Here is a 41499-nt window from a genome sequence, read left to right on the forward strand (position 1 = left end):
TAGTGACGGGTATCCGGAAGCTTGGTTTTCCAAAAACTTTGAGCAAACAGGCCCTTATTTCAAACGAGAGGTTTATCATTATCCGAATCAGCAGCGCGGTGCTATTTTGTGGTATCACGATCACGCCATGGCGCTTACCAGGCTGAATGTCTATGCTGGACTCGTCGGCGCTTATCTCATTCACGATCCAAAGGAAAAACGCTTAAAGCTGCCTTCCGGCGAATACGACATACCGCTTCTTATCACAGACCGCACGATCAACGAGGACGGTTCTTTGTTTTATCCAAACGGACCGGAAAACCCTTCCCCGACACTTCCCAATCCTTCAATCGTTCCGGCTTTTTGCGGAAAAACCATACTGGTGAATGGGAAGGTTTGGCCATACTTGGAGGTCGAACCGAGGAAATACCGCTTCCGCGTCATCAACGCCTCCAATACGAGAACCTATAATCTGTCACTCGATAATGGCGGAGAATTTATTCAGATCGGTTCAGACGGCGGGCTTCTTCCGCGCTCTGCTAAACTGAACTCTTTCAGTCTTGCACCTGCTGAACGTTATGATATCATCATTGATTTCACAGCCTATGAAGGACAATCGATCATTTTGGCAAACAGCGCAGGCTGCGGCGGTGACGTCAATCCCGAAACAGATGCGAATATCATGCAATTCAGAGTCACAAAACCATTGGCACAAAAAGATGAAAGCAGAAAGCCGAAGTACCTCGCCTCATACCCTTCGGTGCAGAATGAAAGAATCCAAAACATCAGAACACTGAAACTGGCAGGCACTCAGGACGAATACGGCAGACCCGTTCTTCTTCTCAATAACAAACGGTGGCACGACCCTGTCACAGAAGCACCAAAAGCCGGCACAACTGAAATATGGTCCATTATCAATCCGACACGCGGAACACATCCGATTCACCTGCATCTGGTCTCCTTCCGTGTATTAGACCGCCGGCCATTTGATATCGCACGTTATCAAGAAAGTGGGGAATTGTCCTATACAGGTCCGGCTGTTCCGCCGCCTCCAAGTGAAAAGGGCTGGAAAGACACCATTCAAGCTCACGCCGGTGAAGTCCTGAGAATCGCGGCGACATTCGGGCCATATAGTGGACGATACGTATGGCACTGCCATATTCTTGAGCATGAAGACTATGACATGATGAGACCGATGGATATAACAGATCCCCGTAAATAACCCGACAAACTTGCCTCTCGCAGGCAAGTTTTTTCTTTAAGAAACTTTTGGCCCCATTTTTCGTATAACATAAAAACAGCAATAAGGAGCGTTTTTATGCTGACAAACAGTCTTAGCGAAAAGACAAGACAAAACAATACATTTCCATTTATGCCGAATTAAAATCAAAATTAAAATGCAAAGTTGCACAAGATCAGATATTAATACTCATTTCGTCTGCATATATTGTGAATAAAAGAGAGTTTGATTCTGAGCGCTTTTATGATTTGAGCAGCTATATCAAATCAAACATCGGCAGCTTGTCGACACTCAATTCCCACCACCGATTTACAGTTTCTCCATTCTGGACATTCATTTCCATCATGAGGCAAAACAAACGTTTCTGACTTTCATCGACGTATACAATGAAATGGTGAAGCTTGGATATAAGCGGGATATATTCACGTACCTTTCCGCCCTGATCCTGCTCACCGGCAAGTCCGAAACGACAAACCAAAGAGAACAGATGAACAGCGGGCTTTCTGTTTATCGACAGATGAAGAAAAATCATTATTTCCTCACTTCACCCCAGAATGTTCCGCTTGCCGTATTGCTTGGCGAAAACGAAAAAAGTTTGCAGACGCTGATCAAGGCGGAAACATGCTATCTGCTGCTGGCGGCCAACGGGTTTAAAAAAGGGCAGTATTTACATCAGGTCAGCCATATTCTGGCCTTGCAAAGTGAAAAAGACCCTGAAACGCTTGTTTCCCATTGCAAACATATATTTCAATCCATCACTGAATCTTTCAAAAAGCCAAAGGATTATCATTACCTAGACCTCGCCCTTCTCACATTTCTGGAAGAGCCAGATATCAAAACCGTTTTGGCTATCGCTCGCGAATTAAACCAAGAAAAAGCATTTAAACGGCAAAAGGAGATTAATTTTAAAATTGCTGTCTGCTTATATCTCAGTGAGTATATGGATAACAATCTGCTGATGGAATCAGGCCTATACACGCAATCAAAGCGGCAATTCAGGCTCAGCAGATAGCCGCGACAGCAGCCATTCATTCTCAAGACGGAAACTAGAGGAGGAGAAACATGCCATACATCACATTAGAAGATCAGACACGTCTATACTATGAAACGCACGGGACCGGTACACCGATCCTGTTTATACACGGGGTGCTGATGAGCGGGCAGTTTTTTCACAAACAATGTTCAGCACTATCTGCCAATTATCAGTTTATTCGTCTCGACCTTAGAGGACACGGCGAATCCGACAAAGTGCTTCACGGCCACACCATTTCCCAATACGCCCGCGACGTAAGGGAGTTTCTAAAAGCAATGGAGCTCGATCGTGCCGTTCTCGCCGGCTGGTCAATGGGCGCTTTTGTCGTATGGGATTATCTCAATCAATTTGGGAATGATAACATACAAGCCGCTGTGATCATCGACCAATCCGCTTCCGACTATCAGTGGGAGGGCTGGAAACACGGCCCGTTTGATTTTGACAGTTTAAAAACGGCGATGCACGCCATTCAGACTGATCCGCTGCCATTCTACGAAAGCTTCATCCAGAATATGTTCGCGGAACCGCCTGCTGAGACAGAAAAAGAATGGATGCTGGCAGAAATCCTCAAACAGCCGGCTGCCATTTCAAGCACGATTTTATTTAACCAAACGGCTGCTGATTACCGCGAAACCCTTCAAAACATCACTGTACCGACATTGCTTTGCTTCGGGGAAGACCGCAAATTTTTCTCTACAGCAGCTGGAGAACACTTGCGCGGCAAAATTTCCAACTCCACGCTCGTCACCTTTTCTAAAAGCAGCCATTGCCCGTTTTTAGAAGAGCCTGATGCTTTTAACAGTACGCTCCTCTCCTTTTTAAATGGTCTGATTGGAAAGTCATAAAGAAAAAGGAATTAGGAGATTGGGGAAAAGTATGAGACAATAAGAAGTGTGCAGTAAAATACATGAGGGAAGAAGTGACTTTATGTCTTACTATAATAAACGTAATCAAGAACCACTGCCTAAAGAAGATGTGAGTACTTGGGAATGCACAAAAGAAGACTGCAACGGCTGGAGCAGAAAAAACTTTGCCAGCAGTGACACGCCATCATGCCCTTTGTGCGGCAGCAAAATGATTGACGGCATCCGTTCATTAGTGAATCTCCAAAACAACGGTCAAACGAAAACAAGCTAGCTCTTCCCTATAAACAAATGCAGTCTCCTGCAAGCAAACATTCCCCGAACGGAGACGCAAATTCTATATCCAGACTAAAAGCCTCCATTTCAAAAGTGGCCTAAAACAAAGAAAGAAGCCCAAAACTGTCTACGTTTAGGGCTTTTTCGCCTGCCGTTATGGTATAATATGGATATCGATGAGGTGATAACATGATCGCAAACCAGCAGCGAAACGACCTAAAAAAAAGAGCTCAGTTCAAAAAGCTGAACCTTGCCATCAACTCATATGTTGAACTTCTGTTTTTGTCGATACCGCTGATCCATTTCTTTAAATGGCTCGGTTCATTAGCCCTGCATCTCGTCCATTAAAAAACCACTCAGCCCATGCCGAGTGGTTTTTTCAGCTAATAACAGAAAAGCTGTTGATGATGCCGTTCGGATTTTCCCACACTTTTTTGAACGTCTTATTTTCAAGGTTGTAAGAATAAATCGTCCGAACCTTTGCTTCACGCCCTGTTTCATCCTTCAGTTTTTTAGCTCCCTTGGCTTCGGCGAGAAAATAAATTTTCTTTCCATCCTTAGAAAACTGCGGCTGAGCGTCAATTAACAGCTTAAAGTTTTTTTGATTCGAAATGATATTTTCATATTTTTTCGTATCCGCATCCAGCATCTGAATAGAAGCGGTTTGCTCCGTGCCTTTTTGTGTATATGATGTAAACAACATACGTTTATCATCATCAGAAACAGCAATATCGCTGATAAACTGGTCAAGGCTCTTAAGCTCATCAAATTTGTTTTGACGGCCTGACGCAAAATGAATCGTTGTCGGTTCAGGATCGATCCCCTTTTCGTTCGCTTCATCTGTTTTCTTGTAATCTTCTTCTACAGAATAATGAAGCAATGCAAATGAATCTGTTTTTTGGTTATAAAAGAAGCTGCTGACGCTGTCATCCTGATCATTCACGGCAGGATAAAGGTTTTTGTATTTCTTCGTTTTCAGATCAAAGGATGCGATCCGAAAATTGCTTTCGTCCGCTTTTCCTAAACGGAAATAGATGGTTGAACGGTCCTTCGATAAAAACAAGCTGTCCGCACTCTCAGCGCCTTTATACAGCATCATCTTTTTATTAGACTTTAGATCCAGCTTAAAGAGCCTCATTTCATTTTGATCATTATTGCCCGTATAATAGAGCACCCGCTGCTTTTGATCCAAGGCAAATGCCGGATAGCCGGTCAGCTCCTCCTCATGGATCACCTTGTCATTTTCATAATACTTCGTCAGCAGATCGGTATTCGTGATCGAAACGAGCAGCTGATCACCGCTTTCCGTATTGACTGAAACATCAGCAGCGCTCTCATGGCTTTTATCCTTTACAACATAAAACACAAAGCCCGCTGCCGCTATCACGACTGTTAACAATAATATGATTCTTTTTTTCATCTCTTATCTCCACCAATAGAAAAAGCAAGAATGTGACTTCTTGCTTTACAGATTATATATGTAGATTAATAGCTGTAATGTCCCGCTACTTTTCCTTTGCTTAATGGGTATCCAAGCGCTTTAAACGCTTTAGGGCTTACATCCAGTACTGCATGAGGCATTCTGCCAACATCATTTTTGTAAACCGTAATCACCTTTTTAGGCTTCGCTTTTGCATAAGCTCTGATTTTTGTCCCGTTTTTAGGAACATCAAATCCGATTTTGGTCGCACAGTCCCAGTGTCCAAGTTTTTTTCCTGAAGAGCCTTTTTTCCCGACTCCATTATACCAAGTAATATTTCCATTCACATGTTTCGCACTGGCATCTGCTGAAAAACTGAAAGCTCCCAAAGTACTTCCTACTAAGATAAAAGCGGCTAAAATGACTTTCTTCAACATTTCGTCCCCCTGTTTGTTAACATCTAGAAAAATTATACACGATCAACCAGAGAATTTTTATTTCAATATCCTTACAGTAATGTTACAAAGTCAGAATAGTTACCAGTGCTAAAATAAACCATGGAAGATTATCCTATTATAATTGGGATATTAGCGTTATAATTGTTGATAGAGTAGTTATCGCATTCAATATGAACGAACCATGACCGTATTGTTCAAACCAAATTCATAGTTAGGTAAACGATTTATACTCTCATATAAAGAAAAAAGAGTGTGCGAGACTCTTTTTTCTTCAAAGTTTCTTTTTTTAAAAACGTAAATTACATTATATAAAATTTTCATTTCTTTTTTGGTTTTAAAAATGGCGATTTTGTGAACAGTTCATATTGATCAGTGCGGAATTACTCATATAAAAAGATATAGGAGTGGTAATCCATGAAGGCAGCAAGATGGCATAACCAAAAGGATATCCGTATTGAAAATATTGAAGAGCCAAAAACAGAGCCGGGAAAAGTAAAGATCAAAGTCAAATGGTGCGGTATCTGCGGCAGTGATTTACACGAGTATCTTGGCGGCCCGATCTTTATTCCGGTTGACAAACCGCATCCATTAACGAATGAAACAGCACCTGTCACAATGGGCCATGAATTCTCCGGTGAAGTTGTTGAAGTCGGCGAAGGCGTTGAAAATTATAAAACAGGAGACCGAGTCGTAGTCGAACCGATTTTTGCAACACACGGTCACCAGGGCGCCTACAACCTTGATGAACAAATGGGATTCCTCGGCTTAGCCGGCGGAGGCGGCGGTTTCTCTGAATACGTCTCTGTAGATGAAGAGCTGTTGTTCAAACTTCCTGAGGAATTATCATATGAACAAGGCGCTCTTGTTGAGCCTTCCGCGGTCGCTTTATACGCTGTCCGCTCAAGCAAAATCAAAGCCGGTGACAAAGCGGCTGTATTCGGCTGCGGACCGATCGGGCTTCTTGTGATTGAAGCGCTGAAGGCTGCTGGCGCGACTGACATTTACGCTGTCGAGCTTTCACCTGAACGCCAGCAAAAAGCTGAGGAGCTTGGAGCCATCATCGTTGATCCGTCCAAAACAGATGATGTAGTCGCTGAAATTGCAGAACGTACTGGAGGCGGTGTCGACGTAGCATTCGAAGTCACTGGCGTTCCAGTGGTACTGCGGCAAGCGATCCAATCCACTACAATTGCCGGTGAAACAGTCATTGTAAGCATTTGGGAAAAAGGCGCTGAAATCCACCCGAACGATATCGTCATCAAAGAACGTACAGTCAAAGGAATTATCGGATACCGTGACATCTTCCCGGCTGTATTGTCATTAATGAAAGAAGGCTATTTTGCAGCTGACAAACTTGTAACGAAAAAAATCGTATTAGACGATTTGATCGAGGAAGGCTTCGGGGCTCTTATTAAAGAGAAAAACCAAGTCAAAATCCTTGTCAGACCTAACTAATGGAACAAAAAAGAATCCGCACACAGATGCGGATTCTTTTTATATTCCTTATCCAACCACTTCAGAGCTGGAATCTTTCTTCGCCTCGCCGCGAACATAAGCGCGGAAATGATCCTCCAGCTGCTCAAGCGAAAGCCCTTTCGTTTCCGGTAAAAATGTCTTCACAAAAAATACAGAGCAAATTCCTAGTACAACGAAGATAAAGAACGTTGTGGACAGCCCAATCGCGGCCAGCAATATCGGAAAAGTGAAACTGACTGCAAAATTCACCATCCACAGACAGAATACCGTGACGCCCATTCCCAAACCGCGAAGGCGGAGCGGGAAAATCTCAGAAAGCATCAGCCACGTCACTGGCGAGATCGCACCCTGCTGAAATGCAAGGAATGTCACTGTTAACGACAGAACCACATATGGAAGAGCCGGTGATCCTTCGAGTACAAGTGAGAATATCCCGATCAGCAACAATGCCGTTGTCGTACCGATCAAACCTGTCATCAGCATCGGCCGGCGGCCAACTTTCCCTAGCAGCCAGATACCGACGAATGTTGCCAATACCGAAATCACGCCATTCGCGATATTTCCGATTAATGCGGCTTTCGTTTGAAAACCGGCATCTCTTAAAATTTCAGTACCATAATACATAATTGAGTTTACACCTGTAATTTGCTGTACAATCGCAATCCCGATTCCAATGAACACAATCCGGCGCACCCACGGTACCGCAAGATCTTTAAACGTCGCTTTTTCAAGCTTATCTTCTTTTTTGAAAGCGAATTCAATTTCTTCCAGCTCAGACGCAGCCTGCTTTTTATCCCTAATTTTTTTCAAAACCCGCAATGCATCTTCTTTTCTCCCTTTAGAGACGAGCCAGCGAGGACTCTCAGGCATTCTAAGCATACCGAAAAACAAGAATACCGCAGGGAGCGACGCAATGACGAGCATAAATCTCCACACATTGGAGCTGTCTCCCATTGTTGTTCCGAGGATCGCATTAAAAATAAAGGCCAAAAGCTGTCCTGATACAATCATCAGTTCATTCTGCGTCACCATCCGCCCCCTGCTTTCCATAGGAGACATCTCCGCTAAATAGGCAGGAACCGTAACTGATGCGCCCCCGACCGCAATTCCGAGCACAAAACGGGAGATAATCATGATCGTTACATTTGGAGCAAACGTACACCCGAGCGTTGAAATGAAAAATATAACAGCGAGGAACAAAATATTTTTGCGGCGGCCGTTAAAATCAGACATCCTGCCGCCAAACACGGCACCCAGTGCGGCTCCAAAAAGAAGTGAACTGGTGACAAGCCCCTCTGTGAAGGCATTGAGGTTAAGCTGGTCCGGCTCTCCCATATACGGCAAAGCTCCATTAAGCACTCCCGTATCATAACCGAAGAGGAGACCGCCGAAAGTCGAGACTATAATAACTGTACGTAAAAATGACATTTGATTACCTTGTTTATTCATACTGTTTCCCCCAGTCTTTTTCAAAATCGATTACTGCGTATTTCAAAAACTTATTCTAGGGTTGCTGCTTTTCTTACATCTGGTGAGCAGGCTTCAGAAAAAATTCTTCATGTTTATCCAATGGCCTCATACCCTTCCCTTCTGCTTAGCCTCTCAGTTCTTTTGGAAGCGATTTCATTTTCATCTAAAAGAACAGTGAGCATTTCTTTGCACATATACTCGACAACTTGTTACTTTATAGTCACTTGATAGTTCTATTTTAGTAATATAATAGTGACATCTTTGTTACTTCTGATATTATCATAATTATAAAAACACTCACAGTCAATATAAATTTCTGAAAATTTTTTTATCTAATCAAAGAAAAATCATCAATTCAAGGGGAAAATGAACTTTTTTCTTTGTGAAAATAAGTAAATCTAGTCAAAATCTCTGTGAGTTTCTGTTTATCTGCTATCAACGACAAGATGGGTAACTGTTGGGTAACTCCTCCTGTTTTTCTTCTATACAATGACTTTCTTATCAAACATTTGAACAATTGTTTCAGACTAAAGGTAAGAGGAAATAAAAAAGAAAAGATGGCTGGCTAAGGGAGGCAACAAAATTGAATGAGGTTTATGTCATTGCAGGCCTTTTATTGTTAACAGCAGGCATGATCGATTTTTTATGGACCACATTATGGTTAGAGAGCGGCGCAGGCCCGATCACAAGATGTTTGTCAGCATGGCTGTGGAAAGGCTTCCGCAAAATCAGCGGAGACCACGCAAAGGTTCTCAGCACGGCAGGTCCCCTGCTGTTATGCCTGACGTTAGTGATATGGATCATTTTATTTTGGGGCGGGTGGTTTTTGATTTTTTCAAGCAACCCCCATTCACTCGTGGAAACTCAATCGAATGACCCGGCATCCTGGTCAGATCGAATTTATTTTGCCGGCTATGTCATGTTTACATTAGGGAATGGCGACCTCGCACCGAACGGACACCTATGGAAGCTGGTCACGGTCATAGAAACCGCTCATGGCCTGCTTACCATCACATTTTCTGTCACCTATTTGATTTCCGTATTGAGTGCGGTTAATCAAAAGCGTTCATTTGCCCAAAGTGTATTAAGTATGGGGCGCGACGGAACAGAAATTGTCAAGAATGCATGGAATGGCAAAGACTTTCACGACATTGATTTTCTTCTTGTCACGATTTCATCAGACTTGGGAAAGCTGACTGCTCAGCATTACGCCTTCCCTATCCTTCATTTTTACCACAGCACGCAGCGTCAGGAATCATCGATTATAGCCGTCACTGTATTGGATGAAGCATTAACCATTTTGAAATACGGCATTCCTGAACAATATCAGCCGAATCAGCTTCACATCAAAGAAACGCGCTCAAGTATCAAAAACTACTTGAATACCGTTCATACCGCCTATATCCATTCGGCTGAACAAGTACCGGCGGAACCAGATATCACAAAGCTTCAACAATCAGGCATACCAACTTTATCCAAGCAAACATTTCAAACGGCCATCAATTCTTTACAGGAACGTCGTCAATTGCTGCTGGGCATTGTCCAAGCGGGTGCCCGAAAATGGCCTGTTCAGGATTCTACTGAATAAAAAAGTCCGGAGTGTCTCATCACTCCGGACTTGTCACTGTATCATTCTCACACAAGCTTCTGGCCGCAATTCGGGCAGAAATTAGCTTCACCGGTTTTTGTTCCGCAGTTCGGACAAAAATTAGGTTTGCCTCCGTTGCCTGATGGCTGTGAGCCAGATGACTGCGCCTGATGATTCTGATTCATTTGATTCATCATTTGATCGGCCATATTCATTCCCATCATCATTCCAGCCATATCAGAAGCCGCTCCGCCTCCGCTCATCTTTCCGGATGCCATTCCATCCGCCATTGATATTTGCTGGTATCTGTTTACATCCCCAACCATACCGTAGGAAGCGTTCTTCGTAATCATATCCTGAACTTCTTGAGGATAATTAAAGCTCATGATTTGAAAACCAGTCATTGTCATTCCGTCGCCGATTAATTGCATATCTAACGTATTGACAAAAAGCACCTCGGCGCGCATGCCGCTGTTTCTGTCTTAACCTTAGCCAAATCGCTAGTCATGTTTCTTAAATGATATACCATTTTCTCTGGATTTTAAGCTTTGTCCAATAAAGCATTGATATTCGCTGACATAATATCTTTGAATCTCACAATTATCCTCATGATGTCATGTCCACCCAAATTTAATGAATCATTAAAAATGGAATTCTTAATAAAAAATTACACTTCAAGGAAAAACAACTAACTTTTCACCTGAATTAAGTACAAAAATATAAATAAGATGCCTCCCAAAAGCCCAAAGACTTTCAAGAAGCATCCTCAATGATTTACAAAGAAACTTCAATCTCATCCATGCTTGGCAGTGCATCAATCGCTCCAATTTTCGTGCACACAAGAGCTCCCACCTTATTGGCAAATGACACAATCTCACGCAGCTTCGCAAAATCAGCATCTACAGATTGAATGTGACCCGTGTTTGCCAATTGATATAAAGCCGCGCCGACAAAAGCATCTCCAGCTCCTGTTGAGTCAATTGATGTAACCGGAATGCTCGGAATGATTTCATGATCTTTTCCATTCGAAAGAAGAGTCCCGCTTTTCCCAAGTGTCACAGCAACAATTTTGGCTCCAATCTCATGAAGGATCGCAACACCCTTTTCATGATCCTTCGCACCGCTGATGATCTCCAGCTCCTCGTCACTGACTTTCACAACATCACTTACAGCAATCGCTCTTTTTGCGACACTTACAAACTCCGAAACCCTCCCCTTCCATAAATCCTCACGATAGTTAGGGTCGAACGAAATAAACTGTCCATTTTCTTTCGCAATCGACATCAGCTGTAAATAGGCTGAGCAAAACGGATCTGATAACAAGGCCGTCGCTGAGCCGAAATGAAGGATTTTCGCTTCGTTTAATTTATCCTGGTCAATATCCTCCAGCGTAAACAAAGCGTCCGCGCCTCTATTAAAAACAAAATCGCGCTCCCCATTTTTTTTTAATGAAACAAAAGCAAGCGTTGTAGGCGCTTTCTCATCCATGACCAGCATAGAGGTATCAACGTGTACAGCATCTAATGTTTGCTTCAGAAAATACCCAAACGGATCCTTGCCTACTTTTCCACTGAAAGCGGCGTCTCCGCCCAGCTTGGCTATGGCCGCTGACACATTCGCCGGTGCCCCGCCGGCACTTTTTAAGAAATTTCGTCCTTCCATTAAATCAACATCAACATCGGTACAAAAGAAATCGATCAACAATTCTCCAATACAAACAACTGATTGACTACGCATATGATCACACTCATTTATATATGATAGATTACAGTTTCAGTATATTACTTTCTGCTATAAATACAACCGTTTACATTGAATATTAAAAATTTTATATATATTTATCTTGCAGACCTCTGCTCCAGCTCAGAGATGATGTACTTATATCTTTTTTCAGTTAAAGGATAGAAGGTGATGAGAATAATAGAAATCAAAATGAATAATCCTGGGATTAAGGCATTCATATTTTTAATCGCATTCAATGACGATGCCGTCTGATCTGCATTCGCGACATACCCGGCGATGCCTAGATAAATGGCTGAAAATGACCCGGCTAACGCAACACCAAGCTTATTAATAAAGCTCATACTGGAAATGACCACACCATCAGCGCGAACTCCGGTTTTCCATTCTGCATAATCGACACAATCAGCAACCATTCCCCAAGCAAGCGTATTTAAAGGCGTTGTGAAAAATCCCGAAGCGAAAAGCCAAATGAATATGAGTGTAATCGAAGAATACGGTGTAAAATGCAGGCCGGCATAAGAAATAAGCGATAGAGCTGCCGTGATGATCATGACATGTTTTCTGCCCCACTTCTCAGAAAAGAAAGGAATAAACAGATTGCTGATCAGAGCTGCCCCGAAAAATAAAACGGTTCCCAAAAACACGAATTCTTTATGGTTTACGTTATACGTAAAATAGTATACCATCGTACTGAGCTTAATATTAAATCCGATCGCAAAAGCCAAAAATGATGAAATTAACACAAGCAAAGGTTTGTTTCGAAACAAAACGGATAACGTCTTTTTGATTCCTTGTTTTTTTCTTTTTTTAGGCTGAATCCGCTCCCGCACAGTAAAGAAACTAAATAGATTCAAAGCAATGCTGACCGCCGCATAAATGAGCGCTGTCATCTGAAATCCAAACGCCTGATTCTCTCCTCCGATAGCAGTTGCAAGCGGTGTCGCACAGGAAATGGATAATAGAATTCCGATATAGACCAAAATCATCCGGGTTGTGGTCAGAACCGTTCGTTCCTCCACAGAATTCGTCATCCGCCCCGTTAAGCTGTTCACCGGGATCGTTTGCATACTAAAGGACATCCCAAGCAGAATATAGGTGATGTACGCATATACCATATTCCCCGTCTCACCGAAATGAGGCGTCGTGAAACATAAGAACGTAAATAAAGCAAAAGGAAATGCCACCCATAAAAGATATGGCCTTGCCTTTCCCCACCGTGTGTTCGTTTTGTCTAAAATCAATCCCATGATCGGGTCAAAAATAGCATCCAGCACCCTCACAACAAGAAACAAAGTTGCGATCACCGCAGGCTGAATGCTGCCGACATCTGTATAGAAGAATAATAGGTATGCGTTTACAAACTGAAAGATAATATTATACGACATATCACCGAAACCATATCCGATTCGTTCAAACCAGGACAGACCGTGATGCTTCGCCTGCATTGCCGTTACTTTTTCTGTTTCAATCATCATTTTCCACCCCAAGAATCCGTTTTCATTTCCAGTAAACAAGAGGGAGAATACAAAGATCCTCCCTGTTCCTCAGCGATTTGGATACACCATTACTTTTAAACATTCATTCTTAAATTGAAGCGCCCGCTCCATCGCCTCATGCGTCTGCTCCAGCGAATATTGGTCCGTTACAAGATGCTTCGTGTCTACAATGCCTGAATCGAGAAATTCGATTCCCTTTGGATACGTATTGGCATAACGAAAGATCCCGTAAATATCAATCTCATTGTCTGCAATAAACGGCACATTAAGCGGAATCTCGTTCTGTGAAGGCAAACCGACAATCGCCAGTTTTCCGCCCCGGCGCACAGAAGCCAGTGCGGATTGCAATGCCTTTGGATTTCCCGCTGTTTCCCAAGCAACATCTACGCCTCTATCATTCGTGATCGTTTTAATCTCTTCAAGCGCGTCCTGTTCACGGATATTAATGACATGAGTCGCTCCCATTTTTTTCGCAGCCTCTAACCTCAGCGGCTCTAAATCGGTCACAATAATTGTGCCTGCCCCAAACGCTTTAGCTGCCGCAACAGCCATTAACCCCACAGGGCCCATTCCCATAATCGCAATTGTTGATCCAGGCTGAAGCTTCGTTCTCGCCGCTGCATGAATGCCAACAGAAAACGGTTCAATCAAAGCCGCATCTTCATAGGAAAGTGAGTCTGGGATCAAAAAAACGAAGTCCTGACGCATTTTAATATATTGGACAAACGCGCCGTCTACCGGCGGTGTAGCCAAAAACTGTACATCCGGGCAAAGATTATAGCGCCCTTCTTTGCACGCCTCACAGCGTCCGCACGTAACACCCGGCTCTACAGCGACGCGGTCTCCCACCTTGAATTGATCGACAGATGATCCGACAGCGGCAATTTCACCCGCGCATTCATGGCCTAGAATAAATGGTTTTTCCACTACATAGTTGCCTATTCGGCCATTTGTATAGTAATGCAGATCTGATCCGCAAATTCCGACAGCCATCACCTTAATCAACACTTCATCATGATTGATGTCAGGCACAGGTACTGTTTCGATTTTGATTTCTCTTGTGTTGTGCATAACAGCCGCTTTCATGTTCTGAGGTACTGTGTGAGTCATTTGGCAAATTCCTTTCTTCAGAAAATAAAATGTAAGTGCATACATTTTTGTTTTCTCTGTTACTGCCCCCATTTTATCTGCTTTTCAAGACGTTCAACAGCCTTTTCTGCTGTATAAAAGGACAGCGGCACTGTACTTTTATTTTTTCATATACAAAAAAAGCTGAATTGATAAAATAGTACTAATAGGAGGTGCAGGCTTATGGCTGAACTTGAAAACCGAAAACAATTTGCACAACTGCTGGCACCTGGCGTCAAAACGCTAAAACTTCATCCTGATTATAAAGTAAGAAGGAAAAAGAACGAAAAAACAGGACAGTCTTACATAGATAAAATCGCACTCCAGCTGGGAGTCTCCCCAAACACGATCAAAAGCTGGATCGGACAGATGGGGGTAAACTACATTCCCGGAAGAATTGACGACGGAAAACTGTTCGGAATGATCTGGATCATTCTCGAAAAGACCGACTTGGATATCGAGTGGTTGACCGACCTGCTGGAAACCACCACCATCCCAGTGATCAAACCCCCGTTGCCTGTATGGGCAGCGTCTTGTTTAAAAAAAGCGAAAACACTGCGAAAAGACGGGTCATTCGGAGCTCCGAGTGAAGATGAAATTGAAAATGTAGTAAAACGGCTGTTTTATGATATACCCGTTCAAAAAACGAATGCGCTTACAGAACAGCCTATCACGCATAATTTACCCTCACGCTGGTCAGGACACTTTATCGGACGCAGCTTTGATATGGAAGCGATACGGCAATGGATGCTTTCTCCGTCACCAGTTTGTTTAATCACTGGCTGGGCCGGTATGGGTAAAACCACAATCGCTCTTGAAGCCGCCTATTCCTGTGTCGACGATACTTCAGATTGGCCCGCATTCAACAGCATCATCTGGGTCAGCGCTGATTGGAAAGGATTGAGCTTTAGCGATTTTTTAAATACGATCGCCTATCAGCTCGGGCGCACAGAACAAATCGATAAATCGATCAGTGAAAAACGGTTTGTCGTCCGCAATGCGTTAGCCAATTATACAAGAGAAAAACCGGTACTGCTGATCGTTGACAGCATTGATACGGCAGACCGTGACATTCACGAATTTATCATCAGCCTTCCGCAAGGCGTAAAAGTTCTTCTCACAGCGCGGGAAAACGTAAAGCAAACCTATCGAGAAAGCCTCGGAGAAATGACCGCCATCCAGCTGAGCGGCCTTGATCAAACAGATGCCCTTGAATTTTTTCAGCAAGAAGTGCACCGCTGCTTACAAACATGCAACCTCCCACATAAACGGGAAAAGCTGGAGCAGTTGTTACAGCTATCGTCTGACCTGAAGTTCGAATTCATTTCAGCAACGGCTGGAAACCCGAAAGCCATGGCACTGAGCATCGCCTATATGTCAGACGATGACATTCCCGCTCAGCAGCTGATCCATGAGCTTGGAAAAGCAGGCTACACACTGCTGGAATTGTTTGAGTTCCTCTTTGGCCGCACCTGGGACAGATGCAACGAAGATACACGAAAGCTATGGCAGACGCTTTGCTTTTTCAGCAAGCCTCCAGATGAAAAAAGCCTGGCGACAGCAGCCGGATTAGACGCTCGCTGTTTTCATTACGCAGTTGAACAAATGCGGTCTTTTGCTCTGATTCAGCCTGAACGAAGCAAAGGAAGTACACAGTACTTAGCCCACCAAACCGTTGTCGCCTACGGAGAACAGCACTTATCCGAAAATCAGAAATATGAAACAGAAGCCCGCAGCCGCTGGGCGCACTATTATATACATTATGCAGAATCCCACTTAAAGCGGGAACAGCCAAACTCTATCTATTGGAGCTATCTCCTGGGACGTGATTTGAACCAAATCAAAAAAGAATGGCCAAACATCCTAAAGGTGATCAAATGGTCAAGCGAAACCGATCAAAAAGAAATTCTAATCGAACTCATCACCCGCATCAGCCATTTCCTAAGCAGAATCAACCTGCCCCTGCGAATCGAATACGGCCGTAAAGCCGCCGATGCTGCCCATCAATTAGGCCAACACACACGAGAAGCGTACTTCCGAATCGACACAGCAGGCTGGGCACTGATGGAAGTCAATGATTTAGACGGGGCACTTCAGCAAATTGAAGCCGGCCTGATAACGCTGGAACAATCAGACACTGAAGAGCAAGACGTTCACGATCTAAAGGTATGGGGACTCGCACTGCAAGCAAGGCTGTTTTTAAAAGCCGGGGAACAGGAAAAAGCAGAAACCATCTTAAATGAAATCAAAGATCAACCGATTTCCCCTACAATTCAACACAGGGTTCTACTCGTTCGTGGTGACTTAAGCTTTGCGAAAGGTCATAATGAAGAAGCCATTCAATTATACGAAGCGGCAAATGAAATCAGCTCCACGTATGGCGGCGAAAAAACGATAGAAGCCTATTTTAATTTGGGTGTGGCTTATGTGAAATGTGGTCGGTTTGAGAAAGCGGAAGAAGCCTTTGAGCAAATGCTTTATGATAAACATAACGCGAATCAAGTTGAACTGATCTACTATCACTATGGAATGGCGCATCTGTTATATCGTAAAGGAGAGAAAAAGAAAGCGATGGCATCAAATCAAAAGGCGATTCGTTTGATTGATTCGTGGGAGCCTGCGATTGGGATTCGTGGGGGTGTGGAAGATCTAGGAAAAGTACTTGAAGGAAAAGATGAAATTATATTTTAGTTAGGAAAGTATAGTCAATCTTAGACAAACGCTCTCACATCTTCTCTATTTATAAATAAAGCCTTATCAGTTGAGTAACTGATAAGGCCTTTCTCTAGAAGGTTGAATTACTCATTCTCAATCTCCCCAAACCGAACTCCATTCTCATTTTTCCACTCCGTTAACCCATTAGCATGCCCCCCTACGACAAACGCAGCTGCGTAAGATGGACTTTTAAAAAGAACATTCTCCTGCAGAATCCCGTTCTGGTCGATCTGAACTTGTTCTCTCTTCTGCTTTACACCGCTTGGAATGCTCTCTGAATCAATCGTTTCAATCATACTTCCTTTCAGAACAACAAACCCTTCATTTGTTAGTTCACAGGTGGCTTCAATTGTTTTTCCGCTTTTACGACTCTTTCTACTCAGATAAAAAATACTGTTTAGACTTTCTCCTGTACGAACTTGTTCTTCATCTGATGAGCTTGTTTGACTTAACTTCTCGAAAACTTTATGACCAAGTGCTCCCATAACAATTTGAGCGTATTCAATAAACTCTTCCAGCTCGCTCTGCTTCTCTTCAGTAATATTACCTACCATTGGCTCATTACCATTCTTCACTTCATAACGCTCAGCAACTTTTGCCATGTTGCAGAATCGACTTTCAAGATAGCTGATCTCAGTTGGTCCAAATGAATTATTAGAGGTGGTAAATACTACTGCTTCCGTCCAATAATCTTTCTCTGGACTGCGTTTATGCTCAATTAGACGATTAAGCACACCTTCTCCATTTTTCCGGACACCGGCTTGACCCACATATACAATGGCCCTACCGTTATCTTCCGATGTTCCGAAAAGAAAATACACTCCGGTCTGAGACAGATCTTCTCTATCGCGACACTTTTCAATTTCAGTTCTTGGTATCCTATAAGCCAAACCAGTCCAATTAGTTAGTGTACATTTTATCCTCGCATTTGCTTTGCCATCAATTAAAAATAGATTAATGCTTTTTCCTCTAGTCATAACTTACACTCCATTCATAAGAAAACAGCAGAAAATAGGCGCTTGATATACGTCATGCACTTTTTAAGCTGAAAGATGATGTTAAATGTAATGCCAGCCTGCTCTCTCAAATCAGTTTTATTCATTTTTTATCATCAATAGCTTACACAATTTATCATGACTATAATTGTAGCATATTCCCAAACGGAAAATGGAGAAACTCATTACAATAATGAAAGAAAGGGACTAAATTAATTTTTAGTGAATTATCTTTAATTTACTTCTTAAAACAATATCCTACATTTAGGACAAAGCTACGTATATTAGAACCTTTGATTAAAGATAAGAAAAGCAACGGGTTGGGTTGAATTGATTCATCCCCTGCTGCTCTACAAAAACACATTGAAACTCAGGATAAAGTAAAACGAAGACTTGGCGAGGGTTATTATAATAAGGACTTTATTTCTGCCAAAAATAAACGCCATAACGGGGTACACATCTTTATTATGACGGTTGAAAATTGGATGGCTACTTATAATGTAAAAAATACACCTATTTTAAAAAAACAATACAATCCAAACATGATCAATTTGTTAAAGCTGCACCATACTCGTACGAAAACAGTGCGGGTAAAACAACGACTATTAACTTAAGAATAGGTCACTTAAAAAATGATGTCCACCCAGTAACAAAAGTTCCCTATGATAAAGATGGATTTCCAATATTCGAATCAAAGCATACACTCACGCTTGATAATGCTGACTTTTAAAAAAGTAGAGACCAGCATATATAAGCTTATTGGAGAAGATCCATCATTGATTAAGAATCTTGATTTGACCGAAATTGATTTACTTGATCTTCAGAATGGAATAACACTAGAAAAATACACATGGCACCACCATCAAACTCCTGGAAAAATGGAGCTAGTTGACCGAAGTTATTCATGCTAAAACTGGTCACACTGGCGGATATAAAATTTGGGGGAAAGATGAGAAATAGGAGGTTAAACAATGCAAAGTATTAAATGGAGAAAACGAAACACCTTTCAAGAGGCTATAAACATTCAGATCAAAGAGGTAGAAGAGAAATTAGAACATGTCTTCTCAACAACCCATAATTGTTTTTGGGATCATGAGATTGCTTATGAGGATAAGGAAAGTTCCATTAGCTATGTTTGTGATTCATTCACAGACTTAATTGACAAACTTGAATAGAATGAACTCTTGTCTCTTGTTATGAACATGGATTTTAGGGATTTTACAGCGAAAAAGAACAAAGATCAGACCAATTCGCTTCTTTGAAGTTCTATTCTCTCATTCGGAGTACACGCAAATATCATATTAATTTCATGCTAAAAGAGTTGCACTATTTAAAAATAGCCTCAATAGCCTATTAAAACGTTTACAAAGTAAAAAAAAGAGGTTCTCCAGTAGTTCAGAGAACATATGGAAAACCTCTTTTTATATTTTAAGTAACATTCCCCAAAACGATAAATTCGATTAATAGTTCCATCAAATCAAGGAATAACCGGTGATACTACATTAGGTACTATAGATTCATAGATATGCGAAATATTCTCACCACAAATACGATCATGCTCCTATTCAATGTTTATCTCTCTAGCTGTATGTTTTTAGGTAGTTATTCATCATTATCTTCATCTTCCTTGATAAGTTCAATAGGAGTCAGAGGACCATCGTATAATCCCCCCCCGCTCTTGGCATCAAATACGCGAATACTTAGAACATTTTCTTCTCCGTAGCGAATCATGTCCGCAGGGATCGTATATTCACGTTCCCAATCCCACGCTGAGATCATTCCTTGCTCTCCTTCACCCGTCGGGAAAGTGCCAGATTCACCGATCATTTGACCATTCACAAACGTTTGATCAACATCATCTATTTTTCCAAGTTTCACTTTTAGCGAATAACCTTTCCATTCTTCTGGAATATGGAGCGATTTTCGATACCATCCATAAGTGTCGTCTTCGAGATAATTGGAATGATCTTCCCAACTGCTTGGAAGGGTAACCTCTTGCCAACTGCTGTCATCGAACTCAGGGGACTTCCAAGTTTCATTATCTCCTTTTTGGAAAAGCCAGCTTCCCGCAAGATTTATTAATGGCATGGCTATAGGTTCTGGTACTAAGTTTCCTATGGAAACATTATAAACATCTGCTTTCCCATTTGTATCATAGGTGAAGGTCACTTTTTGAGTACCTCCGCCTGCTTGAGCGGGGACTTCTAAATCTTTTGTATTTACTTCTTCACCATTCACAGTAAACGGAACAGTGGTTGTTCCTGAAGTTGTGCCATAATTCGTCACTGTAGCTCCAGCCATAATCCTTTCCCCATCCGCTTTTACAGAAAGGTCGCTATATTCAAAGGTTGGTTCTTTTTCGTTGACCTTCACTTGCTTGGCACCCAGTCCATCAACTTGAACTTTATATTTTCCTGGTTCAAATAGTTTATTGTAAGAGAGAGTCACTTCTTTGGTACTTTGAGGTGCAATTCTGATCTTTTCTTCAGCTACTTGCTCACCATCTACCATCAATTGGAACGTCTTACCCGTCACGACTTCGCTAGTATTCTCCGCTTCTACCGTTACCTGGAATTCATCATTGGATTGGATAACTTCTGGGACATGTTGATAGGAAAGTTTCAACTTAGGTTTTTTATATTTAGGAAGCTCTTTCCTTTCCTCTTTAGAAGCAGGATACATCCGTACAGCCTGTCCGCCTCCTGTCGCCAATGAAGCCACTAGTGTATCTTTATGGCTAACAATCACTTTCTGAATGGAAACAGCTTCAGGGTTTTGTTCCAAATCCGCATCATGGGCGTCAGAATAAATCTCTGCTACATATTTCTTGCCTTTTTCCAAAAAGTCTAGGTCGACATCCAAGTCTCTCGCCTTTTCATCCGTAATACTACCGATATAAAATTCCTCGCCACTGCGGCGGACAATCGTGGCATAATCACCAATTTCAGCATTGGGGACCATAATATCGTCCCACGTGACAGGTACATCTTTGATGAACTTAAATTCTGGTAAAATCTTGCCATCTTCATCTTTGTAGTTTTCCGGTAAGTCCGCAACCATTTGAGTACCAGAAGAAATCGTTACATACATAGCTAATTGTTTAGCACGAGTCGTATGGACCCTGGTATCTGCGTGGGAAATTTCCACATCAAATATACCTGGAGTGAAATCGATCGGGCCAGCCATCATTCGTGTAAAAGGCAAAATCGTATCATGTTCTGGTGGGTTATTTTGATCTCCAAACGCAGCATATTCCATTCCCATGACACCCTCACGGCTCATCCAGTTCGGATAAGTACGTTCAAGGCCAGTCGATTTGATCGGTTCGTGTGTATTAATCATGATTTGGTGTTCTGCTGCTTTTTTGACTGCTTGATTATAGTGGTTGACCATATATTGACCGTGGTGTTTCTGGCCCTCTGGATTGTACATCCCATGGTCAGCCACGTACCCACTCTTAATCGCATGAATTCCTAGCTGTTGATATAAATCATAGGCTTTATCCATTTGGTTTTCGTAATTAATAATATCTCCAGACGTTTCGTTATGCATAATATAAGAGACGTTGTTATCCTGGGAATACTTCACAACTTCTTCTAAATCATAGTCAGGATAGGGCTCTGTAAAACTAAATTGATCTCCATTTTCCATCCAGTTTCCATCCCAGCCGATATTCCATCCTTCCACTAACAGACCGATATTTTGATTTTTTGTGTCTAAGTATTGATTTGCAAAGTCGATATAGCGTTTGGCATTTTCTGTGGTTGCTCCATGTTTTTCTCCGGATGCCCAGGTTGATTTTCCACTAATCATTTCCCACCAAACACCCACATACTTCATCGGTTCGATCCATGAGGTATCGTCGATTTTACTAGGTTCATTTAGGTTCAAAATCATATCCGATTCTACTAAATCCCCAGCATCTTCGCCGACTTCAATTGTCCGCCACGGCGTTTCAACGGGAAGAGAGTCCTTTTTCACTTTTACGTTGCTGTCCGGCCATGGAGCAAGAATACTTTTGAACGTATTATTTTCCCCTTTTACTGCCTGCAAAGCCATCTCTGAATAGTCGACGAGTTCCGCTTCATGAACCGTCATGTGAATACCCTCTGGGGTTTTCATTGTAAATGGGGTGCTAACTTCCTCCACCTCACTTAACGGGGTTTGATTATAATTGTATTCATAGCTGTCCCAGTCATTTGGGATCCACCAGGACGTGTTATTGCTAGAAAATTTAAATTCTGTATCTTCCGAAGTAATTTGCAGGTTTTCATCTAAGTTCTCTTGTTTTGGCAGCACATAGCGAAAGCCTATTCCATCGTCATAAGCTCGGAAGACGAGATTCATTTTTCTGTGTGGGGACTCTTTTTCCTGGAGATACACGGTTAACTGATTGTAGTGGTTCTTGATGGTGGCCTTTTCTCCCCACACAGGCTCCCAGCTTTCATTAAACGTTTCCATCTCTGTATCCACAATCTCAAAGTTACTGTTCAATGGATCTTGTTCTTTAAATTGAAAGCCTAATGAAGAAGGCTCAACCAATTGCACCTTTTCATAAAAGAGCTGGTATTGGGGCTCCCCGTTTTCATTAAGATTGAAGGTTAAATCAACTTTCCCATTTGGTGAACTTACAGAAGCAGATGAACCACCAGCCCACACCATAGTGGGTGAAAAAGAAATTAGGATACTCATCATGACAAAAATGGTTATAATTTTTCTAATCATTTTCTTCCTCCTCATAGTCAGATAGGGCGTAACAAGCACAAGTTTGCAATTCATCAATAGCATAAGAGTAAATGTTTACGTTTGAGAGTATAGACATCCCTCCTTTACAGAAGCTCAAATCCATTGAATCTTTCTTTTTTTAAAGCCTCAAGAATTCATGAAAGGTATCGGGCTTTCTATTGAGGATGTCTTTACTTGATGGACCCTTTCATCACTCCACTAATAATCCATTTCTGTGCAATGACATAGACTAAAATCATAGGCGCTAGCGCCATTAAGTAAGAGGCAAAGGCCAAGTTGTAGTTGGTACTAAACTCCGTCTGAAAAATATATTGAACGAGCGGTAGAGTAGCAAAGTCCGGATCGCTTAAAATGACAAGTGGGAGCATAAAATCGTTCCATGCCCACAGACATGTAAGAATCCCGACTGTAGCATTCATTGGGGTCAGCAGTGGGAAAATGACCTTCCAAAATACCTTCCAAGTACTTGCACCGTCCATTATCGCTGCCTCTTCCAGCTCTTTCGGAATCGATTTAATGTATCCCACGTAGATGAAAACATTAAAAGCAAGACCATAGACTACATACAAAAGAATCAATCCAATAGGATTATCGAGATTCCAGATTGCTGTCTGTTTGACAATCGGAAGCATGATGATTGGAAATGGTATAAACATGGCACTGACAAAATAGTAAAATAGGAATTTGTAAAATCGTTTGTGCATATTACGTGCAATCGCATAAGCGACAAGTGAATTGGATAGTAGGGTGAAAAGCACAACGAATACAGTTACCAATGTACTGTTAAACAGGGCACTGAAGAAATTCGTGACCTCGACGGCATCGGCGAAATTCTGAAAGCGCCATTCATTAGGTAAGGAGAGAAGAGATTCGGACATTTCCTCGGGCGTTTTCAAGGCGATCGTAATCGTCAAATAAAGTGGCACCAAAACAAGTAAAGTCCCTAAGATCAAGAGTATCGTGAGGGGCCAGTTTTTCTTTCCTTTTCTCATTACATCTCCACCTCCCGCTTCTGAAGCACACGAATTTGAAAGGCTGAAATTATGACAATGATGATAAAGTAAATGACGGCATTCGCGGATTGATAGGCAAATTCCCCGCCTTCGAACCCACCTTTATAGATTAAGAGGGAAATCGATTCGGTAGTCTGTCCCGGTCCGCCATTGGTAAGGGCTATAATCTGATCAAAAGCCATCAGGAAGTTTTTCATCGCTAAAACCATATTGATTGTGAAAAATGGCGCAATTAATGGGAAAGTGATTTTCAAAAACTTCTTCCAAGCATTTGCCCCGTCTATTTCAGCCGCTTCATACACATCTTCCTGAATTGTTTGTAAACCTGCTAGATACAAAATGGTATTGAAAGCTGTCGCCTGCCAAACCGTCATAATAACAATCCCAATCCAAGCTGTATCCGGGTCGCCTAGTATATTTTTAGCCCATATGTCTAGTCCCATTGCCCCCATGATTTCTGGCAGGAAGTGAGTAAAAATGAAATTGAATATAAACCCGACGATCAGAATGCTTAATATATTCGGTAAAAAGTAAACCGCACGAAGTGTCTTTTGGAATTTGATTTTCGCATTTAAACCAAGTGCTACAGCCAAACTGAAAATATTCACTAAAATGGTAGAAATCACCGCAAATTTAAAAGTGAACCAATAAGAGCTTAATGCACGTTCATCCTGAAAGACGTTCAAGTAGTTGCTTAACCCAACAAAATCCCATCCTCCATACCCTCTCCAATTCGTAAAACTATAAAATATCCCCTGAAGGACTGGATAGGTATGAAAAATAAAAAATATAATTACCGCAGGCATGGCCATCAGTAAAAAAGCACGCTGCCGATTCATCATAATGCTTTCCCCCTAACGGTTTTCGACTTTCTCCCACTCGCGGTCCATTTTCTTCAGAAAGGCTTCTTTGTTCTTTTCAATAAAAAAGGACTGAATCAAGTTTGCCGCCTGCATGCCGCTCGGATAATAGTGATCTGGGAAACTGGTAATCTCGTCATTCGCTATTTTTTCTTGTAGACCACTCAGAATCTCATCCTCTTGTTTCACACCTTTAAATGCGGAGAAGGCGTACTGTTCTTCAATGTAAGACTTCGCATTTTCTTCTTGGGCCAAAAATTCAATAAACTTTCTCGCTTCTTCCGGGTATTCGCTATCCTTCAATGCTGTCAGCATCACATCGATCCCTGACACAAGGTCATTCTTTTCAGGGTCGTTAGTAACGGGCATGGCAAAAGTACCTAATTCGACATCAGGGTTCACTTTCTTCAACTCAGGAATCGCCCAGTTCCCTTGGAAATAAAAGAGCGCCTCTCCATTTGCAAATGCATTGTTTCCATCGTTATACCCATATTGGAAATTGTCATTTAAACCATATTCCATTAGCTGCAGCATTTTGTCCGTCACTTCCTGGTAGTCTTTCTGGAAACTTGCTTCCCCGCTGCTCTTTTTCCCCGCAAAATTATTTGGCTGCAAAACACCCGCCACGGCATTCCAAGGAATCATGCCTGTCCACGCGTCTTTCAGCGTGAAGTAAATCGGTGTGACCCCTTCTTCTTCCGCTGTTTCTAAAGCTTCGATGAATTCATCCCAAGTTTTTGGAACTTGAAGTCCCAACTCATCCATCAGCTCTTTGTTATAAATGACAGCGTTGGCATTTGTAGCATATGGAATGCCATACGTCCCTTCCTTATTACCAGGAACGAGTTGATTGATCATATCCACATAACTTGGCTGAACAATTTCAAGCATTTCTGTACCTGAATAATCTTTCAGCATCCCTGCATCTGCCAGCTCACCATAAAGCGCACTTCCTGCAATAGAGAGAATATCCGGCATATCTTCCTTCACAAGCCTAGTACGGAGAACGGTCTCCGCAGATGGCGGAGCATAAAGTTCTACATTAATATCCGGATGCTGTTGTTCAAATTTTTCTATGAGCTTGTTATAGATACTGATGTTTTCTGGTTTATTGGAAAACAGTTCAAGGTTCACTTCTCCATCGGAAGAGGTACTTTCTCCACACCCCGAGAGTAGGAACGCGCCCAAAAGACAGCTTGCAACGATTTGAATGACTCGTCTCATCATTCTCCACTCCTTCTTTTTGGTAAACGTTTACGTTCAAGGCCAAAAGATACCTGACGACTATTTATCGACACTGATAACCGTAGCCTCATATGGCTCAAGGGTGACTTTAAAAAGCTCTGAGTAGTTTAAAGTACTTTCTTCACGATTGGTCAGAATGATTTCACCACTTTTATCACGAAATTCGCTTAGTTCTGCTTCCTGCTCTTTACCCGTGAAATTACAAAGAATCAGCAGTACTTCCCCCTCATAGGTCCGTGTAAATGCAAAAATCTCTTCACTATTTTCAAGCAACAAGTCAAATTTCCCATGAACAACAATGTTGTTTGATTTACGCAACTGAATCAATTTCTGATAATAATGGAAAACGGAATTAGGATCATCTAAGACTTCTTCTGCGTTGATTGTTTTATAGTTAGGATTGACCCGAAGCCAAGGTGTCCCTGTCGTAAAGCCTCCATGTTCTTCGGATGACCATTGCATAGGCGTCCTTGCATTGTCCCTTCCTTTATGATGGATTCTTTCCATCACATCCTTGATGTCATCTCCGTATTGACCCACCCGCTCCTGGTACATGTTCAATGATTCAATATCTTCATAATCCTCAATCCTATCAAAAGCGACATTCGTCATACCAAGCTCTTCTCCCTGATAGATGTATGGAGTCCCTTTCATTAGATGAAGGCATGTTCCGAGCATCTTTGCCGACTTCTTACGATACTCCTGATCATTCCCAAATCGCGAGACCACTCTTGGCTGATCGTGATTATTCCAATACAAGCTGTTCCATCCCTCTTCTTCCAATTCGTACTGCCATTTGGACAATATTTTTTTCAAGTCGGTAAGTTTCCAGTCGTTGAGCGACCACTTTCCAAGGGGACCTCCTCCATCGACACCCATGTGCTCAAAGTGGAACACCATATTCAACTCATTTCGATTTTGCGCAGTATAACGTTTACCTTCTTCAGGCGTCACTCCCGGCATTTCGCCAACCGTCATAATGTCATACCTCGATAGGACTTTCTGATTCATTTCATGTAAGAACTCGTGGATACGGGGGCCGTTCATAAAATAAGGACTTCCATCCCCATACACTTTTCCTTCCTGGACCTCTCCGTCTGGATAACTAGGGTCCTTGGAAATAAAATTCACGACATCCATACGAAAACCATCAATTCCCTTATCCAGCCACCAAGACATCATGTCGTAAACTTCCGTACGGACTTCTTCATTTTCCCAATTCAAATCAGGCTGCTTCTTCGAGAAGATATGCAGATAATATTCGCCTGACGCTTCATCATATTCCCATGTCGAACCACTGAAAGCCGCTTCCCAATTCGTAGGAGGCTGGCCGTTTTGACCTTCCTTCCATATGTAGTAATCCCTTTTCGGGTTGTCTTTCGATGACTTCGATTCCACAAACCACGGATGCTCGTCAGATGTATGATTAACCACAAGATCCATAACAATTTTCAACCCTTTGTGATGAGCTTCTTCCAGTAAACGATCAAAGTCTTCCATGCTTCCGAATTCATCCATGATGGCTTTATAATTACGGATATCATAGCCGTTATCATCATTGGGAGAATCATAAACAGGCGAAAGCCAAATAACATCCACCCCTAACTCCGCCAAATAATTCAGCTTTTCCGTAATGCCCCGTATATCTCCAATTCCATCTCCATTGCTATCATAAAAACTGCGTGGATAAATTTGATAAACGACACTATCTTTCCACCATTGTTTTGCCATTTTTCATCCTCCTCAATAAATTTCAACGTAAACGCTTACGTAAAAATTTAAAAAAATTTATTTTATTTTTTTCACAGATTCTCGTACTACTAAATGATGGGGCATCACACTAGATTCTACTTGCTTATCATTTTTTATAGTAAGAACCATTTCTATCGCTTTTTCTCCCATTCGCTGGAATGGCTGTGAAATCGTTGTAAGAGGCGGAATAGACATCTCCGAGAGTGTTAAGTTATCATATCCAATGATTGATACATCCTCTGGAATATGTATACCTAGTTTGTAAGCAGCGGCTATTGCTCCTATGGCGATTTCATCACTGGCAGCAAAAATACCTGTTATTTCAGGATGACGTTTTAATAGATGGGGCAGGCTCTTGATTCCATCTTCATAGGTGAAACTGTTTTGTTTTTCAACTAATGATTCAGAATAAGGAAGTCCCGCCTCTAATAGTGCCCGCTTAAAGCCTTCAATTCTCGACCTTCCAGCCAGGAGATCATTCGGGTTCCCTGAGAGCATTCCTATTCGTTCATGACCAGATTCTATAAGATAGTTTGTAGCCGTATAAGCGGCATGAGAGTCATCCACCTTCACATAAGGCAATGGATATTTGTAAGACTGCGTCAATACGAGCACAACGGGAACGCCCATTCGCTGAAATGCCTTATAATATTCCTCATTCACCTCTTCACTCACAAATACCAGTCCATCCACCCGCTTCTCACTTAACAACTGGATGTACTTCAAGGTCTTTTCATGATCTGCTGCTGTATTACACACAATAACACTATAACCTTCCTCATTAGCCTGAGCTTCAATTCCATGTAGGATTTCTGATGATAGAAGACCAGACACGCTAGGGAAAAGCACTCCAATTGTGCCTGAATGACGATTGACAAGCCCTCTGGCAATCGCATTTGGCTGATAGCCAATCTCCTCAATCGCCTGCAAGACCCGCTGTTTTGTTTTTTGTGAAAATCCAGGTTGATTGTTCAGGACTCTGGATACGGTCGCAATCGAAACATTTGCTGCTTTTGCTACATCTTGGATTGTTGGATTCATAATGATTACACCTTACTCCCACTTTACGTAAACGCTTACTTATTTGATATCTTTACTATACCTACTTGATATTTTTTCGTCAAGCGCATTTGTATAACTTTAATGTAAGGAAGCAAAATAGAGGCCCCTGTAGATTGTAAATTACTAATGGCAGCAAGATGGAATAATCTGCAAAGTATTTGATTAAAACCTTCCCTTATTAAATATTTTTGTTCTTGTTTTCTTCATCCACCCCTTTACTCTTTATGCCTCACTTCCCACCCATATGATTAATGAATGTAACTTTGCTAACCCTGAAATTGTTGACCAGTTGTCACGAAAAATTAAGAGTCGAATTGTACCATCTTTTAGATCTCCATTCTTTAATATGAAAAAGGAGGAATAAATATGAATAATTTTCAAAAAAGAGGTAGTAGATGGTACTTTCAAATATATACCGGTATAGATCCATCACCGGGAAAAAGAATTCACATCTAAAGGAGGGTTTAAGACTAAAAAGGAAGCTCCGATGGCTACAGTTGAAGTAGAAAAGGAAGTATATGAAAACAAATATGATCAGTAACAGAATATTACCTTTCAAGAATTTACTGTAGAGTAGATTAACACTTATCGTCAAACCGCTAAAATTAGTTCTGTGAGAAACCGACAGCAAAACTTGGATCACTTAAATAGATTTTTCGGAAATAAAAAAATAAAAGATATCACGCGCAAACAGTATCAAGCCATGCTTGCTTCGCTGCATAATGCAGGCTATGCGTTTAATACTTTGGATGGTATTCATGCAACAGGGAGAATGGTTTTTAGGAAAACTGTGGAATTTAACATAATTAAGGACAGTCCTTGCGGCTTCGCAAAAATTCCACGCAAAGTGGAAACCGTTGAGGAGGTAGAAAGCAGTAAAGGTGAAATTAAATTTATGGAAAAAGAAGAACTTATTCGTTTTCTTAATGCTGCCAAGGAAAGCAGGAGTAGGAGTTAAGGAAATTCAGCAACGATTAGGTCATGGAGACATAAACACAACTATGAATATATACGCGCATATTACTGAAAACATGGAAGAAAAAGCCTCCCAAAAGTTCAGTGAACTTATGAGAGGCTCATTAGATTTATAGTGTTTTCCCCGCCAGGTATGTCAAAAGTATGTCATTTCGACTGTAGGGGTGAAGCAAAACCCTTGATATCAAGGGCCATGGGGGGATGATATTACATCATGCCGCCCATACCGCCCATGCCGCCCATATCAGGCATACCAGCACCGCCGCCAGCATTCTCTTCTGGTTTGTCAGCGACAACAGCTTCAGTTGTTAAGAGCATTGCTGCTACAGAAGCTGCGTTTTGCAGTGCAGAGCGTGTTACTTTCGTTGGGTCAACGATACCTTTGTCGATCATGTTTACCCATTCGCCAGTTGCAGCGTTGAAGCCTACGCCGATTTTTTCGTTTTTCAGTCGCTCAACGATGACAGATCCTTCAAGACCAGCATTGTGTGCGATTTGACGAATTGGCTCTTCAAGCGCGCGAAGCACGATGTTGATACCTGTTTGAGCATCACCTTCAGCTTCAACTGCCGCCACTTTGTTATATACATTTACAAGCGCTGTACCACCGCCGGATACGATGCCTTCTTCAACAGCTGCACGAGTTGAGTTCAGGGCGTCTTCGATGCGAAGTTTACGCTCTTTCAGCTCAGTTTCAGTCGCAGCGCCGACTTTGATGACAGCTACGCCGCCAGCAAGTTTCGCAAGACGCTCTTGTAATTTTTCTCTGTCGAATTCAGAAGTTGTTTCTTCCACTTGAGCGCGGATTTGAGTCACGCGGGCAGAAATTTTGTCTGTTTCGCCAGCGCCTTCAACGATTGTTGTGTTTTCTTTTGTAACCACAACTTTAGAAGCACGTCCCAATTGTGTGATTTGAGTCGATTTCAGGTCAAGGCCAAGATCTTCTGTGATGACTTCTCCGCCAGTAAGGACAGCGATGTCTTCAAGCATTGCTTTACGGCGGTCACCGAAGCCAGGAGCTTTAACAGCCACTGCGTTGAATGTGCCGCGAAGTTTGTTCACAACAAGTGTTGCAAGTGCTTCGCCTTCAACATCCTCAGCGATCAGAAGCAATGGTTTGCCTTGCTGAACAACCTGCTCAAGCACAGGAAGGATTTCTTGGATGTTTGTGATTTTTTTGTCTGTGATTAAGATGTAAGGATTGTCGAGAACCGCTTCCATCTTATCAGAGTCAGTTACCATGTAAGGAGACGCATATCCGCGGTCGAATTGCATACCTTCAACAACTTCAAGCTCAGTTGTGAAGCCTTTAGACTCTTCAATTGTGATAACGCCGTCGTTTCCTACGCGCTCCATTGCTTCAGCGATAAGGCTTCCGACTTCCTCATCAGCGGCAGAGATCGCAGCAACCTGAGCGATAGACTCTTTGCCTTCGATTGGTTTAGAAATTTCTTGTAAGTTTTCGATCGCAACCGCTACAGCTTTTTCCATACCTTTACGCACGCCTACAGGATTAGCGCCTGCTGTTACGTTTTTAAGGCCTTCACGGATCATTGCTTGCGCAAGAACTGTCGCAGTTGTTGTACCGTCACCGGCAACGTCGTTTGTTTTGCTGGCTACTTCAGCAACAAGCTTAGCACCCATGTTTTCAAACGCGTCTTCGAGTTCGATTTCTTTAGCGATTGTTACACCGTCATTCGTGATTAACGGAGAACCGAATTTTTTCTCTAGAACCACGTTGCGTCCTTTTGGTCCTAAAGTTACTTTTACAGCATCAGCAAGTGCATCGACACCGCGAAGCATTGCGCGGCGAGCTTCTTCACTAAACTTAATATCTTTTGCCATGTTTACAAGACCTCCTCGAATTTTTAAGTATTTGTTTATTTAAGAATTAGCCGATAACAGCTAAAATGTCGCTTTCACGTAAGATTAAGTATTCAGTACCTTCGTATTTCACTTCAGTACCTGCGTATTTTGAGAAGATAATGCGGTCGCCCTCTTTTACTTCTAAAGCAACGCGCTCTCCGCTTTCTAACACGCGACCTGAACCAGCTGCTACGATTTTGCCTTCTTGCGGTTTTTCTTTTGCAGAATCCGGCAACACAATTCCGCTGGCAGTTTTTTCTTCAGATTCTACGAGTTCAATGACAACGCGATCACCTAATGGCTTTAACAATGTAATAACCTCCTCAATAGTATGAATATGTAATTTTAGCACTCAACACTAAAGAGTGCTAACACAATTCTTATAATAAAGAATCTCACTTCCAATTTCAAGTGATAAGATAAAAAAATTTTCACGCTTACATGATTCTTTTCAGCACCCTTATCCCTTAGCTTTTTCACCCCCGTTCTGATTATGTTACAATAGCTGTAGAGAACGAAACCCATTTAACAAAGGAGTACATACCATTTGAGAAAACAGTATTGGTTTATTATTTTGACATATATCATTATGCAGTTTTCCTACATAATTGCGATTCCCTTGTTCTTTAGATTCGGTTATGCCGGAGGACAGCCTACCAAGGAAAACATGCTGCACGCACAAGGATTATGGTCCGTCATCAGCTTTATCGCCTGTCTCATTGTCGTTCTGCTTATTCTGAGAACGGTTCCGAAGACAACGCTGCGAAACGGCCGGAAAGACTCCGTCGGGCTTTCTATCCTTTGGGCGATAGCCGGTTTTTTCATTGCCCTCTTCTCTCAAGGAATAGCAGGCTCTATTGAATATTATATATTCGGCATCGGAAGAGAATCAGAAAATACACAAGCCATTCTTAAAGTCATTCAGGCAGTCCCGCTCATGATTATCGTTTCTTCTATCGTCGGGCCTATATTAGAAGAAATCCTCTTCAGAAAAATCATTTTCGGGGCGCTTTACGAAAAAACGAATTTCTTTTTTGCAGGACTGCTCAGCTCGATTATTTTCGGTATTGTTCACGCTGATTTGAAGCATCTTCTTCTTTATACAGCTATGGGCTTTACCTTTGCCTTCTTGTATGCGAGGACAAAACGGATATGGGTGCCGATTTTCGCCCATGTCATGATGAATACATTTGTCGTTATCATGCAGCTTGAACCTGTTCAGAAGTACCTTGAACAGCAGAGCACACAAATGCAATTGATTATTGGAGGATTATTTCTATGAGAAACCCGGTAGTTTGGGGAATGATCTATTTTGCCGTAGGGTGCATCTTTACTTATCTTGCCGCAAGCTCGCCAGGCAGCATGTGGTCATTTTACTCCATCCTGCTGATGGTGTTCGCCGCTTACAACATCAGCATTTCATTTAAGATGTTCGCCTTTTCATTAAAAATCAAAAAGAACCAGAAATAAAGAAAATCCATTTCTCATACGGAGAAATGGATTTTTTATTATTGCCCGGAAGACACGTCCTGGTCGGCAGCGCTGCTTTTCTGCGCTTTCCGATAGGCGGCCTTCGATATAAAAATACTGATTTCATATAAAATCAACAGCGGAACTGTGACCATCATATGAGACAAAAGCTCCGGAGGAGTAATCAGGGCAGCGATCACAAGCAGCGCAAAATACGCATACTTTCTGATTTTCGCTAAGAACATGGGTGTCACAATTCCAAGCCTGGTCAAAAACATGAGAATGACCGGCATTTGGAACAACAGTCCAAACGGAATTGTCAGCTGCAGAAGAAAATGAAAATACTCATTAATTCCGATCACCTGATTGACATTCAAGTCCTGAGAGATTCGCTTCATAAAATCAACAACAAAAGGAAATAAAATATAATACGAAAAAGATAAGCCCGCTAAAAACAACAAAACAGAGATCGGAATGTAACCGAGCGTTACTTTTCGCTCTTTCTCATAGAGGCCTGGACTCACAAAAGCCCAAAGCTGATAAAGAATAACCGGGGAGGTCAGAACAATGCCGATGATAAACGCAAACTGCATAAACACAAAAAGCGGATCTGTCAGGTTAAACGCGTTAAGCGTAAGCTCCTTCGCTTCATCTGTTTTTTGCAGATACACAATAATCGGCTTCGCTAAGAAAAATCCCGCGATGAAAAAAACGACAAACGCCAGCGCCACAACCAGCAATCGTTTTCGAAGCTCAGCAATATGCTCCAGCAGCGACATTTGATTCACTTTCATTCGTGTCACCCTAACCTACTGATCTTCTTTCTTTTTTTCCTCTTCATCACTCGTTAATCCTTTAGTAGCGTTTTTGAATTCACGAAGTGTGTCTCCCGCTGCTTTCCCCAGTTCAGGCAGCTTTTTAGGACCGAAGATAATTAAAGCAACAATTGCGATAACAGCAAGGCTTCCAGGACCGATCGGCATATGTGGGCTCCTCCTTTCCCTCTATTCGATTTCCTCCAAAACTGAATAATGCTTCAAGAAATAAACCAGTGATTGAAGCTCTACAGCTAAATCTATATGATGAATTCGAATGTGTTCCGGCACATTCAAGCGGGCCGGCGTAAAGTTAAGAATACCCTTGATTCCTAACGCGACTAATCTGTCTGTAATAGGCTGAGCAGCAACTGCTGGCACTGTTAGAATGGCAACTGATTCATTTTTTACGTACTGTTCAAGGTCATTAAGGTTATAGACGGGCACGCCGCCTACCTCAGTTCCTATTTTACTCTCATTTATATCAAAAGCCATAGAAATTTTTGTGTTATTATTTTTTGTGAAATTATAGTGAAGAAATGCCGTTCCCAAGTTCCCGACACCAATCAAGATGACGTCTGTCATCTCATCCTGATCAAGCGTTTTGCGGAAAAAAGACAGCAAATAATCCACGTTATATCCATATCCTTTTTTGCCAAGAGCTCCAAAATAGGAAAAATCCCTGCGAATCGTGGCAGAATCAACCTTTACGGCATCACTGAGTTCAGCGGAAGATACACGCTGTTTTCCTGACGCATGCAGATTCTTTAAAAAGCGATAGTAAAGCGGCAGCCTTTTTGCCGTCGCCTGCGGAATTTTTGATTGATCCTTATTCATTTTTGGTCCTCCAAATTATACTCGGATAGTTCTCTTTTAAAGTCACCGTTTTTCCCGCCTGTCTTTTCCAGCAAGAAAGTAGGACCGATGACCATCCCCTTATCAAGGGCCTTGCACATATCGTAAACGGTAAGAGCGCACACCGATGCAGAAGTGAGCGCTTCCATTTCCACACCTGTACTCCCTTTCGTTTTGACCTGTGCTTTTATATGAAGTATAACTTCTTTTTCTTTTATTTTCCAGTCAAACGATATATCTACTCCGCTCAGTGAAAGCGGATGGCACATCGGAATGATATTGGACGTTTGCTTTGCGGCCATAATGCCTGCCACTTGTGCAACAGCGAGTACATCTCCTTTGCCGATATCGTGACTTTGTATTTTCTCGTACACTTCATTCTTCATTTGTACGCTTGAAACAGCCGCCGCAGTACGGACAGTCGAAGATTTTTCGCTTATATCCACCATCTGGGCTCTTCCCTGTTCATTAAAATGAGAAAATCCATTCATATTAAAACTCTCCTTAAAAAGATCATACACTATTTTCTTCTCTATGTCTTATTCGGCCAATGTATTGTTTGCTGACTTCTGATTCATAAGCTACACTTAACTTATTATAGCAGAGGTGAAATAATATGATGATCTTACAAGTTAATCAGCTGTCCAAATCATTTGGTGCTGATACTATTTTAAACAATATAAAGCTGGAAGTCAGAAATCGTGATCGCATCGCCATTGTAGGTAGAAATGGCGCGGGAAAATCCACGTTGCTTAAAATTATCGCAGGCCAGCTATCGTATGAAAAGGGCGAAGTCATTAAACCGAAAGATATTACAATGGGATATCTCGCCCAGCATACGGGCTTGGATTCTAAGCTTACCATAAAAGAAGAGCTGCTGACTGTTTTTGACCACTTAAAAGCAATGGAAAAGGAAATGCGGGCTATGGAAGAAAAAATGGCGGCAGCTGATCCGGATGAATTGGAAAGCATCATGAAAACCTATGACCGGCTTCAGCAGGATTTCAAAGATAAAGGCGGCTATCAATATGAAGCGGATGTCAGATCTGTGCTGCATGGCCTCGGCTTCAGCCATTTTGACGATTCTACACAGGTGCAAAGCCTCAGCGGAGGTCAGAAAACAAGACTGGCCCTAGGTAAGCTTCTGTTAACACAGCCTGATTTGCTCATTCTTGATGAGCCGACAAACCATCTCGATATTGATACACTAACCTGGCTTGAACATTATTTGCAGGGCTATTCAGGCGCCATTCTCATCGTTTCTCATGACCGCTACTTTTTGGACAAAGTGGTAAACCAAGTATACGAGGTATCTAGAGCTGACAGTAAAAAGTATCACGGCAACTACAGCGCTTATCTCGACCAAAAAGCCGTGCAATATGAAAAAGATCTTAAAGTGTATGAAAAGCAGCAGGATGAAATCGCAAAGCTCCAGGACTTCGTAGACCGAAATCTGGCAAGAGCCTCTACCACAAAAAGAGCGCAAAGCCGCCGAAAGCAGCTTGACCGAATGGAAGTCAAGGCAAAACCGCTCGGCGATGAAAAATCCGCAAACTTTCATTTTGATATTACAAAACAAAGCGGAAACGAAGTCCTGCGTGTTCACGATCTCACAATCAGCTATGAAAACCAGCCGCCGCTTTTAAAAGAAGTGTCTTTCATGCTCACAAGAGGAGAAAGCGCCGCGCTTGTCGGCCCAAACGGGATCGGTAAATCGACATTGCTGAAAACATTAATGGACACCCTGAAACCAGATCAAGGAACGATCTCATACGGCTCGAATGTCAGTGTCGGCTACTATGATCAGGAGCAGGCTGAGCTGACTTCCTCCAAACGTGTCCTTGATGAGCTGTGGGATGAGTACCCCGGGCTTCCGGAAAAAGAAATCAGAACTTGTCTCGGGAACTTCTTGTTTTCCGGAGATGATGTATTGAAACCCGTGCATTCACTGAGCGGGGGTGAAAAAGCAAGAGTAGCCCTTGCTAAGCTGATGCTTCAAAAAGCGAATTTTCTCATCCTTGATGAACCAACAAACCATCTGGACTTAGATAGCAAAGAAGTTCTCGAAAACGCGCTGATTGATTATCCAGGCACATTGTTATTTGTCTCACATGACAGATATTTTATTAACAGAATCGCCACAAGAGTGTTGGAGCTATCTTCAAACCATATAGAAGAATATCTGGGCGATTACGATTATTATACGGAGAAAAAAACAGAACAGCTTGAACTGGAGAAAATGAATCAGCAAGAGGAAACAGAAAAAACGCCCGCCATGGTAAAATCTGACTCCAAACGTTCCTACGAAGAAGAAAAAGAATGGAAAAAGAAAGAACGCCAACGGCTCCGGCGGATTGAAGAAATTGAAACCACTGTTCAAACCATTGAAGAAAACATCAGCCGCAATGATGAATTGCTTTGTGACCCGGAAGTCTTTAAAGATCACGAAAAGGTACAAGACATCCATGCAGACAACGAGAAACTCAATCAGGAGCTGGAGATTCTTTTATCCGAATGGGAAGAACTATCCACAGAAGAAGCTTAAAAAAAGTCAAGCACCTCTTTTTAGAGGTGCTTTTTATCCACAGAAAATAACCTTTTAAGTAAACAAAGTAAGCGCTTTATACACACTATCCACAAAATATTCTGAATTTATCCACTTTATTAACAGTGTCATCAGCCCTTTATCCATCTATATCTCCATAATTACTCACAGACATGTGGATAAATTGAGAATTATCTGTTAATAAAAGATAAAAAGCCTCACACCATTTATATCGTGAGACTTTGATAAGAAGTCAATTCAAGGCCAGGCTGACCATTCATATCATATGAACCGCGAATCCCCTTCTCAAAAGCAATGGTACCAGCCGCAGCAATCATCGCAGCATTATCCGTACACAACGCTAACGGAGGAATGACAAGCGCAATCCCTTCATGCTGTGCAAATTCCTTTTCTAGTGCTGCTCTGAGTCCTCTGTTTGCAGCTACTCCACCAGCTAAAAGGACCTGTTTAACACCATATTCCTTTGCCGCACGCGCCGTTTTCGTCACCAAGACATCAATTACGCTATTTTGGAAACTGGCAGACAAATCTTCCGGAGCAATCTCTTGTCCTTTTTGAGACGCATTATGAAGCGTATTGATCACGGCAGACTTCAACCCGCTGAAGCTGAAATTGTAAGAGCCTTCTTCAAGCCATGCCCGAGGAAGCGGAATATTGCCATTCCCTTTTTCAGCAAGCTTATCAATTTGCGGTCCGCCCGGATACGGCAGTCCCATTGTGCGCGCCACCTTATCATAAGCTTCACCCGCTGCATCATCGAGCGTTTCTCCAATGACTTCAAATGATCCGTGTTCCTTCATATAGACCAATTCCGTATGGCCCCCTGAAACGACCAAGGCCAATGCCGGAAACACGATCTCTTCTACAAGACGATTCGCGTATATATGACCGGCTATATGATGGACGCCAATTAACGGAATGTTATGCGCAAAGCTCAATGCTTTAGCAGCGTTCACTCCGATAAGAAGCGCTCCCACAAGTCCCGGACCTTCAGTTACTGCAATCGCGTCAATATCACTATACGTCATGTCAGCTTTACGAAAAGCCTCTTCTATGACCAAAGTAATCTGCTCAACATGATGTCTTGAAGCAATTTCCGGAACAACGCCTCCAAAGCGCTTATGGCTTTCAATTTGAGAGGCCACTACGTTCGAAATGATTTCTTTCCCGTTTTTCACAATTGCTGCCGCCGTTTCATCACAGCTTGTTTCAATTCCTAATACGTAAGTCTCTTTTTGCTCACTCATTTATCGTCACCCACATAATTAACGCATCTTCCCCGTTATCAGTATAATAGTTCTTTCTTATTCCGCCGGGCTGCATCCCGAACTTTTTATATAAGCCTTGAGCAGGATGATTAGAAACCCTCACTTCAAGCGAAAGCCGCCTTGCTTCTTTTTCCTTGCACAGTTCCATCGCTGAGCGAAAAAGCGTTTCTCCTAAAGACTGGCCGCGATACTCCGGTTTGATCGCGATATTCGTAATTTGCGCATCGTCCATCACAATCCAAATCCCGCAATACCCAGCAACATGGCCGTTCTTTTCAATCACGAGATAATGAGCATACGGATTTTCCAGCAGCTCATGATAAAACGAATCCTTCGTCCACGGAGACGTAAAGGAGGATGTTTCGATTTCGTATACGTGATCAATATCATCATGCCGCATGTTTCTGACCGCTGCTTTTGTTTTCATCCTATCACCCTACTTTTGACTTTCAATCCATTTCGCTTCAGCTTCCGCCAGCCGCAAGTATTCCGGGACAAGGCCGTGAACATCAGCTGCTTCTTTTTCCGCCCCTAGAAAACCCAATTCTGAAGGACGCGGGTTATGCTGAGCAGCAGCTCCAATGATCCCTTTTGGTCCAAGCACATCTTCTATCATCTGCTTGTGAAAGGAAGTATCATGACCTAAAAACAAAACAGGGCGTTCTTTTTCTTTTAGCATCTCCAGCCAATCGGCCAGCATCACATTTTGATCAGGAACAACTTGATCCAAAAGCCCGTTTTTGTATTCATACAGACCTGTATACACCTGTCCACGTCTGGCATCAAAGATAGGGCTGATCAGCCCGTCAAAATGCCGTCCATTTGCCGCAAGCGCCTCTAGGCTTGATACAGCAGTAATCGGAATGTGTAAAGACCAGGCAAGTGTTTTGGCGAGCGTCACGCCAATCCTGACTCCTGTGTATGAACCAGGTCCTTTCGCAACCACAATTTTAGAAAGATCCTGCGGTGTCATATCACAATCCTTCAGCAATGAATGAACAGCAGGCATCGCTCTTACAGAGTGGTTCTTTTTCAAATATGTAATGTATTCTGCTATGACGGTGTCTTCTCGAAGCAGCGCAATGCCCAACGTATAATTTGATGTATCAATTGCTAATATTGTCATGTCCACTTATCTCCTCACAAAGCATTTCATACCGATTCCCGTCAGCAGTAAAGGTAATTTCACGCTCATCATCACCAGCTCTTTTGATGACAATTTGCAATCGCTCCTGCGGAAGCTGCTCTTCAATTAAATGTGCCCATTCCACGAGACAGACACCTTGTCCGTGAAAATATTCATCAAGTCCCAAATCTTCACTTTCGTCTTCCATTCTGTACACATCCATATGATAAAGAGGAAGTGTGCCATCGTGATATTCTTTTATAATTGTAAAAGTCGGACTGTTTACAACACGTGTAATGCCAAGTCCTTCTGCAAAGCCTTTTGTAAAAGTCGTTTTTCCGGCTCCTAAATCGCCCTCTAATGTTAGGACGTCTCCCGGTTTAGCAAACGATGCCGTCAGCTTAGCAATTGCTTTTGTTTCTTCAGGATTTACAGTTCTCCACTTTAATTGCTTCACACGAGTCACCCGTCTTATTTAAAATGATTATATCCTTTTTTTTCTATGATCTTTGATGTTTTATCTGTTTTTAGGATCACGTTGGATTTAGTTTTTTCTCTGACATGACCAATCTTTGTAATGGGCAGTTTACGTGTTTCGCACGCTTGCTTCAACACTTCCCATTCCTCCTTTGAAACCGTCCCTGTCAGCTCAAAATCCTCACCGCCAAACAAAGCCCACTCTTTCCAGTTATGATGGAGCTTAGGCAAGTCAGAATGGACTGGTAGCATGCTTTCATCGATTTCAATTGAAACACAGCTGGCTTCCGCAATCTCATTTAATTCACTTGCTAATCCGTCACTAATATCATTTAAAGCTGCCCGCTGAACATTCGAGCATAATCTGCCGATGCTTACTCTCGGCTGAGGCCGTTTATGCTTGTTGATAAAGTAATCCGCTTCAATAGCTGAGTTTTGGGGATCAATCTCTTCTAACAATAAAGAAAGTCCAGCTGCAGAAGAACCGATTTCACCGGTTACAAACACAATATCATTCGGTCTTGCCAAGCTGCGCAAACAAGCCTGTCCCTTTTCAACTTCCCCGATTACAGTGACTGTAACAACTAATTTGTCAGAGGTAGAGACTGTATCGCCGCCAATCAAATCCATATGATATAGTTTCGCCAGTTCATTCATACCTTCATACATCGCCTTAATTTCCGATTCCGTCCATTTTGAAGCTACTGCAAGTGATACCAAATAAAATTTCGGAATGCCTCCCATTGCGGCAATATCACTTATATTAACGGCTAATGCCTTGTACCCGATATCTTTAGGTGAGGAATAGTGTAATTTGAAATGCACGTCTTCTACCATAGTATCAACACAAACAATTTCCTGAACGCCATGTTTCGCAGTGTAGAGCGCTGCATCATCACCAATTCCTACATCAACGGAAGAATGGTGAATGGTCCGCGGAGTAATGCTATGTATCAAATCAAATTCATCCATGAACCAAAACCCCCTTTCAACCTGCTTAAGCCTATATGTACTCTTCCTAGTGTATCGAATTTTGCTGTAATATCCAAGATGTTGCCGATATAAAAGAAAGCTTGGCTATGACACCAAGCAGAAGCTACAGTAAAAGAAAATACAAAAAAAACGAAAACATGATCGTTTCGTTTAATAAAAAATGGCGGTCCGGACGGGACTCGAACCCGCGACCTCCTGCGTGACAGGCAGGCATTCTAACCAACTGAACTACCGGACCATATTTGTATAGGATTATTTGGTTGCACCCTTCGGGCACTCCTTATTTCATCCATATATTTTGGTTGCGGGGGCAGGATTTGAACCTGCGACCTTCGGGTTATGAGCCCGACGAGCTACCGAACTGCTCCACCCCGCGATGATAATAATTTAATTTAAGATACAAGCTTGGCGGCGTCCTACTCTCACAGGGGGAACCCCCCGACTACCATCGGCGCTGAAGAGCTTAACTTCCGTGTTCGGTATGGGAACGGGTGTGACCTCTTCGCTATCGCCACCAAACAAATTGAGAG

The 41499-nt window shown here is 42.3% G+C and carries 38 protein-coding genes, 2 tRNA genes, 1 rRNA gene and 4 pseudogenes (1 of these 45 running past the window's edge); 16 read left to right on the top strand and 29 right to left on the bottom strand.

The window, feature by feature from the left end; all coding sequences use genetic code 11:
* The 5 genes and pseudogenes from cotA to V6D41_RS15495 form a co-directional block, all read left to right on the top strand.
* Window positions 1-1201, top strand: the 3' portion of a protein-coding gene (gene cotA / locus V6D41_RS15475) for an outer spore coat copper-dependent laccase CotA (RefSeq protein ID WP_333518804.1). It extends 341 nt beyond the left edge of the window; only the last 1201 of its 1542 coding nucleotides appear in the window; the start codon falls outside the window, past its left edge; it ends in the stop codon at window positions 1199-1201.
* A 140-nt stretch (window positions 1202-1341) separates the two neighbouring features.
* Window positions 1342-2269 (top strand): annotated as a pseudogene (locus tag V6D41_RS15480) (DUF4003 family protein).
* Window positions 2270-2281: 12 nt separating this feature from the next.
* Window positions 2282-3097 carry an alpha/beta fold hydrolase gene (locus tag V6D41_RS15485; protein ID WP_333518805.1) on the top strand — a complete coding sequence of 272 codons (816 nt, stop codon included), beginning with the start codon at window positions 2282-2284 and terminating at the stop codon, window positions 3095-3097.
* An 82-nt stretch (window positions 3098-3179) separates the two neighbouring features.
* The gene (locus V6D41_RS15490) at window positions 3180-3389 is read left to right on the top strand and encodes a cold-shock protein (RefSeq protein WP_333518806.1); all 210 of its coding nucleotides are present in this window, start codon (window positions 3180-3182) and stop codon (window positions 3387-3389) included.
* A 191-nt stretch (window positions 3390-3580) separates the two neighbouring features.
* A complete protein-coding gene (locus V6D41_RS15495; RefSeq protein ID WP_333518807.1) occupies window positions 3581-3739 on the top strand; it encodes a hypothetical protein in 159 nt (52 codons plus the stop codon).
* Window positions 3740-3770: 31 nt separating this feature from the next.
* On the opposite strand, the gene V6D41_RS15500 is transcribed toward V6D41_RS15495, so the two are convergent.
* Window positions 3771-4811, bottom strand: coding sequence for a hypothetical protein (locus tag V6D41_RS15500; protein WP_333518808.1), 1041 nt, complete (start codon window positions 4809-4811; stop codon window positions 3771-3773).
* Between the two features lie 65 nt (window positions 4812-4876).
* Window positions 4877-5248, bottom strand: coding sequence for a cell wall metabolism protein WalM (walM, locus tag V6D41_RS15505; protein WP_087991324.1), 372 nt, complete (start codon window positions 5246-5248; stop codon window positions 4877-4879).
* Between the two features lie 435 nt (window positions 5249-5683).
* On the opposite strand from walM, the gene bdhA reads away from it, so the two are divergent.
* Window positions 5684-6724, top strand: coding sequence for a (R,R)-butanediol dehydrogenase (gene bdhA, locus V6D41_RS15510; RefSeq protein WP_333518809.1), 1041 nt, complete (start codon window positions 5684-5686; stop codon window positions 6722-6724).
* 48 nt (window positions 6725-6772) lie between these two features.
* Here the strand turns inward: bdhA and V6D41_RS15515 are convergent, their stop codons facing one another.
* The gene (locus tag V6D41_RS15515) at window positions 6773-8194 is read right to left on the bottom strand and encodes a sugar porter family MFS transporter (protein WP_333518810.1); all 1422 of its coding nucleotides are present in this window, start codon (window positions 8192-8194) and stop codon (window positions 6773-6775) included.
* A 604-nt stretch (window positions 8195-8798) separates the two neighbouring features.
* Here V6D41_RS15515 and V6D41_RS15520 point away from each other — a divergent pair.
* The gene (locus tag V6D41_RS15520; RefSeq protein ID WP_333518811.1) at window positions 8799-9803 is read left to right on the top strand and encodes a potassium channel family protein; all 1005 of its coding nucleotides are present in this window, start codon (window positions 8799-8801) and stop codon (window positions 9801-9803) included.
* A 47-nt stretch (window positions 9804-9850) separates the two neighbouring features.
* On the opposite strand, the pseudogene V6D41_RS15525 reads toward V6D41_RS15520, so the two are convergent.
* The 5 genes and pseudogenes from V6D41_RS15525 to gutB form a co-directional block, all read right to left on the bottom strand.
* Window positions 9851-10240 (bottom strand): annotated as a pseudogene (locus V6D41_RS15525) (zinc ribbon domain-containing protein); the annotation flags it as partial.
* 29 nt (window positions 10241-10269) lie between these two features.
* Window positions 10270-10413 (bottom strand): annotated as a pseudogene (locus V6D41_RS15530) (PspA/IM30 family protein); the annotation flags it as partial.
* Between the two features lie 164 nt (window positions 10414-10577).
* Entirely contained in the window at window positions 10578-11540 is a 963-nt protein-coding gene (locus V6D41_RS15535; RefSeq protein ID WP_333518812.1) for a carbohydrate kinase family protein, read from the bottom strand.
* A gap of 101 nt (window positions 11541-11641) precedes the next feature.
* A complete protein-coding gene (locus V6D41_RS15540) occupies window positions 11642-13018 on the bottom strand; it encodes an MFS transporter (RefSeq protein ID WP_333518813.1) in 1377 nt (458 codons plus the stop codon).
* Window positions 13019-13090: 72 nt separating this feature from the next.
* Entirely contained in the window at window positions 13091-14152 is a 1062-nt protein-coding gene (gene gutB / locus V6D41_RS15545) for a sorbitol dehydrogenase (RefSeq protein ID WP_333518814.1), read from the bottom strand.
* Between the two features lie 201 nt (window positions 14153-14353).
* On the opposite strand from gutB, the gene V6D41_RS15550 reads away from it, so the two are divergent.
* Entirely contained in the window at window positions 14354-16861 is a 2508-nt protein-coding gene (locus V6D41_RS15550; protein ID WP_333518815.1) for an NB-ARC domain-containing protein, read from the top strand.
* 107 nt (window positions 16862-16968) lie between these two features.
* On the opposite strand, the gene V6D41_RS15555 is transcribed toward V6D41_RS15550, so the two are convergent.
* A complete protein-coding gene (locus V6D41_RS15555; RefSeq protein ID WP_333518816.1) occupies window positions 16969-17862 on the bottom strand; it encodes a GIY-YIG nuclease family protein in 894 nt (297 codons plus the stop codon).
* 734 nt (window positions 17863-18596) lie between these two features.
* On the opposite strand from V6D41_RS15555, the gene V6D41_RS15560 reads away from it, so the two are divergent.
* Window positions 18597-18791: an HNH endonuclease gene (locus V6D41_RS15560; RefSeq protein WP_333518838.1), complete on the top strand. Its 195-nt coding sequence runs from the start codon at window positions 18597-18599 to the stop codon at window positions 18789-18791.
* 60 nt (window positions 18792-18851) lie between these two features.
* Window positions 18852-19055: a hypothetical protein gene (locus V6D41_RS15565; RefSeq protein ID WP_333518817.1), complete on the top strand. Its 204-nt coding sequence runs from the start codon at window positions 18852-18854 to the stop codon at window positions 19053-19055.
* A 427-nt stretch (window positions 19056-19482) separates the two neighbouring features.
* Here the strand turns inward: V6D41_RS15565 and V6D41_RS15570 are convergent, their stop codons facing one another.
* The 6 genes from V6D41_RS15570 to V6D41_RS15595 all read right to left on the bottom strand — a co-directional run bounded on the left by V6D41_RS15570 (window position 19483) and on the right by V6D41_RS15595 (window position 28537).
* Entirely contained in the window at window positions 19483-22605 is a 3123-nt protein-coding gene (locus tag V6D41_RS15570) for a glycoside hydrolase family 97 catalytic domain-containing protein (protein WP_333518818.1), read from the bottom strand.
* Window positions 22606-22796: 191 nt separating this feature from the next.
* Complete coding sequence (locus tag V6D41_RS15575) at window positions 22797-23618, bottom strand: carbohydrate ABC transporter permease (RefSeq protein WP_333518819.1); 822 nt, start codon at window positions 23616-23618, stop codon at window positions 22797-22799.
* On the bottom strand, window positions 23618-24481 hold the full coding sequence (locus V6D41_RS15580) for a carbohydrate ABC transporter permease (RefSeq protein WP_333518820.1): 864 nt from the start codon (window positions 24479-24481) through the stop codon (window positions 23618-23620). The genes V6D41_RS15575 and V6D41_RS15580 overlap by 1 nt, the downstream gene beginning before the upstream one ends.
* A gap of 12 nt (window positions 24482-24493) precedes the next feature.
* Complete coding sequence (locus V6D41_RS15585; RefSeq protein WP_333518821.1) at window positions 24494-25723, bottom strand: ABC transporter substrate-binding protein; 1230 nt, start codon at window positions 25721-25723, stop codon at window positions 24494-24496.
* Between the two features lie 60 nt (window positions 25724-25783).
* Window positions 25784-27475: a glycoside hydrolase family 13 protein gene (locus tag V6D41_RS15590; protein WP_333518822.1), complete on the bottom strand. Its 1692-nt coding sequence runs from the start codon at window positions 27473-27475 to the stop codon at window positions 25784-25786.
* 57 nt (window positions 27476-27532) lie between these two features.
* Window positions 27533-28537: a LacI family DNA-binding transcriptional regulator gene (locus tag V6D41_RS15595; protein WP_333518823.1), complete on the bottom strand. Its 1005-nt coding sequence runs from the start codon at window positions 28535-28537 to the stop codon at window positions 27533-27535.
* Between the two features lie 445 nt (window positions 28538-28982).
* On the opposite strand from V6D41_RS15595, the gene V6D41_RS21555 reads away from it, so the two are divergent.
* The 3 genes and pseudogenes from V6D41_RS21555 to V6D41_RS21560 form a co-directional block, all read left to right on the top strand.
* A complete protein-coding gene (locus tag V6D41_RS21555; RefSeq protein ID WP_442893073.1) occupies window positions 28983-29099 on the top strand; it encodes an Arm DNA-binding domain-containing protein in 117 nt (38 codons plus the stop codon).
* 72 nt (window positions 29100-29171) lie between these two features.
* Entirely contained in the window at window positions 29172-29516 is a 345-nt protein-coding gene (locus V6D41_RS15600; RefSeq protein WP_442893072.1) for a hypothetical protein, read from the top strand.
* Window positions 29497-29649, top strand: a pseudogene (locus V6D41_RS21560) (site-specific integrase); the annotation flags it as partial. The gene V6D41_RS15600 and the pseudogene V6D41_RS21560, both read left to right, overlap by 20 nt.
* Window positions 29650-29740: 91 nt before the next feature.
* On the opposite strand, the gene groL reads toward V6D41_RS21560, so the two are convergent.
* Together groL and groES are read right to left on the bottom strand one after the other, a co-directional pair.
* Window positions 29741-31378, bottom strand: coding sequence for a chaperonin GroEL (gene groL, locus V6D41_RS15605; protein WP_333518825.1), 1638 nt, complete (start codon window positions 31376-31378; stop codon window positions 29741-29743).
* 46 nt (window positions 31379-31424) lie between these two features.
* A complete protein-coding gene (groES, locus tag V6D41_RS15610) occupies window positions 31425-31709 on the bottom strand; it encodes a co-chaperone GroES (RefSeq protein ID WP_003155970.1) in 285 nt (94 codons plus the stop codon).
* Between the two features lie 237 nt (window positions 31710-31946).
* Between groES and V6D41_RS15615 the strand changes: the two genes are divergently transcribed.
* Entirely contained in the window at window positions 31947-32681 is a 735-nt protein-coding gene (locus V6D41_RS15615; protein ID WP_148963458.1) for a CPBP family intramembrane glutamic endopeptidase, read from the top strand.
* Window positions 32678-32869, top strand: a complete 192-nt coding sequence (locus V6D41_RS15620) for a YdiK family protein (RefSeq protein ID WP_087991312.1) — start codon at window positions 32678-32680, stop codon at window positions 32867-32869. Before V6D41_RS15615 ends, V6D41_RS15620 begins: the two co-directional genes overlap by 4 nt.
* Before the next feature lie 38 nt (window positions 32870-32907).
* On the opposite strand, the gene tatC is transcribed toward V6D41_RS15620, so the two are convergent.
* From tatC to moaC, 4 genes are read right to left on the bottom strand one after another with little or no spacing between them, the layout of a single operon-like run.
* A complete protein-coding gene (tatC, locus tag V6D41_RS15625; protein WP_333518826.1) occupies window positions 32908-33672 on the bottom strand; it encodes a twin-arginine translocase subunit TatC in 765 nt (254 codons plus the stop codon).
* 6 nt (window positions 33673-33678) lie between these two features.
* Entirely contained in the window at window positions 33679-33852 is a 174-nt protein-coding gene (tatAY, locus tag V6D41_RS15630; protein ID WP_003234072.1) for a sec-independent protein translocase protein TatAY, read from the bottom strand.
* A 21-nt stretch (window positions 33853-33873) separates the two neighbouring features.
* Window positions 33874-34521, bottom strand: a complete 648-nt coding sequence (locus V6D41_RS15635) for a redox-sensing transcriptional repressor Rex (RefSeq protein WP_087991310.1) — start codon at window positions 34519-34521, stop codon at window positions 33874-33876.
* Window positions 34518-35030, bottom strand: a complete 513-nt coding sequence (gene moaC / locus V6D41_RS15640; RefSeq protein WP_333518827.1) for a cyclic pyranopterin monophosphate synthase MoaC — start codon at window positions 35028-35030, stop codon at window positions 34518-34520. The genes V6D41_RS15635 and moaC overlap by 4 nt, the downstream gene beginning before the upstream one ends.
* Window positions 35031-35155: 125 nt before the next feature.
* Here moaC and V6D41_RS15645 point away from each other — a divergent pair, with 125 nt between their 5' ends.
* On the top strand, window positions 35156-37084 hold the full coding sequence (locus V6D41_RS15645) for an ABC transporter ATP-binding protein (protein ID WP_333518828.1): 1929 nt from the start codon (window positions 35156-35158) through the stop codon (window positions 37082-37084).
* Between the two features lie 227 nt (window positions 37085-37311).
* On the opposite strand, the gene tsaD is transcribed toward V6D41_RS15645, so the two are convergent.
* From tsaD to rrf, 8 genes are all read right to left on the bottom strand, one after another.
* Window positions 37312-38352: a tRNA (adenosine(37)-N6)-threonylcarbamoyltransferase complex transferase subunit TsaD gene (gene tsaD, locus V6D41_RS15650; protein ID WP_087991307.1), complete on the bottom strand. Its 1041-nt coding sequence runs from the start codon at window positions 38350-38352 to the stop codon at window positions 37312-37314.
* On the bottom strand, window positions 38345-38800 hold the full coding sequence (rimI, locus tag V6D41_RS15655; RefSeq protein ID WP_333518829.1) for a ribosomal protein S18-alanine N-acetyltransferase: 456 nt from the start codon (window positions 38798-38800) through the stop codon (window positions 38345-38347). The genes tsaD and rimI overlap by 8 nt, the downstream gene beginning before the upstream one ends.
* Before the next feature lie 9 nt (window positions 38801-38809).
* Window positions 38810-39499, bottom strand: coding sequence for a tRNA (adenosine(37)-N6)-threonylcarbamoyltransferase complex dimerization subunit type 1 TsaB (gene tsaB, locus V6D41_RS15660; RefSeq protein WP_333518830.1), 690 nt, complete (start codon window positions 39497-39499; stop codon window positions 38810-38812).
* Window positions 39480-39956 (bottom strand): tRNA (adenosine(37)-N6)-threonylcarbamoyltransferase complex ATPase subunit type 1 TsaE, encoded by a 477-nt coding sequence (gene tsaE, locus V6D41_RS15665; protein ID WP_333518831.1) that lies wholly within the window; start codon window positions 39954-39956, stop codon window positions 39480-39482. Before tsaE ends, tsaB begins: the two co-directional genes overlap by 20 nt.
* Window positions 39957-39970: 14 nt before the next feature.
* A complete protein-coding gene (gene thiL, locus V6D41_RS15670) occupies window positions 39971-40948 on the bottom strand; it encodes a thiamine-phosphate kinase (RefSeq protein ID WP_333518832.1) in 978 nt (325 codons plus the stop codon).
* Window positions 40949-41130: 182 nt separating this feature from the next.
* Window positions 41131-41207, bottom strand: a tRNA-Asp gene (locus V6D41_RS15675).
* A 61-nt stretch (window positions 41208-41268) separates the two neighbouring features.
* Window positions 41269-41345: transfer RNA gene (locus V6D41_RS15680), tRNA-Met, on the bottom strand.
* A gap of 27 nt (window positions 41346-41372) precedes the next feature.
* Window positions 41373-41488, bottom strand: a 5S ribosomal RNA gene (rrf, locus tag V6D41_RS15685).
* Window positions 41489-41499: the final 11 nt, after the last annotated feature.

It is taken from the genome of Bacillus sp. 0102A (assembly GCF_036765155.1).
GTDB lineage: Bacteria > Bacillota > Bacilli > Bacillales > Bacillaceae > Bacillus > Bacillus subtilis_G.

What these genes read in the sequence shown, in the direction of transcription:
- V6D41_RS15490 (WP_333518806.1), top strand. Translation starts at nt 3,180, where the DNA reads ATGTCTTACTATAATAAACGTAATCAAGAACCACTGCCTAAAGAAGAT.
- V6D41_RS15500 (WP_333518808.1), bottom strand. Translation starts at nt 4,811, where the DNA reads ATGAAAAAAAGAATCATATTATTGTTAACAGTCGTGATAGCGGCAGCG.
- V6D41_RS15580 (WP_333518820.1), bottom strand. Translation starts at nt 24,481, where the DNA reads ATGATGAATCGGCAGCGTGCTTTTTTACTGATGGCCATGCCTGCGGTA.
- tsaD (WP_087991307.1), bottom strand. Translation starts at nt 38,352, where the DNA reads ATGAGTGAGCAAAAAGAGACTTACGTATTAGGAATTGAAACAAGCTGT.
- V6D41_RS15560 (WP_333518838.1), top strand. Translation starts at nt 18,597, where the DNA reads ATGCTGACTTTTAAAAAAGTAGAGACCAGCATATATAAGCTTATTGGA.
- V6D41_RS15485 (WP_333518805.1), top strand. Translation starts at nt 2,282, where the DNA reads ATGCCATACATCACATTAGAAGATCAGACACGTCTATACTATGAAACG.
- V6D41_RS15620 (WP_087991312.1), top strand. Translation starts at nt 32,678, where the DNA reads ATGAGAAACCCGGTAGTTTGGGGAATGATCTATTTTGCCGTAGGGTGC.
- V6D41_RS15590 (WP_333518822.1), bottom strand. Translation starts at nt 27,475, where the DNA reads ATGGCAAAACAATGGTGGAAAGATAGTGTCGTTTATCAAATTTATCCA.
- V6D41_RS15550 (WP_333518815.1), top strand. Translation starts at nt 14,354, where the DNA reads ATGGCTGAACTTGAAAACCGAAAACAATTTGCACAACTGCTGGCACCT.
- V6D41_RS15645 (WP_333518828.1), top strand. Translation starts at nt 35,156, where the DNA reads ATGATGATCTTACAAGTTAATCAGCTGTCCAAATCATTTGGTGCTGAT.
- rimI (WP_333518829.1), bottom strand. Translation starts at nt 38,800, where the DNA reads ATGAAAACAAAAGCAGCGGTCAGAAACATGCGGCATGATGATATTGAT.
- V6D41_RS15575 (WP_333518819.1), bottom strand. Translation starts at nt 23,618, where the DNA reads ATGAGAAAAGGAAAGAAAAACTGGCCCCTCACGATACTCTTGATCTTA.
- bdhA (WP_333518809.1), top strand. Translation starts at nt 5,684, where the DNA reads ATGAAGGCAGCAAGATGGCATAACCAAAAGGATATCCGTATTGAAAAT.
- V6D41_RS15515 (WP_333518810.1), bottom strand. Translation starts at nt 8,194, where the DNA reads ATGAATAAACAAGGTAATCAAATGTCATTTTTACGTACAGTTATTATA.
- V6D41_RS15565 (WP_333518817.1), top strand. Translation starts at nt 18,852, where the DNA reads ATGCAAAGTATTAAATGGAGAAAACGAAACACCTTTCAAGAGGCTATA.
- walM (WP_087991324.1), bottom strand. Translation starts at nt 5,248, where the DNA reads ATGTTGAAGAAAGTCATTTTAGCCGCTTTTATCTTAGTAGGAAGTACT.
- tatAY (WP_003234072.1), bottom strand. Translation starts at nt 33,852, where the DNA reads ATGCCGATCGGTCCTGGAAGCCTTGCTGTTATCGCAATTGTTGCTTTA.
- thiL (WP_333518832.1), bottom strand. Translation starts at nt 40,948, where the DNA reads ATGGATGAATTTGATTTGATACATAGCATTACTCCGCGGACCATTCAC.
- tsaB (WP_333518830.1), bottom strand. Translation starts at nt 39,499, where the DNA reads ATGACAATATTAGCAATTGATACATCAAATTATACGTTGGGCATTGCG.
- V6D41_RS15540 (WP_333518813.1), bottom strand. Translation starts at nt 13,018, where the DNA reads ATGATTGAAACAGAAAAAGTAACGGCAATGCAGGCGAAGCATCACGGT.
- gutB (WP_333518814.1), bottom strand. Translation starts at nt 14,152, where the DNA reads ATGACTCACACAGTACCTCAGAACATGAAAGCGGCTGTTATGCACAAC.
- V6D41_RS15535 (WP_333518812.1), bottom strand. Translation starts at nt 11,540, where the DNA reads ATGCGTAGTCAATCAGTTGTTTGTATTGGAGAATTGTTGATCGATTTC.
- V6D41_RS15595 (WP_333518823.1), bottom strand. Translation starts at nt 28,537, where the DNA reads ATGAATCCAACAATCCAAGATGTAGCAAAAGCAGCAAATGTTTCGATT.
- V6D41_RS15555 (WP_333518816.1), bottom strand. Translation starts at nt 17,862, where the DNA reads ATGACTAGAGGAAAAAGCATTAATCTATTTTTAATTGATGGCAAAGCA.
- V6D41_RS15635 (WP_087991310.1), bottom strand. Translation starts at nt 34,521, where the DNA reads ATGAATAAGGATCAATCAAAAATTCCGCAGGCGACGGCAAAAAGGCTG.
- V6D41_RS15570 (WP_333518818.1), bottom strand. Translation starts at nt 22,605, where the DNA reads ATGATTAGAAAAATTATAACCATTTTTGTCATGATGAGTATCCTAATT.
- V6D41_RS15495 (WP_333518807.1), top strand. Translation starts at nt 3,581, where the DNA reads ATGATCGCAAACCAGCAGCGAAACGACCTAAAAAAAAGAGCTCAGTTC.
- V6D41_RS15585 (WP_333518821.1), bottom strand. Translation starts at nt 25,723, where the DNA reads ATGAGACGAGTCATTCAAATCGTTGCAAGCTGTCTTTTGGGCGCGTTC.
- moaC (WP_333518827.1), bottom strand. Translation starts at nt 35,030, where the DNA reads ATGAATGGATTTTCTCATTTTAATGAACAGGGAAGAGCCCAGATGGTG.
- groL (WP_333518825.1), bottom strand. Translation starts at nt 31,378, where the DNA reads ATGGCAAAAGATATTAAGTTTAGTGAAGAAGCTCGCCGCGCAATGCTT.